The organism is Oceanobacillus iheyensis HTE831 (assembly GCF_000011245.1).
Taxonomy (GTDB): Bacteria; Bacillota; Bacilli; order Bacillales; family Amphibacillaceae; genus Oceanobacillus; species Oceanobacillus iheyensis.
Map to the genome: position 1 here is coordinate 3,447,444 of NC_004193.1, position 57,671 is coordinate 3,505,114.

The 57,671-nt window shown below is 35.8% G+C and carries 65 protein-coding genes, 1 pseudogene and 1 riboswitch (2 of these 67 cut by a window edge); of the genes and pseudogenes, 24 read left to right on the plus strand and 42 right to left on the minus strand.

What is annotated here, in order from left to right; genetic code table 11:
• Positions 1-99, minus strand: partial view of a cytochrome c oxidase assembly protein gene (locus OB_RS16840; RefSeq protein ID WP_011067703.1) — the beginning only. Its footprint begins 705 nt before the window's first position; 99 of the gene's 804 nt are visible here — the first part of the coding sequence; its start codon is at positions 97-99; its stop codon lies off the left edge, out of view.
• 221 nt (positions 100-320) lie between these two features.
• Between OB_RS16840 and OB_RS16845 the strand changes: the two genes are divergently transcribed.
• Complete coding sequence (locus OB_RS16845) at positions 321-689, plus strand: DUF4180 domain-containing protein (protein ID WP_011067704.1); 369 nt, start codon at positions 321-323, stop codon at positions 687-689.
• Between the two features lie 100 nt (positions 690-789).
• Here OB_RS16845 and OB_RS16850 read toward each other — a convergent pair whose 3' ends face one another.
• Together OB_RS16850 and OB_RS16855 are read right to left on the minus strand one after the other, a co-directional pair.
• Positions 790-1,527, minus strand: coding sequence for an SDR family NAD(P)-dependent oxidoreductase (locus OB_RS16850; protein WP_041544629.1), 738 nt, complete (start codon positions 1,525-1,527; stop codon positions 790-792).
• A gap of 110 nt (positions 1,528-1,637) precedes the next feature.
• Positions 1,638-2,411, minus strand: a complete 774-nt coding sequence (locus tag OB_RS16855) for an SDR family NAD(P)-dependent oxidoreductase (RefSeq protein ID WP_011067706.1) — start codon at positions 2,409-2,411, stop codon at positions 1,638-1,640.
• Positions 2,412-2,597: 186 nt separating this feature from the next.
• On the opposite strand from OB_RS16855, the gene OB_RS16860 reads away from it, so the two are divergent.
• The gene (locus OB_RS16860; protein WP_011067707.1) at positions 2,598-3,197 is read left to right on the plus strand and encodes a TetR/AcrR family transcriptional regulator; all 600 of its coding nucleotides are present in this window, start codon (positions 2,598-2,600) and stop codon (positions 3,195-3,197) included.
• A gap of 58 nt (positions 3,198-3,255) precedes the next feature.
• On the opposite strand, the gene OB_RS16865 is transcribed toward OB_RS16860, so the two are convergent.
• Positions 3,256-4,623: an FAD-dependent oxidoreductase gene (locus OB_RS16865; protein WP_011067708.1), complete on the minus strand. Its 1,368-nt coding sequence runs from the start codon at positions 4,621-4,623 to the stop codon at positions 3,256-3,258.
• Between the two features lie 251 nt (positions 4,624-4,874).
• On the opposite strand from OB_RS16865, the gene OB_RS16870 reads away from it, so the two are divergent.
• Positions 4,875-6,062: a DUF4317 domain-containing protein gene (locus OB_RS16870; protein WP_011067709.1), complete on the plus strand. Its 1,188-nt coding sequence runs from the start codon at positions 4,875-4,877 to the stop codon at positions 6,060-6,062.
• Positions 6,063-6,686: 624 nt separating this feature from the next.
• On the opposite strand, the gene OB_RS16875 is transcribed toward OB_RS16870, so the two are convergent.
• Positions 6,687-7,433 (minus strand): SDR family NAD(P)-dependent oxidoreductase, encoded by a 747-nt coding sequence (locus OB_RS16875; protein WP_011067710.1) that lies wholly within the window; start codon positions 7,431-7,433, stop codon positions 6,687-6,689.
• Between the two features lie 173 nt (positions 7,434-7,606).
• On the opposite strand from OB_RS16875, the gene OB_RS16880 reads away from it, so the two are divergent.
• On the plus strand, positions 7,607-8,728 hold the full coding sequence (locus OB_RS16880; protein WP_011067711.1) for an NADH-dependent flavin oxidoreductase: 1,122 nt from the start codon (positions 7,607-7,609) through the stop codon (positions 8,726-8,728).
• Between the two features lie 361 nt (positions 8,729-9,089).
• Entirely contained in the window at positions 9,090-9,884 is a 795-nt protein-coding gene (locus tag OB_RS16885; RefSeq protein ID WP_011067712.1) for an MBL fold metallo-hydrolase, read from the plus strand.
• Here the strand turns inward: OB_RS16885 and OB_RS16890 are convergent.
• On the minus strand, positions 9,881-10,516 hold the full coding sequence (locus OB_RS16890) for a CPBP family intramembrane glutamic endopeptidase (protein ID WP_231846967.1): 636 nt from the start codon (positions 10,514-10,516) through the stop codon (positions 9,881-9,883). The two genes, OB_RS16885 and OB_RS16890, sit on opposite strands and share 4 nt — an antisense overlap.
• Positions 10,517-10,670: 154 nt before the next feature.
• Here OB_RS16890 and OB_RS16895 point away from each other — a divergent pair, with 154 nt between their 5' ends.
• The gene (locus OB_RS16895; protein WP_011067714.1) at positions 10,671-11,444 is read left to right on the plus strand and encodes a MerR family transcriptional regulator; all 774 of its coding nucleotides are present in this window, start codon (positions 10,671-10,673) and stop codon (positions 11,442-11,444) included.
• Positions 11,445-11,499: 55 nt separating this feature from the next.
• On the opposite strand, the gene OB_RS16900 is transcribed toward OB_RS16895, so the two are convergent.
• Positions 11,500-12,159: an SRPBCC domain-containing protein gene (locus tag OB_RS16900; RefSeq protein WP_160162362.1), complete on the minus strand. Its 660-nt coding sequence runs from the start codon at positions 12,157-12,159 to the stop codon at positions 11,500-11,502.
• A gap of 25 nt (positions 12,160-12,184) precedes the next feature.
• Here OB_RS16900 and OB_RS16905 point away from each other — a divergent pair, with 25 nt between their 5' ends.
• From OB_RS16905 to OB_RS16925, 5 genes are all read left to right on the plus strand, one after another.
• The gene (locus tag OB_RS16905) at positions 12,185-12,520 is read left to right on the plus strand and encodes a DUF1048 domain-containing protein (RefSeq protein WP_011067716.1); all 336 of its coding nucleotides are present in this window, start codon (positions 12,185-12,187) and stop codon (positions 12,518-12,520) included.
• Positions 12,521-12,765: 245 nt separating this feature from the next.
• Positions 12,766-13,029 carry a hypothetical protein gene (locus tag OB_RS16910; RefSeq protein ID WP_011067717.1) on the plus strand — a complete coding sequence of 88 codons (264 nt, stop codon included), beginning with the start codon at positions 12,766-12,768 and terminating at the stop codon, positions 13,027-13,029.
• A 255-nt stretch (positions 13,030-13,284) separates the two neighbouring features.
• Complete coding sequence (locus tag OB_RS16915) at positions 13,285-13,473, plus strand: hypothetical protein (protein ID WP_041544367.1); 189 nt, start codon at positions 13,285-13,287, stop codon at positions 13,471-13,473.
• Positions 13,474-13,679: 206 nt separating this feature from the next.
• Positions 13,680-13,880, plus strand: a complete 201-nt coding sequence (locus tag OB_RS18685) for a PF20097 family protein (protein WP_231846968.1) — start codon at positions 13,680-13,682, stop codon at positions 13,878-13,880.
• A gap of 37 nt (positions 13,881-13,917) precedes the next feature.
• Complete coding sequence (locus OB_RS16925) at positions 13,918-14,124, plus strand: hypothetical protein (protein WP_011067719.1); 207 nt, start codon at positions 13,918-13,920, stop codon at positions 14,122-14,124.
• A gap of 238 nt (positions 14,125-14,362) precedes the next feature.
• Here the strand turns inward: OB_RS16925 and OB_RS16930 are convergent, their stop codons facing one another.
• The 7 genes from OB_RS16930 to OB_RS16960 all read right to left on the minus strand — a co-directional run bounded on the left by OB_RS16930 (position 14,363) and on the right by OB_RS16960 (position 20,468).
• Complete coding sequence (locus tag OB_RS16930; RefSeq protein ID WP_011067720.1) at positions 14,363-14,647, minus strand: hypothetical protein; 285 nt, start codon at positions 14,645-14,647, stop codon at positions 14,363-14,365.
• 250 nt (positions 14,648-14,897) lie between these two features.
• On the minus strand, positions 14,898-15,092 hold the full coding sequence (locus tag OB_RS16935) for a helix-turn-helix domain-containing protein (protein WP_011067721.1): 195 nt from the start codon (positions 15,090-15,092) through the stop codon (positions 14,898-14,900).
• 81 nt (positions 15,093-15,173) lie between these two features.
• On the minus strand, positions 15,174-15,845 hold the full coding sequence (locus OB_RS16940) for a methionine ABC transporter permease (protein WP_041544370.1): 672 nt from the start codon (positions 15,843-15,845) through the stop codon (positions 15,174-15,176).
• A complete protein-coding gene (locus OB_RS16945) occupies positions 15,820-16,857 on the minus strand; it encodes a methionine ABC transporter ATP-binding protein (protein ID WP_011067723.1) in 1,038 nt (345 codons plus the stop codon). Before OB_RS16945 ends, OB_RS16940 begins: the two co-directional genes overlap by 26 nt.
• Positions 16,858-16,896: 39 nt before the next feature.
• Entirely contained in the window at positions 16,897-17,718 is an 822-nt protein-coding gene (locus OB_RS16950; protein ID WP_011067724.1) for a MetQ/NlpA family ABC transporter substrate-binding protein, read from the minus strand.
• Positions 17,715-18,869, minus strand: a complete 1,155-nt coding sequence (locus OB_RS16955; protein ID WP_152023724.1) for an iron-containing alcohol dehydrogenase family protein — start codon at positions 18,867-18,869, stop codon at positions 17,715-17,717. The genes OB_RS16950 and OB_RS16955 overlap by 4 nt, the downstream gene beginning before the upstream one ends.
• Before the next feature lie 88 nt (positions 18,870-18,957).
• Positions 18,958-19,077: riboswitch (SAM riboswitch) on the minus strand.
• Between the two features lie 197 nt (positions 19,078-19,274).
• Entirely contained in the window at positions 19,275-20,468 is a 1,194-nt protein-coding gene (locus tag OB_RS16960) for an AIPR family protein (RefSeq protein WP_011067726.1), read from the minus strand.
• A gap of 81 nt (positions 20,469-20,549) precedes the next feature.
• On the opposite strand from OB_RS16960, the gene OB_RS16965 reads away from it, so the two are divergent.
• The 4 genes from OB_RS16965 (at position 20,550) to OB_RS16980 (ending at position 22,194) form a co-directional block, all read left to right on the plus strand.
• A complete protein-coding gene (locus OB_RS16965) occupies positions 20,550-20,819 on the plus strand; it encodes a helix-turn-helix domain-containing protein (RefSeq protein ID WP_011067727.1) in 270 nt (89 codons plus the stop codon).
• A gap of 228 nt (positions 20,820-21,047) precedes the next feature.
• Positions 21,048-21,323, plus strand: a complete 276-nt coding sequence (locus OB_RS16970) for a helix-turn-helix domain-containing protein (protein ID WP_152023725.1) — start codon at positions 21,048-21,050, stop codon at positions 21,321-21,323.
• Entirely contained in the window at positions 21,320-21,781 is a 462-nt protein-coding gene (locus tag OB_RS16975; RefSeq protein WP_011067729.1) for a competence protein ComK, read from the plus strand. Before OB_RS16970 ends, OB_RS16975 begins: the two co-directional genes overlap by 4 nt.
• An 83-nt stretch (positions 21,782-21,864) precedes the next feature.
• Complete coding sequence (locus OB_RS16980) at positions 21,865-22,194, plus strand: hypothetical protein (RefSeq protein ID WP_011067730.1); 330 nt, start codon at positions 21,865-21,867, stop codon at positions 22,192-22,194.
• 98 nt (positions 22,195-22,292) lie between these two features.
• Here OB_RS16980 and OB_RS16985 read toward each other — a convergent pair whose 3' ends face one another.
• The 8 genes from OB_RS16985 to OB_RS17020 form a co-directional block, all read right to left on the minus strand.
• The gene (locus tag OB_RS16985) at positions 22,293-23,405 is read right to left on the minus strand and encodes a DNA cytosine methyltransferase (protein ID WP_011067731.1); all 1,113 of its coding nucleotides are present in this window, start codon (positions 23,403-23,405) and stop codon (positions 22,293-22,295) included.
• Positions 23,406-23,575: 170 nt separating this feature from the next.
• Positions 23,576-24,859 (minus strand): restriction endonuclease PLD domain-containing protein, encoded by a 1,284-nt coding sequence (locus OB_RS16990; RefSeq protein ID WP_152023726.1) that lies wholly within the window; start codon positions 24,857-24,859, stop codon positions 23,576-23,578.
• Positions 24,860-24,928: 69 nt separating this feature from the next.
• Positions 24,929-25,849 carry a PD-(D/E)XK motif protein gene (locus OB_RS16995; RefSeq protein WP_011067733.1) on the minus strand — a complete coding sequence of 307 codons (921 nt, stop codon included), beginning with the start codon at positions 25,847-25,849 and terminating at the stop codon, positions 24,929-24,931.
• Complete coding sequence (locus OB_RS17000; RefSeq protein WP_011067734.1) at positions 25,846-27,228, minus strand: DNA cytosine methyltransferase; 1,383 nt, start codon at positions 27,226-27,228, stop codon at positions 25,846-25,848. The genes OB_RS16995 and OB_RS17000 overlap by 4 nt, the downstream gene beginning before the upstream one ends.
• Positions 27,197-27,874 (minus strand): hypothetical protein, encoded by a 678-nt coding sequence (locus OB_RS17005; RefSeq protein ID WP_041544373.1) that lies wholly within the window; start codon positions 27,872-27,874, stop codon positions 27,197-27,199. The genes OB_RS17000 and OB_RS17005 overlap by 32 nt, the downstream gene beginning before the upstream one ends.
• Before the next feature lies 1 nt (position 27,875).
• A complete protein-coding gene (locus OB_RS17010; RefSeq protein ID WP_011067736.1) occupies positions 27,876-28,814 on the minus strand; it encodes a hypothetical protein in 939 nt (312 codons plus the stop codon).
• A 2-nt stretch (positions 28,815-28,816) separates the two neighbouring features.
• Positions 28,817-30,832 carry a hypothetical protein gene (locus tag OB_RS17015; RefSeq protein WP_011067737.1) on the minus strand — a complete coding sequence of 672 codons (2,016 nt, stop codon included), beginning with the start codon at positions 30,830-30,832 and terminating at the stop codon, positions 28,817-28,819.
• Position 30,833: 1 nt separating this feature from the next.
• Complete coding sequence (locus OB_RS17020; protein WP_011067738.1) at positions 30,834-33,617, minus strand: Z1 domain-containing protein; 2,784 nt, start codon at positions 33,615-33,617, stop codon at positions 30,834-30,836.
• 234 nt (positions 33,618-33,851) lie between these two features.
• On the opposite strand from OB_RS17020, the gene OB_RS17025 reads away from it, so the two are divergent.
• Positions 33,852-34,274: a very short patch repair endonuclease gene (locus OB_RS17025; RefSeq protein WP_011067739.1), complete on the plus strand. Its 423-nt coding sequence runs from the start codon at positions 33,852-33,854 to the stop codon at positions 34,272-34,274.
• 621 nt (positions 34,275-34,895) lie between these two features.
• Here the strand turns inward: OB_RS17025 and OB_RS17035 are convergent.
• The 4 genes from OB_RS17035 to OB_RS17050 form a co-directional block, all read right to left on the minus strand.
• Entirely contained in the window at positions 34,896-35,852 is a 957-nt protein-coding gene (locus tag OB_RS17035; RefSeq protein WP_011067741.1) for an alpha/beta fold hydrolase, read from the minus strand.
• Between the two features lie 116 nt (positions 35,853-35,968).
• Complete coding sequence (locus tag OB_RS17040) at positions 35,969-36,658, minus strand: poly-gamma-glutamate hydrolase family protein (RefSeq protein WP_011067742.1); 690 nt, start codon at positions 36,656-36,658, stop codon at positions 35,969-35,971.
• A 215-nt stretch (positions 36,659-36,873) separates the two neighbouring features.
• Positions 36,874-37,068, minus strand: coding sequence for a hypothetical protein (locus OB_RS17045; protein WP_011067743.1), 195 nt, complete (start codon positions 37,066-37,068; stop codon positions 36,874-36,876).
• A complete protein-coding gene (locus tag OB_RS17050; RefSeq protein WP_011067744.1) occupies positions 37,065-37,373 on the minus strand; it encodes a hypothetical protein in 309 nt (102 codons plus the stop codon). The genes OB_RS17045 and OB_RS17050 overlap by 4 nt, the downstream gene beginning before the upstream one ends.
• Positions 37,374-37,811: 438 nt before the next feature.
• On the opposite strand from OB_RS17050, the gene OB_RS17055 reads away from it, so the two are divergent.
• Positions 37,812-38,264: a DUF2269 domain-containing protein gene (locus OB_RS17055; RefSeq protein ID WP_011067745.1), complete on the plus strand. Its 453-nt coding sequence runs from the start codon at positions 37,812-37,814 to the stop codon at positions 38,262-38,264.
• Between the two features lie 51 nt (positions 38,265-38,315).
• Positions 38,316-38,699 (plus strand): YbaN family protein, encoded by a 384-nt coding sequence (locus OB_RS17060; protein ID WP_011067746.1) that lies wholly within the window; start codon positions 38,316-38,318, stop codon positions 38,697-38,699.
• Positions 38,700-39,030: 331 nt separating this feature from the next.
• On the opposite strand, the gene OB_RS17065 is transcribed toward OB_RS17060, so the two are convergent.
• Positions 39,031-39,384 (minus strand): MerR family transcriptional regulator, encoded by a 354-nt coding sequence (locus OB_RS17065; protein ID WP_011067747.1) that lies wholly within the window; start codon positions 39,382-39,384, stop codon positions 39,031-39,033.
• Positions 39,385-39,458: 74 nt separating this feature from the next.
• Here OB_RS17065 and OB_RS17070 point away from each other — a divergent pair, with 74 nt between their 5' ends.
• Together OB_RS17070 and OB_RS17075 are read left to right on the plus strand one after the other, a co-directional pair.
• The gene (locus OB_RS17070; protein ID WP_011067748.1) at positions 39,459-40,145 is read left to right on the plus strand and encodes a type 1 glutamine amidotransferase domain-containing protein; all 687 of its coding nucleotides are present in this window, start codon (positions 39,459-39,461) and stop codon (positions 40,143-40,145) included.
• Positions 40,146-40,342: 197 nt separating this feature from the next.
• Positions 40,343-40,921, plus strand: coding sequence for a TetR/AcrR family transcriptional regulator (locus tag OB_RS17075; protein WP_041544376.1), 579 nt, complete (start codon positions 40,343-40,345; stop codon positions 40,919-40,921).
• 256 nt (positions 40,922-41,177) lie between these two features.
• On the opposite strand, the gene OB_RS17080 is transcribed toward OB_RS17075, so the two are convergent.
• The 3 genes and pseudogenes from OB_RS17080 to OB_RS18915 form a co-directional block, all read right to left on the minus strand.
• Positions 41,178-42,233: a 2,3-butanediol dehydrogenase gene (locus tag OB_RS17080; protein ID WP_011067750.1), complete on the minus strand. Its 1,056-nt coding sequence runs from the start codon at positions 42,231-42,233 to the stop codon at positions 41,178-41,180.
• Between the two features lie 413 nt (positions 42,234-42,646).
• On the minus strand, positions 42,647-42,718 hold the full coding sequence (locus OB_RS18910) for a 23S rRNA (pseudouridine(1915)-N(3))-methyltransferase RlmH (RefSeq protein ID WP_407938097.1): 72 nt from the start codon (positions 42,716-42,718) through the stop codon (positions 42,647-42,649).
• Positions 42,714-42,931: pseudogene (locus tag OB_RS18915) on the minus strand (23S rRNA (pseudouridine(1915)-N(3))-methyltransferase RlmH); the annotation flags it as partial. The pseudogene OB_RS18915 and the gene OB_RS18910, both read right to left, overlap by 5 nt.
• 157 nt (positions 42,932-43,088) lie before the next feature.
• Here OB_RS18915 and OB_RS17090 point away from each other — a divergent pair.
• From OB_RS17090 to OB_RS17105, 4 genes are all read left to right on the plus strand, one after another.
• Positions 43,089-43,736 carry a DUF3885 domain-containing protein gene (locus tag OB_RS17090; protein ID WP_011067752.1) on the plus strand — a complete coding sequence of 216 codons (648 nt, stop codon included), beginning with the start codon at positions 43,089-43,091 and terminating at the stop codon, positions 43,734-43,736.
• A 258-nt stretch (positions 43,737-43,994) separates the two neighbouring features.
• A complete protein-coding gene (locus OB_RS17095; protein ID WP_407938090.1) occupies positions 43,995-44,591 on the plus strand; it encodes an RNA polymerase sigma factor in 597 nt (198 codons plus the stop codon).
• Complete coding sequence (locus OB_RS17100) at positions 44,551-44,877, plus strand: hypothetical protein (protein WP_011067754.1); 327 nt, start codon at positions 44,551-44,553, stop codon at positions 44,875-44,877. The genes OB_RS17095 and OB_RS17100 overlap by 41 nt, the downstream gene beginning before the upstream one ends.
• Positions 44,867-47,116: a carboxypeptidase regulatory-like domain-containing protein gene (locus OB_RS17105; RefSeq protein ID WP_011067755.1), complete on the plus strand. Its 2,250-nt coding sequence runs from the start codon at positions 44,867-44,869 to the stop codon at positions 47,114-47,116. The genes OB_RS17100 and OB_RS17105 overlap by 11 nt, the downstream gene beginning before the upstream one ends.
• Positions 47,117-47,416: 300 nt before the next feature.
• Here the strand turns inward: OB_RS17105 and OB_RS17110 are convergent, their stop codons facing one another.
• The 12 genes from OB_RS17110 to OB_RS17175 all read right to left on the minus strand — a co-directional run.
• Complete coding sequence (locus OB_RS17110; RefSeq protein WP_011067756.1) at positions 47,417-47,614, minus strand: hypothetical protein; 198 nt, start codon at positions 47,612-47,614, stop codon at positions 47,417-47,419.
• 93 nt (positions 47,615-47,707) lie between these two features.
• Complete coding sequence (locus tag OB_RS17115) at positions 47,708-49,069, minus strand: serine hydrolase domain-containing protein (RefSeq protein ID WP_011067757.1); 1,362 nt, start codon at positions 49,067-49,069, stop codon at positions 47,708-47,710.
• 1,443 nt (positions 49,070-50,512) lie between these two features.
• Positions 50,513-50,842: a hypothetical protein gene (locus OB_RS17130; RefSeq protein WP_011067759.1), complete on the minus strand. Its 330-nt coding sequence runs from the start codon at positions 50,840-50,842 to the stop codon at positions 50,513-50,515.
• 522 nt (positions 50,843-51,364) lie between these two features.
• Complete coding sequence (locus OB_RS17135) at positions 51,365-51,742, minus strand: hypothetical protein (protein ID WP_011067760.1); 378 nt, start codon at positions 51,740-51,742, stop codon at positions 51,365-51,367.
• A 19-nt stretch (positions 51,743-51,761) separates the two neighbouring features.
• Positions 51,762-52,295: a hypothetical protein gene (locus OB_RS17140; RefSeq protein ID WP_152023727.1), complete on the minus strand. Its 534-nt coding sequence runs from the start codon at positions 52,293-52,295 to the stop codon at positions 51,762-51,764.
• Between the two features lie 236 nt (positions 52,296-52,531).
• Positions 52,532-52,798: a hypothetical protein gene (locus OB_RS17145; protein ID WP_011067762.1), complete on the minus strand. Its 267-nt coding sequence runs from the start codon at positions 52,796-52,798 to the stop codon at positions 52,532-52,534.
• A 656-nt stretch (positions 52,799-53,454) separates the two neighbouring features.
• On the minus strand, positions 53,455-53,775 hold the full coding sequence (locus OB_RS17150) for a hypothetical protein (RefSeq protein ID WP_011067763.1): 321 nt from the start codon (positions 53,773-53,775) through the stop codon (positions 53,455-53,457).
• Positions 53,776-53,790: 15 nt separating this feature from the next.
• Positions 53,791-54,564 (minus strand): hypothetical protein, encoded by a 774-nt coding sequence (locus OB_RS17905; RefSeq protein ID WP_152023728.1) that lies wholly within the window; start codon positions 54,562-54,564, stop codon positions 53,791-53,793.
• 147 nt (positions 54,565-54,711) lie between these two features.
• Positions 54,712-55,020 (minus strand): hypothetical protein, encoded by a 309-nt coding sequence (locus tag OB_RS17160; protein WP_041544380.1) that lies wholly within the window; start codon positions 55,018-55,020, stop codon positions 54,712-54,714.
• Positions 55,011-55,352: a hypothetical protein gene (locus OB_RS17995; RefSeq protein WP_011067766.1), complete on the minus strand. Its 342-nt coding sequence runs from the start codon at positions 55,350-55,352 to the stop codon at positions 55,011-55,013. Before OB_RS17995 ends, OB_RS17160 begins: the two co-directional genes overlap by 10 nt.
• Positions 55,342-57,537 (minus strand): ribonuclease YeeF family protein, encoded by a 2,196-nt coding sequence (locus OB_RS17170; protein WP_011067767.1) that lies wholly within the window; start codon positions 57,535-57,537, stop codon positions 55,342-55,344. Before OB_RS17170 ends, OB_RS17995 begins: the two co-directional genes overlap by 11 nt.
• Before the next feature lie 30 nt (positions 57,538-57,567).
• Positions 57,568-57,671: the final stretch of a YwqI/YxiC family protein gene (locus OB_RS17175; RefSeq protein ID WP_011067768.1), read on the minus strand. Its footprint extends 178 nt past the window's final position; the window shows 104 of its 282 coding nt (coding positions 179-282); the start codon falls outside the window, past its right edge — the gene reads right to left on this strand; it ends in the stop codon at positions 57,568-57,570.

Here is a 57,671-nt window from a genome sequence, read left to right on the forward strand (position 1 = left end):
GGATGATGCATAAATGATAGCAATCACAACAACGATCAGTAATAATGGAACATTCCACGACAGCTGCTGACCAACAAATACATCATAAAATATATTCATCCCTCTCTCCTGGTTTTTTCATTAAGTACGTTTACCCTTTTTATAAATATGTGAAAACATGTGATTTATAACAGCGAATCGCTTGTTTATTGGTGAAATCGCTAAAGAAAATGGAAGTTTCCTCGAGGAACAAAAACATGATGAAGCACCTCGTTCCATTCGTTGAAAGTTTTGTCTATAATAGAGACGTGTGATACAAAATTGGATGAGGAGTGCAGGAGATGAATATAAAAAAGACGGAGGTTAATGGACAAATCATAGCGATAGTTCATTCTGATTCTATTTTACTAACAAACGAACAAAGTGCGCTGGATACGATGATGACGATTAGTCATGAAACAGAAAGTAATCGAATTACATTGAACAAAGAAGCAATTTCAGAAGACTTTTTCAACCTTCGTACAAGAATCGCAGGGGACATCCTCCAAAAATTCATTAACTACAATATAAAGTTTGCAATAATAGGTGATTTTTCCTCGTATACTAGCAAATCACTAAATGATTTTATGTATGAGTGTAATAAAGGAAACCATATATTCTTTGTTTCATCGGAGCAAGAAGCAATTGATAAACTATCCAACGCCAAATAAACAAGACCCCATTTTTGAAAATTGAATGGGTAAATCCATCACCAGCAGTAAAAAACCCATTCTGAACATCTGTCAAAATGGGTTCCTTACGATATATTTTTTATTGCGCAGTGTATCCACCATCAACAATTAGGCTATTTCCCGTCATGAAGGAAGAGTCATCACTAGCCATGAATAATACTGCTTTTGCCATTTCTTCTGATTTACCTAAACGATTCATCGGAGTAGTGTTTATTAGAGCTTCTCTATCCGAATCACCGAGTATAGCTGTATCGATAAAGCCTGGGCAAAGTGCATTTACACGGATATTACGTGCTGCATACTCCAATCCAAGCGAACGTGTTAAGTTCACCACACCTGCTTTTGCTGCGTTATATGCTGCACTTCCAGGTGAACCAACCCATCCGTACATAGAAGCTGTATTTACAATTACTCCGCTTCCTGCTTTCAAGAACTCTTTAATCGCAGCTTGTGCAACTAAGAAGACACCATCTAAGTCCACTTCAACGGTTTTTCTCCATTCCGCATATGTTAGTTCTTCGGTTGGTTTTACTGCGCCAATTCCAGCATTATTAAATAAGATATCTACTTTTCCAAATGTATCTATTGCTGTTGTATATATGTTTTTTACTTGTTCTTCATTTGTCACATCCGCTTTAATGAAGATAGCTTCTGATCCTTGTGATTTTAATTCTGCTTCAATACTAGCACCTTTTTCCTCGTTCATATCCACAAGTATTAGTTTTGCACCTTCTGAAGCAAATAATTTAGCTGTTGCAGCACCGATTCCAGATACTCCACCAGTAATAACGGCCACTTTATCTTGTAATTTCATAATCAATTCCTCCGATTTTCGTTTATGTTTAGGTTCTCAGTATTTTTTAATTTCATACATGATAAAAAAGCTAGGTCCTCATCGAACCGCCTTTGTGCTTGTTATTCCTTACATTACACGTTGTATAAAGCACCATCTATCGTGAATGAAGAGGAGCTTACATACGAAGCTTCGTCAGAAAGTAAAAATGCAATGACATTTGCTACTTCATCAGGTTCTCCATAGCGCTTCATTGGCACCGCATCATTATAAGCAGTTTGTGCTTGTTCTGCAGATCCTGGTGCTACATTTGATTCAATGTTACGCATCATTTGAGTATTAATTACTCCTGGGTTTACCGTGTTCACACGAACATTAAATGCTGCTGATTCTAAAGCCGCAACTTTATTCAGACCCATCACAGCGTGTTTAGATGAGTTGTAAAGTGCCATGCTTGGTGAACCAATTAAACCAGCTACGGATGCAGTATTGACGATGGAACCAGATTTTTGTGCTTTCATTACTGGTAATACGTATTTCAGACCGAAAAGTACGCCTTTTACGTTGATACCATAAACGAAATCAAATTCTTTTTCTGTAATTTCTTCAATTGATTTAGCTGGACCTTCAACGCCAGCGTTATTGACAAAACCATCAATGCGCCCAAATTTAGCAATGGTTTGATCCACATAATTTTTAACATTTTCTTCATTTGAAACATCTGCTTTTACAACGAAGCTATTTTCTTCTGTAAGACCAAGCTCAGCTTGAACGGATTTGATTGCATCTTCATTTAAATCTACTAAGACAACTTTCGCCTGTGCGTTAGCTACTTTTCGTACGACTTCCTTCCCGATACCACCTGCTGCACCTGTAACAATGATTACTTTATCTTGAAATTTACTCATGTTTTCTTCCCCCCTATTATAATAAATGTGACAATCCACTGAATTTGAAAGTGTTTATAAATTTATTATAATACGATGAAAAGTGGGTTCAACCACCAATAAAACACTTATTGTGTATTTAATAGACATATTAGGTATAATTGTCTAGTAACTTTAAATTTTTTGATAGATAAGGAGATGGAGTGAATGCAAACCAATAAATCTACCCCGAGAAAAGATCGGACAAAAATGCACTTTCAACAGGCTCTGATTGCCTTAACGAAGGAAAAGGGTTTTCACTCTGTTTCTGTAAAAGATATCGTGCAATATGCGAAGTATAATCGTAGTACGTTCTATATTCATTATAGAGATAAATTTGAATTAGCCGAGGATCTGCTGTGTACCAATTTCACTTTATTAGAGGAATCTTTTGAGAAACCATACAAATTAAAGCGAGAATTTAATACTGATCTATTAAAACAAGGTTCGTTTCATATCATCTCATCGATTTATAATAATCGGGAGTTCTATGATTTACTCAATTATGTAGATACCATTCCAAAACTGCATACCCGGTTCCCGCAGATCATACTTAAAATGTATCAGGAGAAGTTTGAATTTAAAACGATTAATGATCTGCCAGTTAATATGGATTACTTTAAACGTTACACAGCGTATGGCTTTTTTGGTCTATTAGCCCATTGGATTCATACTGGTTTTCAGACACCGCAAGAAGAATTAATTAAAGAAGTCATCATGTTAGCTCAAACCCATATGGCCTCGGTGAAATATATAGGAAAACAATAGAAGCGTGCAGAAAAAGTGGTTATTTTAATGCACACTTCTTGTGGCTAGTTACGATCCTTTAGGAAAGAACGGCTTGTTTTTGCGTTTTGCCAGCTTTCTTCGCCATTGCTTTTAGTGCCACTTCATTCAGGAAGTTCACTGGTTTATTGTAATGCGGCTGGAAGAAGAAATCGGTCAATGCCAATTGCTCAACCGTCATGTTATTGGCGATACCGACACTAATCGTATTGATTGCCTGCGTGAAATCAGCATCGGAAATCACCTGCGCACCAACGATGCGATGTGTCTCTGTTTCATAGACCAGTTTTAATTGAATCTCGGCGTTTTCTGGCATAAAGTCTGGTCGATAATTATCTTTATAGACAACACTATCCACCGAAACACCTGAAAGACTCGCGGCACTTTCTGTTAATCCAGTTGAAGCAATGTTATGATGATATAGCTTTAATCCAGACGTGCCTTGCGTTCCTGGATGCGCCATCACCGGACGCACAAGGTTATGCGCGACTAATGTGCCCATTCTCACTGCGTTGGTTGCTAATGGGATATAGGCAGACTGTTTGGTCGCATTGTTATAAATAGCACAGCAATCTCCTGCCGCAAAGACATCTTTCACACTGGTTTGCATATATGCATCCACCACGATCGCACCATTACCCAACATGTCCAATTGATTGTTAAACAGGCCCGTATTAGGTCTAAATCCAATACACATCACCACTAAATCTGCGGCATATTCACCTTTATCGGTAATTACTTTTTCAACCGTTTCTTCTCCTTCAAATTGGGAAACCGTCTGGCCAAGTGCTAATTGTACACCGCGCTGTTCAAAGCTCGCTTCCACAGGTTCGGTAAAGATATCATCCAAATAGCGATTTAAGATTCGTTCTTCACTATCAATTAATGTTACGTTTTTACCGTTTTCTTCAAAAGCTTCGACCAGCTCCACACCAATATATCCAGCGCCGACAACGACTACATTTCGGACGGATGCAGATCGGTTAATAATTTCTTTTGCATGGTCATAGTTCTTACATAACAACACATTCTCCAAATCAGCGCCTGGAATTGGCGGCGTTATAGGCCACGAACCTGAGGCGATAATTAGTTTATCGTAGGAATAGTTTTTAATTGTATCTGTTTTTAAATCTTTTGCCTGCAATTGCTTCGCAGTTACGTCACAGGAAATCACGTCATGGTTCATATGCATGCGTACACCTAAACGCTCAAATTGTGGGACAGAAGCATAAAAGAGGTCCTCTGGATTCTCTACCACACCGCCTACAGAAAGCGCGATCCCGCATGAAAGAAAGGAAACATTATCATTTCTTTCTAACACATCAATCTCTGCATCAGGATAAAGATTTACTATATTTTTAATCGCTGTTGTTCCAGCGTGTGTACATCCAATTACTGCTACTTTCATTACGAAACACCCTCCAATTTTTGTTTTGTTCAGCATTTCACAATTTAAGACGAATCCGTTGGTTGAAGGATTCTTAATGGTAGTATAGCAGATTGTTCAGTTTTTCACAATAGGAATGTGATTTTTATCACAAGATAATAAGTTTCATAAAGTTGAACACACCATTCCCCCCTCTTATTGTGTTAAAATGAGAGGATGCGAGTCAATTTTTTGGTTCGTGATTTGGATAATGAATTAGGGGAGAATCCATTTTGAATAAAAAAGATATAGCAGACATCAAGAAACAATTTAAGATTAATAACGATCTATTAAAGATTAAAGATATATTTAACGTTTATATAATGAAAGAATCCAGCGAAATTTACCACCACCAAAGCACACCATTTGAAATGCTGGAGCAGGAGCAGCAGGAGCTTTTCTTAACGAACTTCAAAAAAGTGCTGACAGGTCAATTAGATCAGAAGTTATTTGAACTGAAATTTCAGCAGGATGTAGAAGACAGCAGCCAGCTCATCCTTCATCAAGGATTGCTAACCAATGATACGGAAGAATGGAAAGCGCAGATGCTGCAGCTTGTGGAAAAAATGCTGAAGGACAAGCAATACGAGATGGATATTGTCGTTACCTTTATACACGGCGAATATTTAAAGCCCTCCAAGCGAAGCAATGCAGAAACCGAAGAAAGCAGCCGGGATATGGTCTATTCCAATCCCTTTATTTTATGCAGCATCAACAAGACGCTGGATCCAAAAAAAGAACTTCTGTTTGACTATGTAGAGAAGGAATTCAAATATCACTTTGTCGTAGATCCCGTCATCAATCTAAAAGCACCCGTCGGCGGATTTCTATTTCCGAGCTTTACGGATAGTGCAGCAAACGTAAATCGTGTCCTTTACTCTGCAAGCAAGCCGTATGAGCTCGATTATCATTTCATCGAGGAAGTATTGAATGCAGATGAAGCCATGACAGCCGAAGACGACAAGATTGTATTCGAGGAAATCGTAAAGGATGTGGCCGGTGACCAGATGAACACATCCACACTCGCCAATGTATACGATGAAATCCACCGAGTTGTGGAAGAAAATGAAGAACCCGATGCGCCAAAACTGGATTATCGAGACGTGGAAAAAGTTCTAACGAGCAGCGGGGTCCAGGATGTCGATCCGGAAAAAGTGGAATCCGCTTTTAAAAAGGTGATTGACGATGAAAAATATGAGCTGAAAGCAACAAGCATTGTTCCGAAATACACATCACGGTCGATCAAAATCAAAACAAAAGTAGCAGATATTTCTGTTTGCCCTCAAGACCTGCGCTATGTCCGTCAAATGCATCTGGATGGCAAGCTTTGCCTGATGATCGAAGTCGAAGAAAACACAATGATCGAAGGCTTTGAAATGATTCCGGAAATCGTATTTAACAAAGCAGAAGAGGAAGAATAGCAGAGGTTTGGCTTTAGAGACGCGGGCAATTACTAAAAGTTTGGCGTTTGGAGACGGGATGAGACGGGCTCTATCACCCAATTGCTTGGCGCGTCGCTTCAGTTTTGGGTAATAGACGAGCTCTATTCACCATTTGCTTGGCATTTCGCTTAAGTTTTGGGTAATAGAAGGGCTCTATTACCCATTTGCTTGGCATTTCGCTTAAGTTTTGGGCAATAGAAGTGCTCTATTACCCATTTGCTAGGCGTTTCGCTTGAGTTTTGGGTAATAGAAGTGCTCTATTGACCATTTGTGTGGCGTTTCGCTTGGTTTTTGGGTAATAGAAGTGCTCTATTGACCATTTGTGTGGCGTTTCGCTTGGTTTTTGGGTAATAGAAGTGCTCTATTGACCAATTGCTTGGCGCTTCGTTTGATTTTTGGGTAATAGAAGGGCTCTATTACCCATTCGCTTGGCATTTTGCTTAAGTTTTGGGTAATAGACGGACTCTATTACCCATTTGCTTGGCATTTCGATTGGCTTTGGGGAATAGACGCTCTCTATTTATGGTAAATAATCCCCCGGGCGCTGCTTATCAACAGTGCCTGAGGGGATTTTATGAATATGGCCATCTGCTAAAATTTTATTTATTGATCTGCGGTGCCGAGTGTCATTCCACCGTCGACGACTAGTTCTGTTCCCGTACAGTAGGAGCTTTCGTCAGACGCAAGGAATGCAATCGCTTTTGCAATTTCAACTGGTTGTCCAATTCGCTTGAGCGGTACGGAGTTATAATAAGCGGGAACGTCTTCAGTTTGCGTGACCATATCGGTTTTGATCCCGCCCGGATGAACCATGTTCACTCGAATTCCTGCTGGTCCTAATTCTATCGCTGCAGCTTTTGACATTGCAACCACAGATGATTTAGTCGCTGCATAAGCAGAAGACTGGCTGATTGGAGCAAATGCAGAAATCGATACGTTGTTTATAATGGAGCCTTTTTGCTGCTTTTCCATTTGTGGAATAACGGCTTGCATCCCCATGAAGACACCGAGTTGGTTGACATTGATCAACTGTTGATAATCATCGAGCGTTGTCTCTTTAAAGGGTTTGCGCTTAAGTGCTCCGGCGTTATTCACTAACACATCAAGTCTACCGAATTTATTTATTATCTCATCGACTGCTGTCTTCCATTCTAATTCTTTTGTAACATCCAATTGAACGGGAAAAGCATGTGCTTCCCCAATCATCTCCGCTACTTCTTGAGCATCCTCATCTTTCCGAGCAGCAACCCCTACGATCGCCCCCAAGGAAGCAAGATGCTGCGCAATTGCTTTTCCCTGACCTCGGTTAGCCCCAGTGACAAGAATGACTTGATTATTTAAGTCTGGCATATGTACACTCCTTTTTAATCATTACGAAGTATTTCCTTAAAAAAACTCCTCATACCATAAAACATATTTATTGTAACACTTATTAGAGGGTAGAGGCGATTCGCACAACCAAGCAAAATTCTATACAAATCCCCCTCCATTTACTACTATATCTTAACAAGGAGGCGTACAGCATGAATGCAAATAATCACGATATGTTTTCTCCATTAACATTTAAAAATGGACTTGAATTAAAGAACCGATTGGTAATGGCTCCGATGACACACTACTCATCCAATCCAGACGGGACAGTAAGTGATGAGGAGATAAGCTATTATGCTCGCCGTTCTAAAGGCGTAGGCATGGTCATTACCGCAACAACTTATGTCACACCGAATGGAAAAGGATTCCCTAACCAATTTTCGGCAGTAGAAGATGGCATGATTCCGAGCTTAAGCAAATTGGCAAAAGGAATTCAGAATGAAGGCGCCAAGGCCATTTTACAAATTTTCCATGGTGGAAAAATGTGCCCTCCTTCTCTTATTCCAGATGGAGATGTCGTAAGCGCTAGTAACATTCCAGCAAATAGCGAAGCTGCCGAGCCACGGCCTTTGAAGGAATCAGAAATCGAGGAAATTATTGAGGCGTTTGGCGAAACGACACGCAGAGCCATTGAAGCAGGCTATGATGGCGTTGAAATTCACGGAGCGAACGGCTACTTACTTCAGCAATTCTTTTCTCCATTTTCCAACCGTCGCGACGATCGATTTGGAGGCAGTTTGGAAAAACGGATGGCTTTCCCGCTTGCTGTAATCGAAAAAGTAAAAAGCGTTGTCGCAGAACATGCGGATGCGTCCTTCATCGTTGGTTACCGCTTTTCACCAGAAGAGCCAGAGACACCAGGAATTACGATGGATGAAACCCTTCAATTCGTAGACGTTTTAGCGGATAAACAGTTAGATTATCTACATGTTTCCTTAATGGACTTTTTCTCCAAAGCCCGAAGAGGTGTAGAAGACCTAAATAAAACGAGGATCAGCTACTTACTGGAAACGATCGATAATCGCGTACCGTTGATTGGTGTTGGTTCTATTTATACAGCAGAAGATGCCCGAAAAGCATTTAATACGGGGATCCCCCTACTTGCAATAGGAAGAGAAATTATCATCGATCCTGATTGGGTAGAGAAAGTTGCCGAAGGAAGAGATGATGAAATTATCACCGAAATTAATAAAGACAAACAGGAAGAATTAGTCGTCCCTGATCCACTTTGGAACGTTATTACCCATGCACCTGGATGGTTTCCTGGAGTATAGACCGAGAATGATAAAGTCCGTTCTCTACATTATTGTAGGGGATGGCTTTTTTTAGTTTTTTCATTACATTAAAGAAAACAACTACTCCAACGATTTGTTTCATTCCGTTTTCAATTGTTGTAAATTTACCAGCCTTATCACCCTTCAAAGATAATTTTTGGTATAATCAGAATTACCAAACAGTACCTAGAACATCCTTTTCTAATATCCTCATAAACTAAAAGACACAGATTAATGCAATGGAGGTAAAGTCCAATGGTAAAAAAATAATTCGAGAAAATCTATCTTAAAGTGCACTAGAAAAAGCATGTAGATTTTCTCCATCCCAACATATAAAATTCGATTGAAGAGGAGAATTAACATGCTTAATAAAATAAATTCATCTATCTATTATTTATCAAACGATGATGCTAAAGAAAGACCGACTATAGGCTTGGTTTGTGGAGATAAATATAGTCTAGTAATCGATCCTGGTAATTCAGTTCAACACGCTCAAGACTTTTTGAAGGAGATTGCGAATTTAACTATACCTCAGGTGGAGTATTTGGTTATTACGCACGGACATTGGGACCATTTCTTAGGATTAAATGAATTTGGAGGTAAAATCATCGTGAATAGCCTTACAAATCAAATGTTAAAAAACTGGCAACGCTATTCGTTTGAGGATGACTCCCTTCAAAAATATGTAGATTCACATATAATGTCATCGAAATGCATGGAAATTATAAAAAGCGAAATATCTATGAGAGATTCATTTTTCTTAAATTCTGCAGATATTATATTTGAAGAATCTCTCACTCTCGATTTAGGAAACAAGATTTGTACTTTGGAAACTATTAAAAGTACGCATACTGAAGATTCCACTATTATTTATGTTCCTGACGATAACGTCCTTTTTTTAGGTGATAGCGCTTATGGAAAAACAACAAATTCTTTATTTCACTACAAGCAATCGCTTCTATTGCCAATGATCAAAGACATTCTAAAATATGATGCTCATTATTTCGTACTCGGACATGAATCTCTATGTGATTTAGATGAGATGAACGTATATTGGGAGGAACTTATCGCTACTAGCAAGGCCACAGATTCGACATCAATAGATAAGGCGATGAAACAGTTTGAAGCGGCGCCTCTCTCAAACCCCCATCCCTAAACCGTCGCTGTCAAAAGAATCGCCAAGCCGTTAAAAAGTCCATGAATAATCATCGCAGGATATATGGACTGTGTTTTTTCATACGTCCAGGCAAAAATCAGTCCCGATAAAAACGTATATGGCAAGGAATTGAATGTCGGAATATGAACGAGCATGAAAATGAATGAGCTCATTAACATCCCCGCTAACAGTCCATACTTCGTTCTAATCCATCGATACAGAAAACCACGATAAAAAATTTCCTCGTAAATGGGCGAAATAATTGCAGCTGATACAAAAGCAATCACGATATTCATCGTAGTTAATCGAGTTTGTAAGCTGTCTGTCTTGCTGTTGTCCGTCCCCATATTGAATATCCATTCCACGATAACACTTAGCAGAATGCTGCCGATAATTAGAACCATGGTCCATCCGATAAGAGGTCCCCAATAAGATGTTGAAAATCGCTGAAAACCTACTTCCTTCCAAGAAAGGCTCTTTGGCCTTATCGCAATAAAATACACGCCAAGGGTAAAGATAATCGACATAATCAATCCGATCAATGTTCCCGAATATAATTCGTTTTGAAAAACTTCGGTTAAATAGTTCATCAACAGGTATTCAATAAAGAATGGGATGAGTACCAGAACCAACGTCAAGAGCATGAATAATTCCTTCCATGACCATGCGCTTTGATTAAAATAAGAATTTTCACTTTTCATGAATCATCACTTCCTTTTTTATGCTATATTAAGTGTAATTGGTGACGTTGCGTAACCTGCAACAATTATTTTTGGAGGGATTAGAGTGAATTTTTATTCCACAGGGGAAGTTGCTAAAATGCTGGGTGTTTCGGTGCGATCATTACGGTATTATGATCAAATCGGATTAATCAGCCCAAATAAGAAAGATGAGTATGGTAAACGATTTTATAGCGATGACGATATAGTAACACTGAAGAAAATAACGATATTAAAAATGTCGAACTTATCTCTAGATAATATTAAGAAAATACTTTCCGAGATTACGATTGAGCAGTTACTTTATGTACATCGAGATTACTTACAGCAGAAAATAGAGGAGCTTCACGCATCCGTCCATCATACTACCGCCCTTCTCCATAGCATGAAGCTGGAGGGTGATTTAAAGTGGGAGCAATTAATTCCTTTGATACAAGAAGCACAAACGAAGCATCCTACCGATGCGGATTGGAATCAGTTTTTAGATGATCAAGAACAGGAGACCTTAAAGGAAAAGCTTCCAAAGTTAGAACAAGATGGTCCTCAAGTAAAGCAGTGGATTAATCTGATTAGAAGAATAGAACTATGTTTGAAACGGGGAGATACCCCAGCGTCTGAGGAAGGTCAGATTATTGCAGAAGATACGTTGATATTATCGGATGAATTATTCGCAGGCAATGAAGAACTAGGTGAGAAATTTTTTGAAATACGTAAGTCACCTGAGAAGTCACAAGAAATGAACCTCTATCCGGTCAAAGAAGAGGTAATGCATTTTTTGGAAGCAGCGATACACGTCTTTACCACCAATGAATCGAAACAAAGGGGAACCACTGTTTCATAAAGACGACTCTCAAACTGCTTCCTATTCGCTGTTTGATTAGAAATCGAACACGACATTAGTTATCCAAAGAAAGAAGCGCATCCAGCTCCATCAATGCCTGAGTCCATTTATCTCTTGCTTGATTCCTTTTCGTAACGGTACAAAGAGATGCGATTATTTCACGCAAAACGACTTGCGTTACATTTGGTTGCGTCTCTTTGAACTCTAGGATTATTTCTGAGTGGAGCGTTTTGTCTGGTGACATGGGCCCTTCATAATTCCAGCTTTTTTCGATACGTGTATATGGCTCAATAACCTTATATTCTCCAGACTCCGTATGCGTTCCAGGTAATTCCACAACTTGATTGGTAGCAAATCGAAAGCGCCCTCCTACGCGTACATCCATTTCCATTTCGGTGAGCCCGAATAAGTTCTTGAGTACATGAGGAGATGTCCACGCATGAAATAACCTTTCTGGTTTGTACGGATATTCCCTATTGACCTCGATAGTATAGGTATCATTCACTTCGAGCCAAGATATTAGTTCCCATGTATATCCCTCTGGATCTTTAAAAAGGCCTGTGTAGCCCCAATCATCTGCGGTACCCTCATTCATCACGATGCCGCCAGCCTTGGATACACGTGACAGAATGGCATTCACTTCCTCCGTATCTTTAGCAGTGTGACTGAAAATAACACTAGAAACATGTACATCTTCTACATGCTGCTCTGTCATCTGGGCAAATAGGGGGTGAAGGTAGATGAGAATACAGGATATCATCGAAGGCAAAAAAGAATGGCGAGCACACAAAGCGCGTGTAAAAGCACTTCCAAAAGATTATCAAATTGTGTATAAAGAAATTCAAAAATACCTCTTTAAAGTCGGCCCTGTTGAGCTAACCGATGGAATTGGTTTGCTGTCAGGGATTATTGATCTTTTTGAAAAAGGTGCTCATATGGGCAAAGACGTGCTTGAAGTGACAGGAGAAGACGTAGCTGCGTTCTGCGACGAACTAATCAAAGATTCAAAAACGTACGCGGATCTCTATCAGGAATCGGTTAACCAGACAGTGAATGAAGCGATGAAAGAAGATTAGTAATATATTTTCCATATATAAATAATTCCATAAATTGCCGAATTCCTTTGTTTGATTCGATCATTCGGGTAATATTTCATTTCCATTGTTTTTAAATATCCTGTAAGAATAAAATAGTGGTTGGGGAAAATGTATTGATGCAATGAATACTTCCGAATGAATGTGTAGAAAGACTGCGCAAGCAATAACTACGCTTATCCTTTGGCGGGCTGGGGGGCCTTCCCTTCGTTGGCTCATGAGCAGCATTGCCACTATCCACTGTCATTAAAAAAGGAATTGCCATCTGCAAAGAAGAAAACAGCATTCAGCTTATGGGGCATCTGTATCTTCGTTTGGCAAAATCACAGGAAAAATTAAATCCGGATGTAAAGCAAAAAGAAATAGCGCTAAACTATTCGAAGGCTATCTTCATTCTGAATATGGTGCAATTAACGGAAGTGGCAGAAGAAATAAAACATGAAAAGCAGGATTATTTACAGATGCTAACGCTGCAGGACTTTTTGGGGTGATTAGAGGTATTGATTTAGTAGATAAATCGGAATGATTTGCTTTTGAAACCCGCTTCAGAAATATACTCCGCTTTCCGTGGGCGGCTAAAAATAAGTTTTAACTTACTTTACATGCACAACTTCTATATCAATTCCTACAACATTACTTTTATATTTCCTTCAAAAACAAATTTTAATTCTTCAGCAAACATGATAAATTTGTTTTACACTAGATTGACCATTAAATCTCTATTACATCTGGGAGTTGATTACACTATGGTAAAAACAGTTTTAAAGGAAATTTTACTCTTTTTGTTTGGTGTTGGTTTTATATTGGGGGTAGTTCTTATAGACGGACAAACAACAGAAGACTGGAGAGATACTATTTTTAAAAGTATATTAACAGTATTTCTTATTCAATTAATGCTCTTTATAGTAAAAAGAAAATATAAAACCACCATATAGAAAGGTAATCACATATAGTTAATCTTATAGCGCAAGAGATTGTTGTATTAGTTTTTCACCTCCCCTTTCACAAGAATTTTATTATTAAAATGTGAAACTAAACTATATTGATATCGTAACTATATTTAGAATGTTTAGGAAGTTTTTTAATTTTCCAGAACGAAAATGGAGAAGCGAAAGGTGTTGAGTCTAAGGTGAACGATAGTATGAAATGTCCTGAATGCAGTAATGAGGTTAAGCAAGGGTATATTTTTTCTTCCCGACGTATTTGTTGGTCAGATTCAGCTGATTCAGCCTTCTCTACTTATGGAAGTGAAGAATTAACCAAAGATGCATTTTTTAAAGTAGGCAAAATCCCTGCGTTGAGATGTGAAAAATGTAATATAGTTATTTTTAAATACAATTGAACGATATTAATTAAGTTATTATCAGAGTTAGAGGTGAATGATCTTGAGTAATGAAAATACCACAAAATTAGAAAAGTGGCGTGCAAAATATGGAGCGTTAGCGATTGCGTTAAGTTGTTTATGCACTATGATTTCGATTTGGGAAAGCAATTGGTTTCTGACAGGTTTTTTAGGATTAGGTGTATTCGTCTGTGGGTCGATAGGAATTTTTGATATAAAGCGATCTATGGCGGAAAAACATTAAAGCAGGTTTATCCATACACACATAACAATACGAACGGATACGAATTAGCACAAAGTATCTCAAAAATAAATCTTCATACTAGATAAAACATCATCTATCCTCCACTTAAGAAAATAGCAGCCTACAAAACCGTAGGCTGCTACCCTTTGTTTCTTTTCTTCACCCTTTGCTGTTCAATGGAAAAGAAACATAAAGGTCACTTAAATAAAAATCTACACGATAATGAAGTGAAACGTAATTATCTCTTCCTTTTCCGCTCTAAAAGTATAGGTGTTATATTCAGTAAGATAAAAGCAATTGTCAAAAACCACAACGCCCTTTCCATACCAGGTACTACATCCATTAAAGCTGACCAATCTTCCGCATCTACCCAATCAGAGACGAGGCTGTATTCCGCACAAAGCGTTAGTGTTGTAAATGATAATCCCAGTGCCATCGCAAGCTTATAATCTTTTCCTATTGAATACAAATACAGATTTAGAAAAGTTATTACGATGGCAATGCCAACTAATATGACCCACATAGCTATACCTCCACATATGGTTTGTATTCTTTTTCAAACATTCATTATCTTTAGTCTCATCGTATGAATCCCCTTAGTCGCAGTATACCATAATTACAACCTATCTCACCCAGCATCCCCAAACCAATCAAATTCCTTCTCAAACAGCAACTCGACTGTTCCGGTGGGTCCATTCCGCATATAATCCTTGAATGCATTTAGCTGCTTAATATAGTTCATCTTTATTTCGCTCCTTATCTTCACCAGATTTTTATTTATCAGTTGGGCGATTGGTTTGGTTTTGTTGTTGTTCAATCCATTCATCCACTGCTTCCTTGGAAAAAAGAATCTTGCTGCGCAAACGATAATGCGGTATCTCACCCGCACGCACCATTTTATACACCGTATCGAGGTGAACCCCCAAATACACAGCCATTTCCTTCACCGACATCGCATCTCTTTCCATAATAAAAACACCTCCTTTTGGTTCTCTCATTCTTATAATCGAAATGAAAGTCCAAAAAGAGGCATTTTCGGTTAAATTAGTTTAATCTTTTTTCAATCGTGCAGCAAAGTAATTGCCGAGTGATTGTAATCCTTGCACTAAAATAATCAGGAGAATAACGGTTACGTACATCACATCTACTTCATACCGTAAGTGACCATATCGATATGCGAGGTCTCCGAGTCCTCCACCGCCTACTAAGCCGGCCATGGCCGATGCTCCGATTAGCCCAATGATCGCAATCGTTAACCCGAGAACGATCGAGGAGCGAGATTCCCGCACAAGTACATGCCAGACGATATGTCTCGTCTTAATCCCCATCGCTTCATATGCTTCAATGACACCGCGGTTTACTTCCAGTAAGGCAGACTCCATTAACCGAGCGATATAAGGAGCCGTATAGACGACCAATGGAACAATAACCCCTTTCACGCCAATTGACGTGCCGACAATGAATTTTGTAAAAGGGAGAATGAAGAATAATAGAATAATAAACGGCACCGAACGAATAATATTGATCACGATATTCAACACATTATAGACGAACTTATTACTGAGCGCTTTCCCCGGTCTCGTTAAAACAAGCAGAATGCCCAGCGGTAATCCGATCAAGACCGAAATGGCAAGAGAGATACCGACCATCTGAAATGTTTGAATCGTTGACGTCCATAAATCCGAACCCCATGCATCAAGAAACGCGTTGATTTTCTCCATCATACGTCACTCCTTTCACATGTACTTGTTGGTCTTGTAAAAACTGAAATGAATCGTTTATTTCCGCTTGCTCTCCTTTAAAGTGAACAAGTAGCTGACCGAATGCTTCATCTTTAATCCGTGTAATGCTGCCGGACAAGATATTTGGATAGATATCATACTTTTTCGTTACGAGCGCAAGTGCCGGATCTCCCGATGATTCTCCGAAGAACGATAATTTAGCTACTTGACCATTCTCACTCAAACCATCGATTAAATCATCCGGAATGTCATGCGAGAATAAACTATTCACAAAACGCTTTGTGGTCCGTAGCTGTGGCGATATGAAAATATCTTTCGTATAGCCTTCCTCAATCACTTCCCCATTTTCCATGACTGCGACCCGATCGCAAACTCGCTGGATGACATTCATCTCATGTGTAATCAGCAAGATCGTAATCCCAAGTTCTTTATTAATACGTAATAATAAATCCAAAATCGCTTCCGTTGTATCCGGATCGAGTGCACTTGTTGCTTCGTCACTTAATAACACTTCTGGCTCATGAGACAGTGCCCGCGCAATCGCCACTCGTTGCTTTTGCCCACCGGAGAGCTCTGACGGGTACGCATCATGCTTGTCGGCTAAGCCAACGATATCCAAGTATTTCTGTACCCGGTCCTTCACTGCTTTTTTATTCAGACCAGTTAATTTCAATGGGATAGCGATATTATCGTAGACCGTTGCTGTTTTTAATAGATTAAATCCTTGAAAAATCATTCCGATATGACTTCTTGTTTCACGGAGTTTTCCTGATTTCAACGTGGTTAATTCTACATCATTCACTTTTACCGATCCCTGATCTGGCTGCTCCAGTAAATTCACACAACGAATAAGTGTACTCTTTCCTGCGCCACTATAGCCGATCACGCCATAGATTTCTCCTTTTCCAACAGATAAAGAAACATCTTTCAATGCCTGAATATCTCCTTGTTTTCCTGCAAATGTCTTTGTGATGTTGGTTAATTCAATCATTTGTTTATGCTCCTTCCGTTACGCACTTTGCCAAAATCCTTACCACGAAGGAACGAGCGATCCGCCAAATTCTTCTTCGATAAATGTTTTGACTTCTTCACTGCGATAAATATCTGCTAGTTTTTGGATGATTTCATCGTCTTCATTTTCCGCTCTGACAGCCGCATGGTTAATATAAGGTGAATCTTTTGGCTCGATGAAAATAGCGTCTTCCGTTGGAGTAAATCCAGCTTCGATGGCGAAATTCGTATTAATCGCTGCCGCATCCAATTCCTCTAACTGACGTGCAATCTGCGCAGAATCGAGTTCCACAAATTCATAATTGCCGTTATTCTTTTCAATATCACGAACAGTGGAATTAATCCCCGTCTCCGGATCCAACTCGATTAAACCAGCTTGTTCAAATAATAAAAGTGCACGACCGCTATTGGTTGGATCACTAGGCAGTCCGATTGTTGCTCCCTCTGGCAATTCAGACACATCACCGACATCTAATGAATAAATCCCCATCGGGAAAGTCACCGTATCAAATGATTTCACTAAGTCTAGGTTTCTATCTTCTCTAATAGCATTAAAATACGGTTCTGTTTGGAATATATTTAAATCGAGTTCCCCTTCATCTAATGCAACATTTGGCATCACATAATCCGTGAACACCTCCGTCTCGATATTAATGCCTTCCTCTTCTGCTAGTTCTGTTACTTTCTCAAGAATCTCTTCATGTGGTCCTGCCGTTACACCGATGACTAATTTTTCATCATCGTACAACCCTTCACTTGCCCCGCTAGATTCTTCACTGCCACATGCAGCCAAAAGTGCTACTGCTAAAAATACGATCGCTGTTAATAATCCTTTTTTCATGATGTTTTCTCTCCTCTTTTTTCCTTGTAATAGATTTGATTATTTTTCTCTACTTGCTGTAACGCACTTGCTAAAGATTCCGCCGTCACTTCCCGGTTCATAAAATGTATCGACTCTTGCGGCAGAATTGCTTTCTGAATAATCCTTTCGACGAGATCAGTATTAGTTATATCAATACCGATCTCCTGTAAACTAGATGGCAACTGCCATTGATCATAAAAATCGAGTAATCGCAAAAGCTCTTCTTCTTTTTGTTCGAATGCCAATTGACCAAGGATGCCGTATGCCACAAGCTCCCCGTGCAAGAAGTGTTGAGCCTCGCTGGCTTCCGTTAATCCATTATGTAGTGAATGTGCCCCGGCAATTCGCCCTGCCTTATCGCCAAATCCGCCTACCATTCCGCCTGTTATAATAATCGCCTCGATAACACGGATTAATGCCGGTGTCACTTGTTTATCCCGGACGGCATCGAGTGCTGCTTTTCCGTCTTCCAGCAATACATCTCGACAAATACTAGCGGAGAATTGGGAAACTTTCACGGGAACAGGCACTTCTTCATTCGGGTAAAAACTCTCGATTAATGCGTCGGCTTCATAAAATTTTGCCAGCGTATCACCAATCCCCGCTCGTAAGTATTCGATAGGAGCATGCGCAATAATCGCCGGCTCTACTAATACAAGTGTCGTCGCTAATGGAAAATACGTATAGTGTGTAAATGCTCCATTACTGTCGTAAAAGACACTAAGCGGTGTCCATGCAGCACAGGTCGCAGCAATTGTCGGAATTAAAACCGATTTAACCTCTGCTTTAGCAGCTGCGGCTTTCGTTATATCCAGTGCAGTCCCGCCACCTATACCAATTACGGCATCAATCGCATGTTGGTGAAGCTGATCCGCTATTTTATCCGCTTTTTCTAGCGTGGTATGACCGTCAATAAAGATGATATTCGCTTCTACTTGCTTCACTAATACAAAAGGCAAATACGGCTTTGCCGCCTGCCATGATCTCTTCCCTGCGATAACTTGTATACGATTAACTGACAGTTCTTCAAGCAGTACAGGAATTTCCTCCAAGACATCCGCGCCAATCCGATAATGACCCGGAGCTCCTTTTACAATCGATGTGGACATAAATCCTTCCTCTTTTCTCATGTTGTGAATTTTTCCGGGAAACTAAAAAATGCCTCCCGATGTGAAATCGAGAGGCATAACATTACACTACGTAAGTCATTCATCACCTCTCTTATTTCTCAAAATACTGTCCGTATTTTGCAGGATTTAGCACCTATTCATCACTGGAATTACGATGAACGGTTGCCGGGCGTCACAGGGCCAGTCCCTCAGCCACTCTCAATAAGAGATATTAGCGTATTAAATTTTAATTATCATACTATTACGGTTTTTACTAATTGTCAATAAGGGATTTGGATACTAGTTGAAAACTCATTTAAGACAGAATAAGCATCCAATTACATATATATGTATATATCTAAAAAGGGAATATATTAAAGAAAAAAAGGAGGTAAATTAACTCCTTTTTTTATTACCTAATTGAAATCACTTACTTTGTAACATCTCAATTTGTATTTGAAGTTTTGTAGAATTTATTGCATCATAATTTTGTAACCAAAGAGCACTACTTTTCCCTGTACTTTGAGGATTATTACCTAATTGTCTGGACATCTCAACTGTATTATTAACTAATTTAGATTTACTTTTTTCCCATACACTCAAAGGATCAACACTCCACTCTAGCACATTACTATCTTTTATTTCTATTAAAGCTCTAAAAGCCGCTAGTATAGGGAATATAAACCCCTGTGTTATATGATAAAGTGTAGGATTCTGATAATATCTTGTAGTCGCCCCTTTATCCTTTCTATCAACACCTTTAACTTTTCCAAACTGTCCTTTTGGGTTAGATAATTTATAACCTTCTACCATCTCTAATTCAATTTTATCGTATAATTTCACTATTTCTGGTAATAAAGGAGCAATATGTTCATAATCGTTTCTAGAATTGTTGGTTGTACCGTCATAATTAGCTAAATAATCTTTTAAAACTTGCGCTTTACCACTATAAGCTTGTATTGGTTGATTACTATTATCTTTATATTTAAACTTATTGAAAGCATACATCAACCTTACTAAATCTACCGTATCTAATCGCTTATCTTCGTTTTCTCTGTATGCAATATCTTTTGAAAATGGTTCGTTCTCAATACTTTCTTTCACAAATTCAAACTTGTTTGCCAATTCAGCTATAGCTTTGTCTGAAACTTGCACACTTGTATTTCTAGCTGCCGATAATTCATCTATTTCAATTACATTATTCATTATCTCTAGATGTACGTATTGTTTTTCATCTGGATCTAACTTTTTCTTATTTTTTATTATAGCGTGATAAGTGTGCCCTCCGTCTAAAACGCCATATTTTTCAGTTTGATCAACACTACCTAAATCAAGTGTAATTTCATTTGTAACAGCATCTATACCAATACTTTTAGCTGAAATTAAGATTCCTCTATTATTCACAAAAAAAGATTGAGTACTCTCTGTTAAAGCGTCCTTTATTCTTCTATATACTTTAGTATTTGTTTTTACATCTCTAGGGTTTACCTCTGTCGGAAATCCACTTGGAATTTGTTCAATGTCTACCCACAAATGATAAACTTCTCTATTATCACCTTCATATGGACTTTTTAATTTTGAATATTTTTTATAATTAAATCTAAATTTATTGTTTTTCAACTTAATTCCTCCTAATATTTTGTTATACTTAGATTATATTGTTAAATAGAATTATTTGGAAGGAACCATGGTACCTGAATTATGGTTAAAAGACAAAAAAATAAATTTATTAATGACCCTTATTATAAAATGGGATTAAAATTAAGGGAATTGCGTGAACATAATAAAATGACAATATCAGACTTAGCTGAACTCATGGATGTATCTGTTAAAACAATCAGCAATTATGAAAATGGATACAACCGTATGACTATTGAAGCAATAATTAAAATTTATAGAAATAGTGTATTCGGAGAAAAAGATCTAGAAGAATTATTGGATTTGTTTATAGTTAGCATATTTGATAATTGATGGTTTAACTTTATTCTTAAAATAATTTATTATTTCTAGAACCTCTTTACAATCTATTACTGTATATAAGTTAAAATCCTCCTATAAAAACTGGAGAGCTTTAGATAAATCTGTATAAGCATAAGATTATTTAATGCTTTACTCATGATCAAACACAAAAAGGGTCTTGCAGGACGTGTTCTTTCTCTTATATGAACTGGATAATTTTCCTTAAAAAGGAGAATTATCTTGAATTTCAATGAGGAAATACGTAAAACTATGGGATCAAAAATGCGAGAAGCTAGAAAGAAAAAAGGATTAACACAAGAAGAAGTAGCAGAAATTTGTAATTTAGATGACAAACACATAGGAAAGCTTGAAAGAGGCGAAAAAACACCACTAGTCACTACACTGTTTAAATATTGGAAAGCAACTGATATAGATGTAAATAGACTATTTCAAGAACTGGATGAACTTGAGAGAAAACTAAAGAGCCAGCATTCTTCTGAGGTCGATTCTGAATGATCTCGCCACCATTTGCTGGTATTTCACCTTTGACAATGGCAATCTTACCTAAAAATAGATTCAATGTTTCCTCTACCATTCTAGAAATACATCAAACAATAGAGCAAAACAAACTACCTATTCAACTAATCAGAGAAGGATGTTTATATCATTATTCCACTTATGAAGGTAGAAAAGCCGCTACTTACTACCACACTGGCTTCAAACGAAAAGTTCCTATTGTGATTAGTGTTTCACACCAAATTATAGCTTTCCCCACCCATGCTACTACAGATATTAATTGTAACTGGATCTTTTATCATCACGTCGAATCCATTCAGTCAGAATCTGATAGAAATCAACCTACTTCAATGATTACATTTCGAAATGGTATTCAACTCAACATCAACCTTCCTGCTCCATTTCTAAAAGAACAAATGACTCGTTGTTTAGCTTGTTTTTATAGCATTAAAAAATAATTATTAATCAGAAATTTCTTATTATTCATTGCAGAATTAAGCATTAAGTGAGACAATAGAACTAGAAAAAAAGGAGTGGTGAGATGGAAAATGAATATAATATATCAATTCCAGATGAACTGATAACGGGAAGGAACGTAGAAATTACCTTTATTTCAGAGATAAAAAATAATTTAGGAATACTTGGTTTATCTGAACAGACAGACGCGTATGTATTACACCTTTATCGTCTGTTTTATAATGAATCTAATCAAAAATTTGAACCAATTCAACAATTAGAAGCATTCCAGTTTCAAACACCATCAGAGATGCATCAATTTATCGATAACCTGCCTAACATCAGCGCCTTAGATATGATACTTCTTATGAATCCAACAACTCCACCTAGAAAACCTTTTTCATTTTTGATGTGAGAACTAGATATTATTTTCATTTGGGACAAATTTAATATTTTGTTAAAAAAATCACCTTATCAAGTGTAAGGTGATTTTTTAATACAAGTAAACTAGCTTTAGTTAAATGAAAGCTGCTCATGTTTTTCATTTTTCTCAATCGTTTTATATTCTGTTTCTCCAAATCCTAATGCTTCCAATAAATTAGTTGCAATTCTTCTGATTACTGGAACACTTACAGCATTTCCTGCCTGTTTATATAAATGACTTTTTGCCATATCTTCAGGAATTTTATAATTTTCACCGACAAGGAAACCTTGAAACTTCAGTGCCTCTTTAGGTGTGATTTTTCTATATCCCCAGTCATCCATTATAAGAGGTACATTATGTCCTCCAGTACCCATATTTGCAGTTAGTGTAGGACAAACATTGCTTTGATTTTCTCTCATATAGACTCTTCTAAGCTGATATACAGTATTTCTATTTTTCATAGACTCAACGATCATTGAATAGTATTGACTTTCTTCCGTATAATAATAAGCATCATCCTGCTTCTTGCTGCGATCTATTACATTATCAATTGATTTTGTAAGTCCAATTTTTTGGGGCCATTGAAATTTATTATATTTCTCTTCATCTTTAAATCCTACAATAAATATTCGCTCTCTGTTCTGAGGTATGTTTCCATAATCCATTGTATTCATTATTTTGCTATCTATATAATAACCACTTTCTTGAAGCATTTCAGTAATTACTTTAAAAGTATTCCCTTTGTCATGACCTCTTAAATTTTTTACATTTTCCAAAAAAATTGCTTCAGGATTCTTAGCGCGAATAAAGCGGATAACATCAAAAAAAAGTGTCCCTCTTGGATCTATTGCTTCTGTATGCCCAGCACATTTTGGACATGTAACTCCATGTATATACTCATCGTAAGTTACACTGTGTTCATGCTCACAATTGTTACATTTATATTTCATACCATGTCTGTTACCTGCAATGCTAAATGCAACACAAGGCCATCCAGCAGTTATTATATCAGCATCAGGCATGTCACTTTCTTTTATATTTCTTACATCATCTTCAATTAGTTTACTCTCGAAATTTTGGCGATACGTTTCACAAGCGTGCTTATCCATTTCATTAGCCCAGATAACTCTTGCACCAGCTTGTTCAAATCCTATATCAATTCCGCCAATACCAGCAAACAAGCTTGCAACTGAATACGTCATTTTGACAAGCCTCCCAAAATATTTAACTAATACATTGAAATTAGCTACTCTAAATAATAAAACCACTCTTAAATTAAATATTTAATAGGAAACTATTATATCACAAACCTTTGTTCTATAGGTATTAAACAGATTATTAAACGCTGGGATTATATAGAATTATTGTTCAACTATTCTACCATAAGGAACGGGCGCATCTTAGGAGATCTGCTATTGCTGGATTTAATTTCATCTTCAAAGTCAATTTTCCATTGCTCAAAAGCATAAGTTTCCGCTAATTCAATTTTAAAGTTTTGATTATCTATTTTAGTTATTTTCAGAGAATCCACGCCTAATTTTACTAAATGGTCCATAGTTAATAACTCTCTACTTTTAAGACCTAGTACATCATGCAATATCCATTTACCTAATACACTTTGAGGATTTGTCTGCAAACTTTTTCCAAAATCTTGAGTTACAATTGCTTTGATCTTCCTTCCATCCGGCAAATGAAGATTAAATGACTTGGAATTATTTCTCTCTATTTTATTTAACGCATTAAAACCAAAAAAGTTGGGGAAAGTATGATGAATCCACTTAGGTATAGGAATGTATGCTTCAAATTCAGGGCGAGGTGTAAGACTCCCTTTACTCTTAGGGGCTGCATTCCATGCGTTAAATCCTGACTTATCCTCTACCTTCATATTTCTATCTGAATAAATTGGCAAGTAAATAGAATTTTGAACATTTTCTTTGCTATCAAAATTATTTAATTTAATTAAATTTAAAATTTCAAACGGATCGTCCTTTTGGATTATTGGTATGCTTTCATAAATTTTTTCCTTAGATGCATCAAATTCTTTTAAAAGAACACTTTTACTTGCATAAAACTTATACCTATTTAAGCCATCTGAAAAAGTATATGTCCTCCCATTCTGGTCGATCATCTTTAAAGAATCTAGCTGTACTAAATCATAACTAGTTTCCATGATATTCATCACATTATCGTCTCGAGTAATATTGTGGTAAATATCAAAAGCGGTATTATATTGACGCTGATCTAATTTAATCCGTTCATTTCTCAGCTCAGCTATTTTATAAATTAGATTGCTGTACTCTTTATTTTCTATTAAAGGCGCTAATTCTAAAGGTGCCACTTTGTTAAATTCTGCGACTTTTTGATAAGTTAAATCCCTTGAATGAATCCAAGTCTTCAAACCTACACCTATTCGCTGATCTTCAATCTTTGCTACAGCATCAAAAGCTGAATCTTTTCGAGTTAGATCTTCAACATCAAACACTTTTGCAAAGAGTTGTTCGTGATTTCGATAGTACAGATATGGTTTACTTGCGTTTTTACCTTCTTTACTATCTTTGAACAAACCCGATAACGCTCCAAATATCTTTAAATATTTTATATATTCTTCTTTATCACTTGCAGAAAACTCTCTCCACGGGGAATACAATATAATCACCAAACTTATACTATTTAATAAATTTATTATCAGGTAAGTCATTTTCGTCTAAAATTGGAAACAAAGCTGTTAACATTTATCAGTAATTTTTATTATTTCATTCTTTATATTAGATAAATCAATCTCTACTGATATTTTTTTAACTAAGTCAAAATCTAAGAAATTACTCATCGCCTGCTCAACATTTAATGGAACTACATCTTTAATATTATATTTCTTGCATCCTAATAATATAAACTTCTTACGTCGAGAAGCAGAATTTTTTGAAAGTCTAAGTTCAGTCAGACCCTTTTCAACCTTTCTTTCTGAATACCCATTCTTTACTAGTTCTAGAACTATATCATCAATAGTTATGCCAATTTGATTTTGAGAAGGTTCAAATTTTAAAACATATATTTCATGAGTTAAACCACTATGAAGTTGATATTGATTAGATATAGTTATAGAGTTATCAAATTTATTTATAGATGATTTAACCTCTATACCAAGATCTTCTTTACTTATATCATACGTACTTCCTTTATACCCTACCCAATTGAGATTGTTTGGGTTAATTCTGTCTTGTAAATAATTTAAAACTAATAATTCTGCAAGGACACTATACACCGGTTTCTCAACTATTGCATTACCTAGTAGTTCTCTCCAATTATCCCACCATTCCAAAGGTTCTTTCATTAATAATTGGCGCTTATTTAAATCAATGTAGTCAGCCGCAACCATAAAAAACTGATCAACATAATCTAAAGATGTTGTTGAGAGGTTCAACAAATTGGTTTCCTTTCCATCCATTTCACCTTCAGTTGTATAAAGCCTTAATTGGTTAAACCTTTCATTTAACTTAACTTCTTTATCCACTTCTATAGCTACTCCATATTCATCCTTAGCCTTTAAGAGAAAACTGGAATTATCAATTGATTCAATTCTAAAATAAGGCCCGGCATTATAGTTAGACAGTTCGTATTGTTCTCTTAATAACTTTACATAGTTCATATACATCCCCCTTGTATATTTTTTTTCATCGCCTCAGCAATCGCTTTTGCTAATAACGGGGGCACAGCATTTCCTATTTGTTTAAAAGCAGCACCCATACTGCAATCAAACAAAAAGTCATCTGGAAAACTCTGTAGCCTGGCTGCTTCTCTAACTGAAATACCTCGTGGCTCTCTAGGGTGAAGATGGCTGTATGTATCAGTACTTAAATGAGCCACTAAAGTATGTGATGGTTTATCAGAAGATAATTTCCTCCATTTCTCCACAAATTTTTCAGTTGAATATGGAGGTACAATTCTGTCCTTTAATAAACGGTATTCAAACTCATTTTCTTTTGTAATTCCTGACTTCCGCATTTCTTTCCTTAAAAGTGACATTGCTATATTGTGAGCATCAAGGTAATTATCTCCTTCTTCCATTTTGTCAAAAATGGAAAAGTCACGCTTTGTATTTCTAAACATATTGCCTGTAACCTTGTCTACTTTATTGTTAATCCTCATTAGTTTTTGAAATGTATTTTGAGGTGGAGATTTATATTCTTTCATCATCATAGGTTTATAATTCTTATATTTTTGATTATAAACCGGGAACAGATTTGGCAGATCTCCTATAGCATCGCCGACAGTCACCCAATCAGAAAGGGTCTCATCCGGGATATTTGGCTGTTTATAATATTTAGAGTTTCTTATTTCAGACTGCATCCACCGAACATTTACACTTTGTCTCTTAACATTTATATGAGGCTTATGGGTCGGTTCCGGTATAAATTTTATCTTTCCAATATCCTTTTTTATTGCCATAACGAATAAACGCACTCTTGTTTGGGGAACTCCGAAATCAGCTGCATTTAAGACAGTCCAAATTGCATCATACCCCTTATTTATTAATATATCACAAACAGTATCCGGGATATTAACTCCTCCATAGTTGACAGCTTCAGGAACATTTTCCATAACTATTACATTTGCATCAACATGCAGAGCATAATCTAAAAAATTCTCATATAATTTTCCTCTGGCATCATTTTCTTGCCGTCGCTCCTCACCAAGAGACTTAAGTTTTGCCCTTCCAATTTTGGAATATGCTTGGCAAGGAGGACCACCGATTACTATTAAATCATTTTTTCTATCTAGGTCATTATAAAATTCATTTGCACTTAATAAGGTTATATCATTATTTAAATGCCTATCATGTTTTCCTTGTCTCCAATGTAAATTGAAAGAAGCGACATCAGAAGCATCTCTATCTAGCTCTATTCCCTTACGTATATTAAATCCTGCCAGTTGAAACCCTAAAGCTAAACCTCCGCACCCAGAAAATAAATCAACAACTTCAGGAAGCTTTTTATCAGTTGAAGTAGCTGAATAAATCTGATGCATATTGATCAATTCCTCCATCATGTAGTTCAGGTTCAATAATTTTGCACCTAATTGTATTCAGTTTCATTACTTTTCTAATCAAATTTCTGTTTTCTCCATCTTTACGATGTTGATGATGATAATACATGATTTTTCTATAAAGCTCTATTCTATAACCGTTTCTTCCAATCCGTTCTACCAATTGGACTAATGTGTCTGTATTATTTTTCTCTAATACTTGAAAAGTTTTTTCTTTATTTCCTTGCCAAGAAATATGAATATACCACCATAATGTCCATAAATAAACTCTTCTAGTGTTCTGAAGAAATCTTTCTTCTTTAAGCCCCCATCTTGCATAAACAATGTGAGGTACTTCCTTTAATTGCAGCGCATACCACAACTGCATATTTGAAGCATGTCTTTCTCTAACTTTATATTTGTTGAATAACAATTCATACATTTCTATACCAAAATTTAAATCAAACTTATATGAATTATTGTTAATACTTCCAATTTGCTCTTGCACTTTCTCAAAAATTGCTGTTAGATCTCTTGAAATTTCAGATTTTTCTACGTATTCATTATAGTTAATTAATGTTTTTTCATCTAAACTGTCAAAGATCTTTTTGGCATTGATTTTAGAAATATTTTTTAGGTGAGTTTCCATATTATGATACCCTACTTTCAAATGATTCTCTTACCATTGCTGATAGCTGATCAATGTTGGATGAATCCCATTCATAAGTATCAAAATAATACTTAATTACACTGGCAATTGTTCCAGAGTCACTTTCCTTGGTAAGGATATCATTTAACATGTTTAATTCGTACTTCAAATAATAAATAAGTTGCTCAAAAGCGCTGCTAATAATCTCGATTAATAGTCTATTAAAACTTACTTTATATCCTGGATTTATCTCCCTGTACCTTTTATGAGCCTTATTTATATGTAAACAAAAGTGGTCTAATGTAAATAAATCCATAAATGGATCGTCAACATATATACTCGTTTTCCATAGAGGACCATCTTTATCCTCGAATTCTTGCATAGGAAATTCTGCTCCATCACCATCAAGATGAACATAAAACCTTTCTAATTCTCCTAAAATTGCTCCCTCTTCATTAATTTGTAAAAGATTTGATCTATCTATTGCTTTTTCTAAATAAATAACAATATTAAACTCTATAGTCCCTCTAAGTGAAGCAGGTTCGAAGTCAAGATTTATACTAAATGACTGTTGTTCTTCTTCTCTTTGAATGGAGCCAATTTTTTTAACCTTTGTGTAACTGGAATCTCTGCTTTTCAAAACAATAGCTAATCCTAAATTATTTTGCTCGTGTGTAAGTCCTTCAGCACCAAATAAGAACATAGGATTATTTAGAACGATAGTATAATCCATCATTAAATGATGAATTTCAGGGTTCCATTGCGGATCTCCACTGAACAGAAATTCTTGCTTATTTATTTCATCATTAAACTCATCTTGACTATTTTCTAAGAGTACTTTTTCTGATTCAAAATAATAATAAAATTCCTTTTCCACGTATGAGTAGCCTAATTGTTTAAATAGTTTATCGTCTAAGCGCTGAACCAACATATTTACCATCGTTAACTCACCTTGTTTCCTTTAAAATCAATAGCTGGTCTAAAACTCCTGTCTCTATATCTAATTCTAAGTTTCCCTTCTGTCTCTTCTGCAATAAGTGTATTTAGTCTATAACCATACAATGTTTTAAATTTTTCGGAATATAAATTTTGTTCATTCAAATCACTGGTAACATTCAAATCAATATCAATCATTTCAAAAGGAAAAACAGTTTCAAATTCATTTTCCCACACTTTATAGTCAACAGATCCATCTTCAGATTCAATAGCAAGAGAGATTTCTATATTATAAATTACTTCTTTATTTGAGTTGGGCACTAATTTAAACTTGGCAATTAAATCATCACCATCTTGAATCAACTGGGTTATGTGAAAGTTAAGCTTTGCGGAAGTATTAGTTAAATTTGTATTAGAACGTCCACCGGGCTCTCTCCTAATTGGAGACTTTCCTGATACCATTGAAGGTAATATACGACTTCCTATTACTCTTCCCAAAGTTGAATTACTGATAGAACCTTTAAAAATTTGATTGCTTAATTCTTTCTTTAAATAAGTATTTACTTGATTTTTTATCCTTTTCACTACATTTAATTGAGTATTTGATAAAGTTATATCATTCCATTCACTATGATCCGCCCGTTCACACTTCCTCAAATAATCTTCAATTGTTTTTACTTCCAGTTCTTTTTCATTGTCATTCAGCAACTCACTGCTATTCGGGATAAAGACAGCAATTAAACGTTCATCTTTACTTTGTAATTCAATATTTTTTGTCCATTCTCCAAAATCTTCATACCTTATTGCCATTCCTGGTCTTCTCAAAAAAGTGAACAATAAGTCCTTTGATTCCACATTTTGTTCTTCCGCTTCTTTATCATTATAAAAGCCCAGCAATTCTCTGTAAGATTTAATAAATTTCTTATCGATAAAATTTTTTGAAACTGTTGTATAAACAAGATTACCAGCTTTTACAACTTTAGATTGCGGTTTAATATCTATTCTTCTGATATTTATATCTAAATTTGTTAATGGGCCTTTAGTTTTATGATCTTTGAGTGTGAAATTCTCTACACCAATATTATATAAATCTTGTAAAACTTTATATATATTTTCAAAAGAATCTATCTTTAGTTCTTCATTATTTATAAAGAGTTGAATAGGATTTTCTACCTTATCTTGATGATTATCTAATTTCGCAAAGTACCAACGTTTAAACGAATTAGTTAAATAAGATTCAATGCTATATTCTCCATCATCAAAAATCAATTTCGTTTTTCCTTCTAAATTTGACATAAGTTTCTCATCATTTATAAAAGGTATAATAATTCTTGTTCCAGTTTCTTCACCGTGAAATGGAGATAACGCAAACATATTTAAAAAATCTTTAATGTAATTAGCATCCGTTATTGGTTTTGTTTTGTCTCCGTTGTATTTTTCACCCCAAAAAGCTATACCTCTACCTTTCGGCAATAAAAACTCTTTATTTGTTTTTTGGTCTTCAACCATATTAGCAACCAAACGTTCTTCGAAACGCCCGTTTTCATTTTTCACTCGTGTATAGTAAATGACTATACCGATCCCAATACGAAAATAAACAGTTTTCCCAAGCCCCCAAGAACCTCCTGCCCCTTCTTTCTCTTGGTTTGCTCCTAATAAGTAAACTAACTTAGTTAAATTGCCAAGTCGATCTGTATCTATATTTTCAAAAATTAATTCGCCCGTTAATCCTTCAGTCATTTTATCCGTTAAAGATAGATATTTATAATTATCTTCACAAATAACATTATCAAGATCATTATTGAAACCATTAATTTCTTTTAAAAACTTACTCTTATTAAATTCCCCTGTGTCTACTTCAAGTTTTATTCCGGCTTCTTTATTAATTGCTGCGTCTAGACTGTTCTGTGTAAACTCACGAACTAGCAGATCAAGAGCGTGTAATTCATCATTTTGCAGTGATCTTAATATTGAATGTCCATCTTGAGCCATTCTATCATTTTGTAAAATTTCAATTTCCATTCTAACTTTCTTCTCCTTCTATATCTTGTTCTAAATTCTGCGCATTAATAACCAGTTTCAAACCTCTTGGCTTTTTATTACCAGCTCCTGGAATTATGATTGATAGAGCTGTTATATCGTCAGAAAAATCAAGAGTTTGTCTATTGTTACTATTTAAAGGTTCATACTTTTTATTTAATCGGTATACTAAAAGCAATGGGGTATCACATTGTTCTGAATTCTTTCTAATATCTTCTTTCGATTCTGTTAGTAGTGGATCAGCACCAAAATCAGCTACAAAGTCATCGGGATTTCTTAATACTCCAATAGATGCCATTTCTTTGCCGTCATCTGTTTTTATTAACTCACCTTTTACGGAACGATTTGCTTTTAATAAATGTTTACCATCTACTTTCCAAGTTTTATCACTTTCTTTTTCCACACACTTACCCACTGCAGCCACGTTCCAAGATAAAAATCTATTATCTTCACACCATTTTCTAATTGCCTTGAGATTATTAAAAGCAGCTGTTCTTGAATTAAATTGAAACTTCTCTAAGTAATCACTAAACACCCGGTCTAACGCTACAGATTCCCAAAATACAGCTCTGTTCAGATAATTATTTTGAGATCGCCCAAGATCAGCAAAAAACTCTTCAGTCAAATCTATATTATGTTTAAGTATTTTAGAATCATTTGTAAAATTAATATCCTGCGGTTTATAGCCGGTAAAATTAATTTCAGTTTCTTGAGCAGCTTGTGATCGATTTTTTCCAGTGATTCTCATAAAATTATAATCTGGGGAGTTGGTAACTTCCATTCCGTATTCTTTTGGAGTTTTATCACCAATGTTATAATTTTTTATAATCTTTCTTAAATTTTCATCTACTTGTACAAGAAATCTAAACCTTTCCAAACTCTCATTAGACATCCATATCCTCGGTATTAATTCATACCCAATTCTATATCCAAACCATCTTCCCATTTGCATTAACGTATCTGCAATTTTAGTTGTACGTATGAAGTAAGTTGAGATTAATCCTTCTAAAGTCAGTCCGCGTGACAAAGTAGCACCACCTATGACTATAAAGCCTGGAGCTTTGTCCATTGACTTTAATTGACTATGATTCGGGTATGCTAACCTATAGCTTTCATTATCTATAACCAGGTTATGTTTACTATTATCTACGCATAAATGAATACCGCTAGAGAATTCTCTTTCTTCATCAAAAAGTTTTATGCTGTCTAACGATTCTTTATAAATATATTCCAGCTCTGGTATCAAATCACTAAAGTCAATATTGGGTATATCAATAGTTATTTCTTTTTCATACTCTGGTAATATCTTCAAGAAGTCTTTTTTACTTAATTTATTTTTTTCGTTATTAAATTGAATTTCACACTTTTTAAGGAATTTTTCTTTTGTAATATCATTGAACCAATCTACTATAAGCCTTTTAACTGATTCATGGTCTGTAATCTTTTGTGAAGTATGTATTAACATGGAAACAGGTTTTTTATAATTGGCATTCCTTAAAATAGACAATCCGTTAACGAACCATAATAAAGCAGATTCCAAATGATAAGGTAATGAGCTTAATTCCTCAACTTCTCTAATTTCTTTTATCTCATCCCGATTAATTAGATTAACTATATCTAAGCTATTATCTGATTCCGTATCTTCTGGATGGCCATAAATTTGTTTTGGTCCTATATACAATGGTGATGGCTCTAAACTATGAATAAAATGATGAGGAAATAAGCTTTTAAACTCGTTTTCATTTAGAATATTAGCATAAGGAGTAGCCGTATAAGCTACATAATTCATGGCTCCAAAACTTTCTCCTTCATTAGCGAAGTTTACTATATCAATTAGACGTTTGTTTATTGTTGATCTGTCAAAATCTTCATCTGAAGCAAAATCCATTAATTTAGTGTTTATACCTGCTTGATCAGATTCATCATCGATAATCAGCACATTTAATTTTTTCATTTTTTCTTTATCTTTTTTTAACCATGTAATCAGTCCTGCTAAATGATTAGTGTTCTTTAATACTACAGTAAAATACTTATCTGATCTTAAATTATCCTCTAGTTTTAACCTTGCTAATTCATGACTTCGATTCTTATTATAAATGTTAGTAATACTTTCCCAGTAAGACCCATCGACATTGTCATCACTATTTAAATCATCAATTAGTCTTTCTTCTGTCTGCTTTTTTAAATTGCTTATCATGCCGCTCATTATGATGAAGAAATTAAAACCATGGTCACTTGCTGCAGCCATTAACCCTGCCATACTTGCAGTTTTACCAGACTGAACATTACCTACTACAAGTCCTTTTCTAATATCTTCCAGTGATCTTCTCTTAGTATTGAGCCTTTTCAAAATCCAGTCGGTTGATTCTTCCAAATTTGATATTGATTCGTCCGACCAACCTTTATTTTTTTTAAGGTGCAACTTATATTTGTACCAATTAGACCCTTTGCTCTTTTGCACTTTCAACTCATTAATTGATATATCATCATTTGTAATACCGTAACTTGTTTTCGCTTTCCATTCTAAAGTGCTTTTCTCATTTTGCAGTTTATAACTCTTATAAACTTTCATATATTCATCTTTTGTTGTACCTTCCTCTAATTGACCGCTATTAATATGTACATCTATCAACATTTGAAGATCTAAACCTGGGCTGCCAAGACATTTAATTTCTTCCCAATTTACTTGCTCATTGAGATTCTGCTTTTCAAACAATCTATTCAAAAGAGTTATAATTGAATTTTTTTTTGATTCGGAAATTTCCATTATTGCACCTCTTGTTTTTTATTAGTTTTTTAAATTTAAAACACTTACTGAACCAAATTAACAGTATATATGGACTATCTTACAAGGGTATTTATTATTAAATATTATTAATTTAACAAATTTATAATACTATTATACTAATATTTTTAATTGTATTCAAAACAAATTAGAAAAAAAAGGAAAAAGTTTTAAATTATACTTTAACAGGAAAAGAAAAAATAAAGGAGTTATAACATGAGCGATATAATGACAAAACAACAAAGAAGCAATAATATGAAAGCAATAAAATCTGTTTCAAAATTGGAATCTATAGTTTCAAAAAAACTTTGGGCAAGAGGCTTTCGCTTTAGGAGAAACACACAAAACTTATTCGGAAAACCTGATATCTCAATAAAAAAATATAAGATAGTTATATTTATTGACTCTTGTTTTTGGCACCAATGTCCTTTGCATGCTAATATGCCAAAAAGCCATACAGACTATTGGGAAAAAAAACTTGAGCGTAATAAAGAGCGTGATCAAGAAGTTAATAATTATTATAGTGACAAAGGATGGTATTTAAAAAGAATTTGGGAGCATGAAATTAAAAATGACATAGATAAAGTTATTCAAGATACTGCAGAATTTATAACTCTAGCTCAAACAGAATTTAGATAATACCAGCCTGTTTGTCAGTTTTATTAATAACTATTCCTTTATTACTATTTCCTATTTATTTAAGTAGTTATTTAATTTTTTTGCTATTTTAATATCGACACTTTCACCTATCTTATTAATATCCTGTGTAATTAATTTGATGATTTGTATATAGTTTTAAAACTTGAATAAATCACCTAGAAACATCTCCTGCATTAAAACTCCGAAAACTTCAATAATACGTCTCGGTGGGTGATCTATCTTACCAAAAACAAAAAACCGAGCGACTTTCATTCACATTGAAATGCCGCTCGGTTTTACTTTTTATGTAGGGGGATCTACTTCTGTTTACGATACATCCATCCTAAACCAATAAGGGTGATTACAAAAACACCAATCGATATTACTATAGACGTCCTGACCACTTCAAGAATATATTCAAACAAAGTGCTTTCTATATAAATTCTAGTGTTCCCTTCACCTCTCTGTACTAACTTATCTCTTTTTATAAATAGAAAACTAAAATAAAAACCAACAATAAGTCCATAAAATAATGCCTTCACTAAACTTCTTTCATTTTTCCTGAAAAAGTGAAGCATAAAATAACTACTCTCCTTTCAGAAAATAAACTTTTACATAACTCTACCCAACTACATCCTCCACCAACACTTCCATAAACTTCTCCTGCTCTTCCACAAACGGAGAATGCGCCGAGTGCTCAAATGTGTACATCTGTTTCGAAGGAGCTTCAATCCTTTCGTAAAATCGCTTCGCTTCCTTATAAGAGGTTTGATAATCATACACACCATGGACAATAAATACTGGAATATCAAAGGAAGGAGCCTTTTCCGCCGCATCTGCATTGGCCAATGTCTCGCCTAAGGCGTCATAACTACCGAAGATCCCTTTTAGTATGTTCAGACGATCATTCCAGGTATAATGCTTGCACGCGATGATATCCTTCACCCCTTCTAAACTGGAGTATCCCTCTCGCTTCGTACCGCCGCCATATTTATTTAGATATCTGCTGAGTAATTTGCGATACTCCTGACTCTTATAGTAGTCTTTAGTGAATTTGACCGAACGAATATGTTTTTCAGCGATCTTATCTTCCCGTTCAATCGCTGTCTCCAGTAAGAAATCATACGTGTCTCGATTCGACTCATAATGTCTTCCTAGCTGACCGACCCCAATGTACGCCAGGAAATGCTCCGGTTGTCGACTTGCCATGATACTGCCAACCAACGAGCCCCAAGAGTGTCCGCATAAGTAAATTTTGTCTTGATTAAATTTCTTTTTTAGATAGCGTACGATTTCAAAGCCATCAGCTACAATTCTCTCTAAGGTTAACTCCCCTTGGGTAGACGCATTATAGGACAAACCCGTACCTCTTTGTTCCCAATAACACACGGTAAAATGATCCGCCCACGCAAGCCCTGCTTGTTTCACATTCGCATACTGCGGAAATCCCGGTCCCCCATGCACAAAAAGCAGAACAGGGTTATTAAGATCCGTGGACTCGATGAACATCCCGCTTATATGCCCATCTGTATCTATATATTCTTTTGTTACATGAACATTCTGGTCTGCTGTCTTCAACTAATTTTCCCCCTAAATGAATAAGACTCTTATACACGTTTATTTGTACTTCTATTCCTATTATGCCCGCAACTCAAACTAACAAACTATTGCGATATTTAATTAGGAGAAATCGTTCACAGCATCTCCAGATAATGTTCGGTTCCTTCTTCAAGGCTTTCCATCAATTCAGCATAGACATCCGTTGTAGCTTCTGAGCGATCACCATTTACAAATAGCGAATCACGCAACCCTGCAGTCAGCTCTAGCTGCACTCCTTCTCCTAACCGCGTATCATTGACAATATTTTCTTCACTCATCCCTGATATGTGACTGGGTGCATCTTCAACAGCGAAACCTTTATCTTGAAGCGCTTCACGAATCGCTTCCCTATATACTTCATTTCTCCCACCAAGGAATATCATCGGTTCTTCTCCTTGGTATCCATGAATAGATAAGGCACTTGTAGATTCTTGAACCATATTTCTCCCTATTGGCTCGTCAAAACGTATAGATTCGATATGCAGAATCATGTTGCCCGTCGGCTTAATTCCTTCAAAAAGATAATAAGAAAGATCCATCCTGTTTGCCAAGCCTTTTGCTACCTCTGAAGTTCCCGGCTCAATCCCTCCACCATGAATAGCAATCACCGTAATGTCGCTATCCCGCTGCGAATAATTAATCTCATAGTCTTCATTCTGTTCTTCATGTTCCTTTAGTTCTTCATACGAACCATAGTTTGAAGTTAAATATGCTCCTCCGTACAAAAATAAAAATAAGAAGGCGGGGACGAATACGATATACATATATCTATTATATTTTCTCACAGTAATCTCCTTGTTAATTTCTAATTTTTTCCATTATAACAAGAAAAAGGAGAATGTTCCTTATCTATTTGAATGTTGTTTTATACAAAAATATGTTGTTGATTTGAATGGGTAAATGTAATAGGTTGGGGAAATGTTTTTTACTAGTTTATAAGGTGAAAAATAGATTCGGGAAAATCTAATTATTCTTTTAAAAGTAAAAAAGCACCGCTATATTATCTTTTTTCCTTTTTCTTTTCTGCCACAATACCATATGTCATTAACACAATAACACTTACTATAGAGAGAGTAATAGGGCTGTAGGTAATCGTTCCTTCCAGAAGATAAAATAAAACAAAAAAGAATAGTATAGCGAACACGGAGTATATTGCTCCAAGTTTAATCAGATTAATATTTTTAAAGTCTTTCATCCCAATCCTCCTCCGCTACTTCTCACTACCCTTTTGGTACGACCACATCTTTTACATTTATAGATAAGAGCAAATTTAATTTCGTCATCCATCCCCACATGTTCAAACCTATGCCACCCAGCCCTGCATAATATATTCTTCTCTTTACCATAGATTAGACTGGCAACCAAGATTATGCCTATCCCAATTATTATTGTTATATAATCAATATAGTAAATGCTTACACTCTCAGTTGATTTAACAATAAATAGAGCAACTCCGATGAAAACCAGAGAATAGCCAATTAAATAAAATTTATCTTTCATTTAATCCCTTCTTTTAAATATAGGTTTTCTTTCACTGGGTGGTTTCAGTTGTTAAAAGTCTCTCCAGGAGTTTTGTAACATTATTAATTCACCCTCCAGTGGTTCTTGCACTGTTCTTTAGATATCCCGACATATCTAAATTTAGATAGTTATATTTGCCGGTTTCCCACTATTCGTCTTCTTTTAATTTCTTAATTATAAAAAATATTCCCAAATTTAACTATATAAAACATACTAATCTATGTACGAAATAGGAATAGAGTTACAGAAAGAATCACGATTTTTACAGAGTTTCTAATTTGCGAGGAGATATCCTACTTTCATTTGAAACAAGAAAAAGAACATCTTAAAAAATTGTTGTTTTACTGTGATAAATTCCCACAACAAGTAACAATAAAAAGGGTGTACAATAGGAATAGCGTAAGAGGAGGTCCATGCATGTCTTTTTATGAGTTACTCGTATTTATCCATATATTTTCTGCCATTTTAGGTATGGGGCCAGGGTTTGTCATGACAGTGATTGTTAAAAATGCTGGCAATATGACAGAGCTTCGTCATGCATTTGTTATTCGAAATACATTACATAGATTTTCCATGGTTGGCGGAACTATATTACTTCTTACTGGGGTTTGGATGGGCTTCCTTCATCCATATTTATTCACACAAGGATGGTATGTGGTAAGTCTTTGCTTATTTTTAATCGCAGTAGCATTTGGACCATTCGTATTATCTCCAAGATCCAAGCCAATAAAGGAGCTTCTAAAAAACTCTGAGGAAGAGGCAATACCAGAGCACTATTACTCACTATCTTCTAAGCTATTCTTTTTTGAACATATGATTAATATTCTTTTCATCACGATTATTACATTAATGATCTTAAAACCGTTTTAGCAGTATAGGAATTTATATAAAAAGCAAGACGATGCGAGTAGGTGGTTGTTTATGAAATCTATAAAAAAAGCATTTTTACTAATCATAGGCTCTATTTCGTTAGGACTTGGTGTATTAGGGATAATATTGCCATTATTACCGACAACACCATTACTTTTACTTTCAGCTGCTTGTTATATCCGCAGTTCGGATAAATTATATCAATGGCTAATCACGAACAAATACGTCGGATCCTATATATTAAATTATCGCTCAGGAAAAGGAATACCACTAAAAGCGAAGATTATTGGTGTTAGTCTATTGTGGATTTCAATACTTTATACCATTATTTTTGTTGTTCCTTTAGTAATCGTGAAAATTCTTTTATTCCTAATCGCTTCTTATTTTACCTGGTTTATTTTAAAACAGAAAACCTTTCGGGAAATAGGCAATTGATATAAAGAGTACAGATTAATGAATATCATCACCTTCGTAAATTACAGTTTTCTTTTTCGTTATAATTGGGTAGAATAAAAGTAAATACTCATACAATATAAAAAACCGTCTGGTACTCGAACACCAAACGGTTTGCAATAGCTAAGGCTCCCTGCAAGGGGGTCAGCATAAGGTAGAAGTAATCCACCAGAGCCGTTAACTCAAGGGTGGATCATTTTTTTGGTTAAATGACAGTACTGCAACAATCAAACTTGAAAAAGCTACAGCAAACATAAGCGTTTCGAAAACTGTCATACAGCACCACTCTTGAGAAATCCGATACTATCGCTAATTAGACCTCTTTAACTCCCGCTCGCTCTAACTTACCATCAATCTCACTAATATAAGCGTTATACTCCTCGACCTTTTCTCGGAGCACCCGCTTATGTTCCAGTAAAATCCCCTCTAGACTCTCATCATTAAAGTGATTCACATCGATATTTTGTTTAATTTTACGAATCGGTACATTCAGCCTTCTTAAGCAGGCAATCAGCTTGATTAACTCGATATTCTGCTCATTATATACGCGATTATTTTGATCATCTCGCTCGATATTTTTTATCAGACCGTGCTTCTCATAATATCTTAGTTTACTTTTGGATATATTAACTTCCTGCGATACAAATTCAATATCATATTGCTTCATAAGCATTTCACTTCCTTTAAACCATAGTTTAAGCGATACAATGCAAATATACAAAAGTTAAGGAGGTCCATACCATGAAAAAAGTACTAATCGCAGTGACAAGTGTCGCAAAATATCCAAATCTTGAACGCCCTACCGGATTATGGTTAGGAGAAGCTGTACATTTTGCTGATGAAATGTACAACAAAGGGTACGAAATTGACTACGTAAGCCCTGAAGGCGGCTATACACCGATTGATCCAGAAAGCTTAAAACCTGATTTCATGAGTGATTTAGATTGGAAATATTATCAAGATAAATCCTTTATGAACAAATTAGGTAATACGTTGAAACCATCGGAAATTAACGCTGAAGATTACGAAGTGATTTATTATGCAGGTGGCCATGGAGTTATCTGGGACTTTAAAGACAATCAAGAGCTTCAAACAATCTCTAGCCAAATTTACAATTCCGATGGCATCGTATCATCTGTATGTCACGGCGCTATCGGCTTACTGAATATTCCTGGTAGCGACAAGGCTTACTTGATTGACGGTAAAAATGTCACTGGCTTCACCAATAGTGAAGAGGAAGCAGTAGGTTTAGCTGACCATGTCCCTTATCTAACGGAAGATGCGTTGAAAGAAAAAGGCGCCAATTTCAAAGGCGAAGCAGACTGGTCTTCCTTTGCAGTTGTTGACGAACGCTTAGTGACCGGACAAAACCCGCAATCCGGGAAAGCTGTAGCCGAGCAGGTATTGCGTATTTTAAATGCTAAATAAGTGTACGGAGAAAACATGGGTGGTATGTGATATCACTCATGTTTATTATGTGTGATTTTGACCTGGGTGATTTTCTAAATCCACCCACATCATATTTATTTAAAATTTAAGTTAGTAATTACATTGTTTCGCCTGTGATATAATACCTATAAATGATTTTTTCTTATACAATCTAAAATGAGTAAACGAGGTAGAGCATGATGGATCGTCGTATAAAAAAAACGAGAAATGAAATAAAACATGCATTATTGGAACTTTCCTCTAAAAAAGGAATAAACCAAGTAAGCGTACAAAATATTGTTGACCATGCAAATATAAATCGAGCTACATTTTATTATCACTATAAGGACAAAAAAGATTTAGTGGATAAGATTGAAGAAGAAACACTTGAAGGATTAATACAAGAAATCCGGCTACCCGATGACCAAATCAAGACTTTTGAAGACATTGTTTATCATTCTATACTTGCGTCACTAGAACATGTGAAAAATTGTGAAGATGTTTATACGATTTTATTAAGTGATAATGGCATCATGAATTTCCGCTCAAAAATGTTAGATACGATTAAAAAATCAATTAGAGAGAGTTTTGAACCGCTGGAAAAGAAAAACATAAAAATCATCAATGATAAATCGTATCTAGTAAATTTCATTGCCGGGGCACATTTATCCGTCATCATTGATTGGGTAAATACCGGCTTAGATAAAGAACCAACATCATTAGCTAAACAAATGGCTAGTATCCTAACTGAAGGCGTAAAGGTGAAATTTCACTAATCCAAACCTGCAACGATAAACCTAACCGAAAAAATGTATAATGGAGCTTTTTTTAATTTCCAAACTGGCGAATCGAAAGCTTTATTAACCTGAGGTACGGTTCCATGCAGAAATATCGTGGTGGATTTATTAAGTACGGCAAACCTTCAAATGCCTCTAACAACAAAGTATAGGACCATCCTCCAACAAGGATAGCCCTACTATTTTCTAATATAGTTATGTCTTCATTCAAAGCTACGAATAAATTCTGTAAGGATTAAACCCCTGTTGGGCTCACAAGAATTTTTGCTTGGCTCTTATCATTTGTAAGGGCGTGGAAGCCTTCTTCGATAATATCATCCAAACCGATTTTTTTAGTGATGATCGGTTTAAGATCCAGCTGTCCTGATTCCACCATAGCAATAACGTCTTTATACACATCTCTGTAACCGATAGTTGCAAGAATGTTTATTTCTTTTAAGTTCGCCTGCAAAAGATTTACTTTGATCGGTTCTGGAATAATGGACACAATGACAAGTTGTCCGCCTTTAGCAAGTGAATCAATTGCACTGTTCACAGTCGCTTCAGCTCCTGCACAATCAAATGCGATAGTAACGCCACTTCCTGTTTCAGCATATATCTTTTCTGCCGCATTCTCTTCTATCGCATTAATAACCGTAGTTGCGCCAAGCTTTTGAGCCATCTCAAGACGCTCATTGGAAACATCAATCGCATAAATACGAGACGCACCAGCTGCCTTCGCACATAGAATCGCCGTAAGACCAATTGGGCCAACACCAAAGACCGCTACCGTATCGCCTGCTTTCATATTGCTTAATTTAAGCGCGTGGAAAGACACAGCTGTAGGCTCAATTGCTGTAGCTTCTTCAAACGATATATTATCTGGAAGCTTGTGAACCATATGTGGATCAACAATTGCATACTCAGCAAAAGCACCGTCAGATTGTAAGCCAACAAAGCCATTGTGTTCACACAAGTTGTAGTTTCCTCGTACACAATTCTCACACTTGCCACACTTAATAGCCGGCTCAATCGCTACACGATCTCCAACAGATAAACCGCTTACACCTTCACCAATTTCATGAATTACACCAGAAAACTCATGCCCAAGCGTCAATGGTGCCATTTCACCAGTTACAGGATGAGGTTCGCCAACTTGAACGACTCCCTCAGCGCCGTGATAAGCATGCAGGTCACTTCCACAAATGCCTGTCCATGCTACTTTTATTTTAACCTTTCCAGGTTTAATTATAGGTTCTTCCTTATTCTCTACACGAATATCGTGTTTACCATACCAAACTGCTGCCTTCATAATACTAAATACCCCCTATATAGATTTTGTATAGTGATAAATGAAAACCCTTTCTCCATTCATCTCTATGCGTATATAATTTTAAAACGATTAACATCGCATCACAACCAACAGAACGCCTCTATTTGTATCATTTCATACAATTAGCAGCTATTTGTTTGAAATTTTGGTTAGTAATTTTCTGTTAATGATCATTTACGGGAGAGCTATGGGTGATTTTTTATTATACGATTTAATATGATACTGTAATTGATTATTAGCTGGGAAGTATTGATAAGAGAATGGAGTGACAAGTCTATAATATTAAACAGGAGGTTCTGTTTACGCTACTTCAGCGGATGAAGAGTTTAGCCCTAATTAAAAAAGTGAAGCTGTATTTTGCTTCACTTGTGGTGTTTGATATAGAACCTCATTTACTTATGGTACGGTTCCCACCTAATAATCCGAAAGCTCCGATAAACCTGCTCCAACAATACCAAACGCATCCGGGCAAATATGAGATAGAATTCGCTCGCCTTCTTTACGTTTCATTTCTTCCGTTTCCGCTTCGCTCATCGTCTCTGGTGCTTTTTCATCTGCTACTTATATATCGACACCTTCGCGTATGCATTTAAGACTTTTTTATATTCATCAATACCTTGTTTTAAGTACTTTTCCTTTAACTTCCCAACCGCCACAATCGTTATATTCGTATAGATCTTCCTTTACGTCTCATTTTTTAATTTACCATATCACAATTAAATAATTTAAATCGCTTAAGATGACGTTGAAAATATTTTTCACAACTTCTTCCTCTCTAATCGCAACTATGTATTATACTCAAGTTAGTCTTACATCAAAGAATGAGGTGTTGAATTGAAGCTAAATGAATATATGGCTAACACATTTCCGAATTTAGAACTCAGACCGGCTCTATTTTACAGTTGGGATATTGGTATTCGTTTTGAATTAGGAGTGAACTATGATTCCGATAATGTCTATTACAATTGTCCGTACCTTATCGGCGTCTATCATAGAGCAATTACTTTATTTAATACGTTACATTTACCTGATGATGACCTTTATGTCGTAGTCGATGTAGATGACTTTGCAGACAGCACGGCCTTTGAAAAGAGGTATAACGTCTTTTCAAAATATGTGAAACAAAAGTCTAAATTATATACATTACAGCAAATTACACTCCCTTATATTTATCCAGTGGGTAATGAAGATAGAGACTATAAAACGCATCGATTTTATCTAAAGTGCAAGACAGCTGACATTAAATATATTCAAATGATAAAGGCAATTTGTAATCAAGACATGGGAATGAAGCCAAATATTTTTCATCGCATCTATTTTATTAATATCCGCACCAACACTATTTTTCATATTTATGATGATAGAGGTTGTGATGTTATAGCGGTCAAGCCTAAAACGATAGAACATGTATATAAAGGTTACAACGATTGGATTTTAGATTATGACAGAGCTGAAATTGAGAAGGTATTTAATAGAGAGTAGATTACTAGACTAAAACTTGTTTCACCTGCGTATATGGTCAACTGTTCATTTGTCCCCAAGGAAAAGTTAGGCAGCTATCGGCATATAGTTGCCTAATCAATCTATGTTTCCTCTTCTAACCACCAACCACAAAAATATTCCAAACTATTTCGCAACTTCCCCGCCCCCAACCGCATCTATATATTATACTCAAATTAAATAAATCCACCGAACACACACCACGACCGACTTGCCACCACATACAAAAAGAAAGGGGGAGTGACTCGATTGCATCTTATCGCGCGTTTAAAACAGAGAGACGAAGACGCATTAATCGAAGTGATGAATACCTATGGCGATTACTTATTACGAACGGCCTACCTGCTCGTCAAAGACCATCAGTTGGCGGAAGAAGCTGTACAAGATACATTTATCACCGCTTTTGAGAAGATTCATCAGCTCGAGGATGCCGCAAAGCTCAAGAGTTGGCTAACGACGATCATCATCAATCGCTGCCGCTCCTATATGCGAAAAAACAGCTGGAAGAACCTCCTGCCAACGATCGATTTTAACCTGTTCCAATTGTTTAAAGAAGATACATCTGCTGGTAATCCAGAAGACTTTCTCCTTCAGTGGGAAGGGAATCAACAACTGAGCGCTGCGATTCAACAATTGGATTATAAATACCGTGAAGTCATTACGCTCTTTTACTATAACGAAATGAAAATTACCCAAATCGCGCTACATACCCATGCCAATGAAAATACAGTGAAATCCAAGTTAAAGCGTGCGCGAACACTATTAAAAGATATCTTACTGAAAGGAGAGGAATCCGATGAAGCGACAACAGCAAACCATAAAACAACAGCTCGATAATGAATTAGAACAACTCACGTTTACCAAACAAGCGGTTATCATCCACCATGTCCAAAAACAAACATGGAAACAAAAATGCGCTGCCATCTGGAATAAGGAAATCGAGGTTCCTCTCATTCCTGTCACTTCGGTCAGTCTTGTCGTACTATTATCGGTAGGAATTGCTTTTTCTGGCGATTCGGACTCCACTCCGGAAAACACCCATTCCTATGAAACGATTAAGGTGGGTGGAAATGTGTACATAAAGGAAGATTTCGAGGAGCTGGTGATGCAATATGAAGATTAAAATGAAAGTGAAACATCTGACACTAATCATTACGAGTGTGGTATTTCTCACCTTATTAACGTTTTTCGTTATCCTTCCGCAATATCAATTATATAGTGCTGAAAAACAAGCCAATGCAGATGCACCTAATAGTAAGGCAGCGATCCTTCAGATTCTTGAAGATGATCATATTTTTGAAAAGCAGAAATGGCGTATTATCGGTGAGTATATGCTACAAGATGAACCTGGTCACGAGACATATGATATCGTTATTGCACCTTCGTTCACACAAGTAAATGAAGGGAAAACGCACCTTACTTTTACGGAAGAAGAGATGTTTCCACATGTGAAAACGTATGTAGAAGAAGGGCCGATTGATGAGAACCTTGTTTCCGCAACCATACAGCTTGCTTCCTACTACGAGTCTCGAGGAGAGCTGGATCAAGCGAGACACGTTTTCGAACGTACAATAACACGAATATCGTCTAGCAACACTAGTTACCTATTTTTAGAGGAAGAAGTATATCTATCGCTTATCGACTTCATGATGAGACAAGTGAACTATGAAGAAGCAACACAACGATTAACAGACATCAGTGAACAAATGAATGTAGAGAATTACTATATACAAGCAAAAGTTAGAGAAAAACAAGCGGAAATAGCCATACAGCTAGGTGACACCGAAAAGGCGCATGATATCGCCACACGTACGTTAACTGAATACGAGGAAAAAGAACAGGCAGAAAAAGAAGCAACCTCGAATACGGAAGTCTACACGACGGATGTCCATGAATCGTTAATGGCCATGAAAGAGAGACTCGAGAATCAATCCGATGAACCAAATACGATTAAAGGCAGAGTCGTCTATAGCGATGGTACGCCAGCTGCGAATGTTGGGGTTATTTTAAAACATGAATCGAACATTCATTATAGCGGACTGAGCGATGAACCTTATAAACAACAGACCGATGATGACGGATACTATGAATTTGCCAATATTGATGCAGGAAGCTATCAAATGGTGCTTGGGTTTTCTTTTGAGCAAATTGATGGGTGGACTTACCCGGCAGAAATGGATGACTGGATTGATGTCGAAGTTGGTGATAAAGTTGCCTACAATATTGAACTGCAACCATTAATGGATATTTACTCACCAGTCAACCAAGAGACGATAAAAGATGGGCATATACTTTTTTCCTGGGATTCGGTCGAGGAAGCTGCTTATTACCAACTTAGTCTAGCCATTGATCTTGATGGTGAAGGATCGATTAGTACTATCTTTCGGTCACAGATTACCGATTCACAACTGGAAGTCCCTGTCGAAGAACTATATAGTCACACGGTCGGTATATCATTTTCTGGAGAGGATACCGATACAGTGGATCCAATATCTTTGTTGGCTTTATCCAATACGGAGAATCGCTTTTCTTGGGCGGTAGAAGCCTATGATGCAGACGGTAACTTAATTACAGAAAGCAACGGATATCGCCTAGGAGAAGAAACCATCGGAAACCTGCCATTCTTTTACCTTAAAGAAAGAAGTATGACCGAGGCAGATCAGTTACTGCTAGATAAGAAACTGGACAAAGCGCTAGAGACATATAAAGCCAATTACAAAGCCAATCCTGATGATATGCACAGCTTACGAATGATTACTAGACTCATTGGATTGAATCGATTCGATGAAGATTCAAATGAAATCGAGAGTGAAGAAGCAATTCCATATTTGATTAAATTAGCTGAGCAAACAAACAGCTCCGATGCCCTATCCAGACTGGTGGAGTACTATTATGAGCTGGGTGAGTGGGATATGCTCGAGCATTGGTATGCATTGTACGCTACGAACGTGGACGAGAGCGACCACTATATGAAGGGGATATACGCTACCACCTTAATGAAACAAGGAAAATTAGATGCAGCGAAAGATACATTTGCAGCAATCATGGAAGAACGCGGGAATAATGATCTGGTTGGATACTGGCTCGCTATTGAACTATACGAAGGAACAAACTTCACGAACATCTTAGATATCGCAAAAACACATCCAGAACGCCCCTTTGCGGAGGCAAAAGTTGATTGGACCAGGATGATTCAAGCAATGAAAAAAGAAAGTGTTGATTTTGAAGGCTATCGTGATGAGATAGAGCACGTCCTTGATTTATTTTTCCAAGAGGAATATGAAGAACTAGAACAGTGGAGAGAAACTACGGATATGGGCGCTTTGGAGACGTTTATGGAATCTCTGTTGGAAGTGGAGTAAAAGGTAAAAGAAAAGAAGCGCGTTGCTTCTGTTGTTTTCAATAGAAACAAAGTAGAGAATACTAATGTTAGATAATTCATATTGTATATAGTATTATTTAAAAAACCGTCTAGTGAGTGAACACCAAACGGTTAAATACAATAGCCCTTCAAGAGAGCGACTCTCCAATCAGAGTAAGATGAAAATAACCACCTTAATTAGCTGGCCAGGCTAGGGTGGTTATTTTTTATGAATAAATGACAGAATCGCAACATACTTTGTCCAATATTTCAGAAGGTCGGTGTTTAATAACCCTACCTACTAGTTATTTGGTAATTTTTTTCGTTTCTTTATTTTTGAAATAAATAATAGAATACCAGCTATTCCGATTAGAGGAAAGATAAAATACAAGGGTTCATTAGTTTCAAAGTATAGTAACGGTCCAGAAACAATAGGAGCTATACCTACAATAAGTAGAAAAATGATTAACATAATTAAAGGTTCTTGTTTTTTTGACATGATGCTTCACCTCTTTAATCAAATTTACATGTTTTAAATTGTACTATATAAAGATATTTAGATAAGTAAATTAATAAAAGAGATCCTTCAACGCTATTCACTATCCATTCGTAACAGTTGTCTAAACCCAAAATGAAGACGGTCGTCTTTAAACTGCAATAAGTGCTCAGTCCCATGCATCGCTATGGTAACATCACTTTTCCCCACAGGGCGGGTTGGAATTTCCGTTCCTAAATAATCTATAAAAATAGCTTCATCCTTTTCATAGACTTTGATCGTTTGTCCCTCATTAGAATGATACGTACCGATAATTGCTTGGCGATCTGCTTCAGAGAGCATATAATCGTCATACTCGATTGCTTTTTTATCAGGCTCAATATCCATCTCGCTTTGTATTGCCCCTTTTAACAGCGCTTCAGCAGGAGCACCAGCAATGTTCGTCAAACAAACACCAACAATATCCTTCTCAGGCAATACGGAAAACTGCGCTGACACACCTTTAATTCCTCCACCATGTTCAATGAGTGTTGTGCCAAAAAAATCAGGGTTAATGATGACACCGTAACCATAATATAGGCCTGGCTCTACTTCAATATGCTGAGAAGTTAAGTCATCAAGGCTTTCCGGAGTTAAAATACCATTGCCCTCATTCAAAAAGACATCTCCAAACCGAAGCATATCAGCAGCAGTTGACTTTACATAACCGGCTGCCCACATCGCAGGCGCATCCCACCAACCAGGCGAGTGTTCCACTGCTGGTGTCTCAGCAAGCGGGTTAACGCTATACAGACTCGTTGCTCGATTATTCAATCGCTCTGGATCAAAAAAACTACTTTTCATACCAAGTGGCTGGAAGATATTAGCCTCTATATAGTGTGCATACGACTGCCCGCTAACACGTTCAATAATAATGCCAAGAAGAGCGTAGCCATCATTTGAATAGCTGAATGAACGCCCAGGACGGTCAATCGGGTCAATTTGAATCGTATTTAGATAGTTTATAAGATCATCGTACGTATCAATGCTATCTTGTCCAGGATCAAGCGGGACACCGAGCTTAATTTGAAAATCGAAGGAACCATCTTCCTCCATTGATTGCTTATTCGCGTAAAAAAGTGTGTTTAACGGGGGAATGCCGGCTGTATGTGTCATTAGATGGTGAAGTGTTATATCTTCACTCCCTCTAAACGTAATCTCAGGAAGATATGTTTTAATGGTGTCGTGGACAGATAGTTTGCCGGCTTCTTGCAGTTGAAGTATGGCGATGCAGGTCATAGACTTCGTAATACTTCCAATTCCAAAAATAGTGTCCGCTGTAACAGGTAATTCATTTTCTCGATCTCGGTAACCGAACCCTTTTTCATACCGTTGATGGTTTAATGCGACTATTGCTCCTGGGGTTTGATGAGCTTTTATAAGCGATTCCGCAAACTCTTCGTACTTTATTTTATCCAAGGTTAGATCCCTCCCTATTAAGTTAACTAATTATACGTTTTAATAGTCGAATAGTTTCAAGAAAATTATGAAGATAAACCCTATAGTTGTTAGGCTCTAATTACTGCCTAATTTGTTGAAATTAGAAAACGTCTAGCACATAATCTAAATAATGTGACAGAACAGTACTCAATCCACATTTTAGGTGTTGCACTTAATATTACAATTCGTCATGATTAAATGATAGATTCGCCACATGTTGAAGATTGAAAAGTAGAATGCAATTCAGTCAAAACCTTTAATTCACTTTCTTTAAAACAACTCCTGTTATCATTTCTCTACTTTAAACAAAACAACGTTACTGCTTGATAGAATTTTCCATCCAAACCCTTAAATGAATAAAAGGGGGAGCAAATTAAAGAGCTGATATTCTTTTTTTATTTTGACTCAATTGAGATAATTAGTTAACCTCAATTGAAAAAGGAGATGGCATTATATGAATTTGACCCTTTTAGTAGTAACATTATTACTTGTCTTAATTTCCAATTTTAGTATTATCGTTATCTTAAAAAATAAAATAGAGAAAACTATTCTCAATTTCCTTAGCAGTATCGTGATATTGCCTGGAATTCCGCTATTTTGGTTAATGGTCTATACTAATTTACCTTCTAATGATTTTTTATCTTTTTATTTTCCTTTGCTTATTACAGTGTACTTGATTTTAATGTTTACAATTAGGTTAATGAAGCTGATAAAGAGGGATAAGTTGATTTCTTAAAAGGAAAGGAATGATTTTATGAGCGCAATGACGGAAACATCAAAAAATAGGTTGTCTCTAACTGGGACAATTATGCAATTAATAGTCCTTTTGATTATTTCACCATTGGTTACAAATTGGTATAGTGATAATGTTCCATTATACTTTATATTTATAGGGATAATTACAATAAGCAATGTTGTTATTGAAAAATTCTCTATAAGCAAAAAAGGTAATAACACACAAAATTATATGTTACTTTTTCTAATGATTACAATACCAATAAACTTAATTCTAATAATATTTATACAATCTATTTCATAATGTTAATTTTATTTTAATGAGGTTACAGACTTCATACAGTCTAACTGTAGTAAATAATTCTATCAATAGCCTCTTTTTCCGTTCAAATAAATAGTATAATATAAGCACTTGTTGCATAATTTACAACCAATCGCTTAATGGTTTAGAATCCTTGATAGGCTTATTCCTATCAAGGTCTATTTTCCTTCACTTCTTCAAACCATAAATCAAAATAAAGTCAACAGCAAACTACATTTTTTCTAAAACATCACTGGTGGCATTATTTATAGAAATATTCCCTTATTTATGACCAAGAAACTCACAAAATATTTTTCTCAGTTCCTCGAAATAATATAACATTCCAATCATTCGTTTTATCTACCAAAATAACCGTATTAATCCTCTTAATCCTCTTTTAACATTTGATCATCAACTTCCTCCAGATACCTTTCTGTATCTAAATGAGATTCTATAAGGTTATCTAAAAATTCAATGCTTACCTCTCTATTCTCTTCATATATGTGAACTTTAGCACCCGCCTCTAACAGTAACTTTACTATTTTTTTCATTTTTAACAATTCATCAGTTTCTAATAGATTATACGATAAGATGAAATCATTATTATTAAGTGATTCTTTTATTTCAGATATACTTTTATTAGTATTTTTTCTTAAGATAGAAATGTACTTGACCTCATTAGCATCTTTTTCTATTTGTATATGCATCTTAGCCATTTAGATGTCTCCCTCCTTAAATTAAAAATCATCAATGGCGGACTATTCTTCCAATTACCTCCATGCCAACCAACCTCTTAAATGCTCATTTGGTGTAGCTGGATTAATTTCCCCCTTTATTCGCTAGATGCGTATATTGTGAAGCACTGTAGGAATAGTATCCTTGTACTATTTCCCCATCTACTTTAGGTTTCTTACCTTTCAAAATATCATTCAATTGTTCTTGATACCAGAAATCGGCTACTCCTGCAGACCTGTGTTTTGTAAATTTTTTATTCTATGTATATTGTTCATACTCAGTTTTTCTAATAGTCCGATTCTCTATTTTTGGTAAAGTTTTTATTGGTATCATGAAGATGAGATTGAAAATAATTAAAATCTACATACAAGAGCCGTAATCTTAATTTAATTAAGATTACGGCTCTTGTTACATTTTTGCATCTCCTAAGATAACACATATAATTAGAATCTCTCTCCATTGATCTCTTGTCATAAATCAATTGTACAGTCGATAAAACCAGTTTATCCCTTTAAAAACTCTACACTTATTCTATCTATTTTCATTTCAACATATTTCCCTATCAATTCAGGGTAATCAGAAAAGTATTCATCCTCATCATTAAAGATTATACCTGCATCAATCGAATCTTTTTGTAACAAACCTCGTATATAATACTCATAACCAAATCCAATACGTTCTAATTCTTTCTTTTCTACCTTTGTTTCACTAATAATTAATTCATCTAGTATAGTAAATCCTACTGAAACAGGATAAGTTTTACCTAATTCAATTTCATAAGGACAAATAAAAGCAAATCCAGTAAATTCAATACCTTTGATTTCAAGAGTAACTTCTTCCTCAATTTGGGAATTTAATCTTTTAACAAGAGCTTTATACATATTGTTATATCCTTTCATCTTATTTTAAGGGGTTTATTACTGGTATGTTATCACCGTTTATCGTTTTCCAAATCTTTTTGCCACTTTGCGTATGATATGTAGTAATATCACCTTTATTATTAGTACCTACAAATTCAAACTTTGCTTTACCATTTTTGTTATTACCCATAAATTTAATATACCCTATCCTTATTTCACCTTTGTATTCATAACTCACTTTTATACCTTTATTAATGACCTCTTTAGCGCCTTTAAGATACTCATCGGCATTCTTATATAGGCCACCAAACTCTTTTCCATGCTTATCAAAATGTCCCTCAAGTTTATCACGATCTGCAAAATCAGAGTGTTTTTGTCCCGTAGTCTTATTAACATCAACGCTACCACTCTTCTTCGCAGGAACCTCACCCTTACTATTCACTTTAAAGCCATCATATTCCTTCACTAGCTTGCCAGCTTTTCCAAATTTCCCGATTGGTAATAAGAAAAACCCAGCCATCGCCTTCTCGCCAACTGTTGCTTCATTATCTACTAGTGTCTTCAAGTCATCCAAGAACAGAAAGTCCACTGCGGCTTTTCCACCGGCTTCAATCGTTCTTCTAGTATATCTCCCAAAAAATGATACTCCATGACAGCATCATGATCCATGAAGGAGCGAACCCTTTTTTCCCTCTTGCAACGTTAAGTAACTTAGATTTTAGAACTTAAAAAGAGCATTCTCAAATAAGAATACCCTCTTAAGCAATTATAATGTTTTTAAAAGTTCTCAAACTTAATTAGTTCGATACTTCAGACATTCAATTCTTTGAATAACTTTTCTGCTCTATGCATTTCAGCTAATAAAGCATTGGTATAGTCGCTGAAACTATCTAAGTATGCTCTAACACCACCATCTATATTAATATTCTGTATTTCTTTATTTCCCTCAAGAATTTTTAAAGCTTTTAAATATCTTTGATGAAGCTCTTCTAAAATACCATTAGTTATATCATAATCTTTTTCTAGTATATTAATTACAATTACTATTTGTTGTATTAATTCCTTTTTTGTTTCCAACTTTTCCACCTCATTATTTACTAGGGATATCGTATACTTCCTTCACCCATTCTTCCGGCCACCCATATGGTAGAAGAACTTGATCTCCATCTCCTTGTAAAACAGTTCCTGCTTTTGTTTTCTGTTTTTCAACTCTTCCAATATTTAATTTTGTCCCTTTAGGAACCTCTATTAATGCCTCATATTGTCTAGTATTTTTCCAATTCGGTAATAAAGCACTGTCTAACTTGGCATTAATTCTATTACCAGCGGTTTCCGTAGTCGCAAAAGCACCTCCGGACTTAGCTTTCCCTCCAAATGATCTATATAAGTATAATGGTTCATTAGTAATTACAGTTCGATAGTTACTGTCTTTAAACGATTCAATTAGCCAGTCATCAATATTTTGTTTCTCAACTAATGTAACTTTACCATCAATTTTCGTTGAATACTCTCCGAAATCGATTTTCTTAGAAAATGCTTTATTCCTATCATCATTTGAACTCCGACTACTCCCCCCACTTCGAGGAGTATCCGTCTTAACTAAATGATAAGGAAATGCATTATATTCATAAATGTTTAGCCATCACATTACATGTAAAAATAAAGCCACATTTTAAATAGTTTAATAGCCGAAATCCTCTGTAACATAAGATTACGGCTATAAGGAAAATTAATTATTCTTCTTTAAGATCAATAATAAATTCCTCTCCAAAGGTAATACTTGCAATTTGTTTTTCATCACTTAAAATCTTTAATATATTATCAACTTTTTTAATTTCATATACATTTTTTAAATCTGCGTAAAAAATATCTTTACCTTTATATTTTAAAAATAAACTAACTTGTTGTTCATAAGTCCGAATATAAATACTTAAACTGAACTCTATTATACTACTAGTATATAATAGTTCTCCATCATCTTTATTACCAGTTAAACTTTCTCCTTCACTATTAAATAATTCTAATAAATCTATTTCCTCAAATTTTACGAACATTATATTTTCACCTTTCTATTTTGGTATTACAGTAATGACATCACCAATATCATTTAATACTACTCTTAATTTTTTTGTATCATATACCCAAGTCCCAGACTTGTTACCTTGTATTCTATTACCATTTTTTATAACATCTTCAATTACAGTTGGTGGTACGTTTCTAGGTTGTACATATTTTTGAACAAAATCACTATATTGCCTACTCCCTGGTAGTAAGCCTTTTTCTCTTGCTACTTTATGAGCTCTGGTACTAAGTTTTGCCTTTACTTCAGGTGTTTTAGGCGCCATTCTTTCTAAAGCATGGCCAGAATATTTTCTTCCATTGATTGTTGCTCCTTCTTTATTCAAACTCCAAGAAGTTTCACTGCTAGTTTTCTTAGCATCCCCATTACTTTTACTCTTCTTCGCAGGAACCTCACCCTTACTATTCACTTTAAAGCCATCATATTCTTTCACTAACTTGCCAGCTTTTCCGAATTTCCCAATTGGTAATAAGAAAAACCCAGCCATCGCCTTCTCGCCAACTGTTGCTTTATTATCTACTAGTGTCTTCATGTCGTCGAGGAACAAAAAGTCTACTGCGGCTTTTCCACCGCCATACAGCTTTTCTCCTGCCCATGCTGCCACATCAAAGGACGCTTTTCCGAAATTAACGGCACCATCCCACATGGTTTTTCCTGTATTGACCGTCGTTTCTACCACCGACTGGCCTATCTCAACCGTTCCATCCGCCACTTTTTTCGATAGGGCTACGGTATGATCCCATAGATTCTTATCCTCTTCCACCGGCTTCAAGCGTTCTTCAGGAAAATCCCCCAGAAAAATTTAAAAAAGCTAAACAAGAATATATATCTTGTCTAGCGCTTTTGTTTTCATAATCTGATAATAATTCCAAGTAGTTACTTGTCATTTACTTTACTTCTATATTTATTTCTATTTTTTAAACTCCATTTCTAAATCTCCTAACTCTATAAGAAAGGTTTCTTCGTAACTTTCAGGCAAATTGGTATCAAAATAAGCACGGACTGCCCCATCTAGGAATCCATTATTTTCTTTAATAAATTCTAAACTGATACTATCATCTTGCAAATTATCATATAACTTATTTAGTTTTTTTAGTAGTGTATTAATGTAACCATGATTGGTATTTTTAGCTTTTTCATTAGCTAATTTTATAACTTTTTGTGTCTTATTAAGAAGATCTTTACGTTCATTCATCATTTCTCTACTATTTACTTCCATCCATTGTATTCCAAAAATTTATCTGGTATTCTCAACTCGACTTGTTCTTGGAGTTCTTTGCAAAATAAATTCATATCTGCTTGGTCGTACCATTTTTGACTGTTATAAAGACCAATTCCATATTCCCCATTTACAAGAACACACCCCATCCTTCCTCTGTCATAATTAAATATCACATTGAAATAATTATACATTTCAAACTGCATGTTAAACATAGTATATGGTGTATCAGTTTGACCAAAAACATTAAATGTTCCTATTTTATCGTCAAAATGAGCCTTTAATGCTTTTTTCACTTCTTTTTTTATTTCTCCATATCCTTTAGTTTGCAATCCATACATCCCCTTCTTTAATCAATTCATCAAATCCATACTTAGATTGTAAGTATTTCCATTCTTGTGCTAAATAACTTTCTTCATAAATCTTTAGACCGGGATTATGAGAAAAACGAATCTGTTTTCCGCTCATTACTGCATCATCTAATGCAGGTATATTGAAATAATTAAACATCTCATCATCTGTCAAAGCATATTTCTTTTGAATAGTTCCCCATTCACTCCCTAAATCGAAGTACATTGAATCTTTACCAGCTTTTCCAATATAAGAGTCTGAACCAGCTTTACCCCAATTTTCAACTCCTTTTTCTATTGTTGGCGTATACTTTCCAAGGGTCATAGAATTAGTATCCACATTATGCAAAGATGCATCACGTATCTGCTTAAAATCTTCTGCAGGTATCTTTCCACCGATTTTACCATCTATAACATTAACACCATCAATACTGTCACCATCCCCACTACCTTTTTTCTTCATGGAGATTTCAGCCTCATTCGAACTCCCACTACTCCTCCCACCTCGAGGAGTATCCGTCTTAGCTAAATGATAAGCTCCAGTTGCATCCTGTACAAGCCCTACTTCTGGCATTCGTACACGGAACCACTCGCGAATGTTGGTTAGTGTTGGTAATTTACCAGGTACATACGTATTAGTACTTGATACAGTAGCGTTAGTACTTGGTGAATCCTTGTCTTGCTTCGGTGCTGCTTGTGCACCAGTCGATTTACTGTTTGGAGTGGAAATGTCTGCTTTAGGACTTGGTTTCCGTATGAACATAAACATTCCCATCGAAATCACATGTGCTATATGTTCTTTTGAATTTGGATCATCCGGATTAAACGCACCCTCAGCAAGATCCACTCCACCCATTGTTACCCAGTTGGCAAAATCCGCAGGCGAATTTAACATGTTTTCACTATACCCTACCATCGAGTTGTAAGTATTCTTTCCGCCATCTAAAGCACCGACGGTTAAATAATTGGCAAAGTCATAAAAAGAATTCATCTTATTATCATTTAATTCTTCAAAATGATTACCTAATCCTTGAACGGTATCTTTCCCTAATTCGTAAGTTGAGTCTACGGTTCTCATAAAGCTAGATCCAAACCTACTTAGAAGGCTCTTATCCTCTTCCACCGGCTTCAAGCGTTCTTCTGGAATATCTCCCACAAAATGATACTTCATAACCCCATCGTGATCCATAAAAGAGCGAACCACTCTTCCGTCTTGCAACGTAAGATAGTTTCCGTAGTATTCACCTTTATAATCGCGTACCGATTGACTGCTTACGACCTTTGCGTCTAGGCTCTTAAACTCGTCTCCCAGCATGACTGGAGATGTCGTATCGACGATAGTTGCTAGGGCACGCATACGGTAATTCATCGTCATACTCATTGTATCATTTAATTGTGCGCGTACAATCGATGCAGCTGTATTTCCCATTGCGAGATAACTAGAGTTGGTTATCGATCGAAAGATGTCTAAAACAAAATCTTTCGGTATGGTTTTTTGTACGAGTCCGGCAATCATTTGCTGATGGACGTCGAGTTGTGTAATGGAGTTTGCTTGGTAACTCGTCATAATCAATTGACGATCTTTTGTTAACGATTGAATGTCAGAGAGGTAATTTTCTAGGAGGTCCACATCGTTTTCCGTAGTTGTTAATTTATGGGTCGCTTCTTGATCAAATTGATGAAGCTTTTCTATGGTTTTATTTACTTTGCTTTCTGTCTTCTCGACACTGTGTATGAATTGATCATCGGATACATCCGACAGATGAATAATATCACGTACCGAACGTAAAATATCATTCGTTTCATCAGTAAGCTGTGCGGTTTGTTCTTTTGCTTTTTTTAATTGACGCTCCATCTCTGATTTCAAGAAGTCTTCATCAATATACGCATGCTCCGAACTATCGAGTTCATACAATAACTGTTGGATTTGCCTAAGTATATCGTGATAGTCTCGAACAATTCCTTCCAAATAGACGGCTAGTGGTGCGTGAATATCTTTATAAAATGCTCTGATGGACGAGGCTGCTTGACCACTAAAATCAGACTCGGTATTTAATATGCCCGTAATTTTTCCGTGTACTTCTGCTACTTGATTTGCTAATTCAGATAATAGCTTTGTCGTCTGTTCAATTCCTTCATGAATCGTTGAAGCCTCTACTGTCTTCATTCTCCTAAATCCTTCCCTCCTACTCCCCCACTAGGACTCGATCATTTCAATTCCTTTTGCAGCCATTCTTTCTTCTTCCTCTAGATTATCTAACGCACGATAAGCTGTAGAAAGATGCTTTGTTGAGATTTCTC

Coding starts and splice junctions, on each gene's coding strand:
- OB_RS17110 (WP_011067756.1), bottom strand. CDS start 47,614: ATGTCAAAAAAACAAGAACCTTTAATTATGTTAATCATTTTTCTACTT.
- OB_RS16945 (WP_011067723.1), bottom strand. CDS start 16,857: ATGATTGAATTAACCAACATCACAAAGACATTTGCAGGAAAACAAGGA.
- OB_RS17100 (WP_011067754.1), top strand. CDS start 44,551: ATGAAGCGACAACAGCAAACCATAAAACAACAGCTCGATAATGAATTA.
- OB_RS16845 (WP_011067704.1), top strand. CDS start 321: ATGAATATAAAAAAGACGGAGGTTAATGGACAAATCATAGCGATAGTT.
- OB_RS16950 (WP_011067724.1), bottom strand. CDS start 17,718: ATGAAAAAAGGATTATTAACAGCGATCGTATTTTTAGCAGTAGCACTT.
- OB_RS17160 (WP_041544380.1), bottom strand. CDS start 55,020: ATGGAAGTAAATAGTAGAGAAATGATGAATGAACGTAAAGATCTTCTT.
- OB_RS17080 (WP_011067750.1), bottom strand. CDS start 42,233: ATGAAGGCAGCAGTTTGGTATGGTAAACACGATATTCGTGTAGAGAAT.
- OB_RS17015 (WP_011067737.1), bottom strand. CDS start 30,832: ATGGAAATTGAAATTTTACAAAATGATAGAATGGCTCAAGATGGACAT.
- OB_RS16860 (WP_011067707.1), top strand. CDS start 2,598: ATGCAAACCAATAAATCTACCCCGAGAAAAGATCGGACAAAAATGCAC.
- OB_RS16965 (WP_011067727.1), top strand. CDS start 20,550: ATGGTTAAAAGACAAAAAAATAAATTTATTAATGACCCTTATTATAAA.
- OB_RS17005 (WP_041544373.1), bottom strand. CDS start 27,874: ATGGAAACTCACCTAAAAAATATTTCTAAAATCAATGCCAAAAAGATC.
- OB_RS16925 (WP_011067719.1), top strand. CDS start 13,918: ATGATCTTGAGTAATGAAAATACCACAAAATTAGAAAAGTGGCGTGCA.
- OB_RS17060 (WP_011067746.1), top strand. CDS start 38,316: ATGAAATCTATAAAAAAAGCATTTTTACTAATCATAGGCTCTATTTCG.
- OB_RS17150 (WP_011067763.1), bottom strand. CDS start 53,775: ATGTTCGTAAAATTTGAGGAAATAGATTTATTAGAATTATTTAATAGT.
- OB_RS17025 (WP_011067739.1), top strand. CDS start 33,852: ATGAGCGATATAATGACAAAACAACAAAGAAGCAATAATATGAAAGCA.
- OB_RS16905 (WP_011067716.1), top strand. CDS start 12,185: ATGAGAATACAGGATATCATCGAAGGCAAAAAAGAATGGCGAGCACAC.
- OB_RS16875 (WP_011067710.1), bottom strand. CDS start 7,433: ATGCCAGACTTAAATAATCAAGTCATTCTTGTCACTGGGGCTAACCGA.
- OB_RS16885 (WP_011067712.1), top strand. CDS start 9,090: ATGCTTAATAAAATAAATTCATCTATCTATTATTTATCAAACGATGAT.
- OB_RS16915 (WP_041544367.1), top strand. CDS start 13,285: ATGGTAAAAACAGTTTTAAAGGAAATTTTACTCTTTTTGTTTGGTGTT.
- OB_RS17075 (WP_041544376.1), top strand. CDS start 40,343: ATGATGGATCGTCGTATAAAAAAAACGAGAAATGAAATAAAACATGCA.
- OB_RS16980 (WP_011067730.1), top strand. CDS start 21,865: ATGGAAAATGAATATAATATATCAATTCCAGATGAACTGATAACGGGA.
- OB_RS17070 (WP_011067748.1), top strand. CDS start 39,459: ATGAAAAAAGTACTAATCGCAGTGACAAGTGTCGCAAAATATCCAAAT.
- OB_RS18685 (WP_231846968.1), top strand. CDS start 13,680: ATGAAATGTCCTGAATGCAGTAATGAGGTTAAGCAAGGGTATATTTTT.
- OB_RS16975 (WP_011067729.1), top strand. CDS start 21,320: ATGATCTCGCCACCATTTGCTGGTATTTCACCTTTGACAATGGCAATC.
- OB_RS16900 (WP_160162362.1), bottom strand. CDS start 12,159: ATGACAGAGCAGCATGTAGAAGATGTACATGTTTCTAGTGTTATTTTC.
- OB_RS16955 (WP_152023724.1), bottom strand. CDS start 18,869: ATGAGAAAAGAGGAAGGATTTATGTCCACATCGATTGTAAAAGGAGCT.
- OB_RS17020 (WP_011067738.1), bottom strand. CDS start 33,617: ATGGAAATTTCCGAATCAAAAAAAAATTCAATTATAACTCTTTTGAAT.
- OB_RS17130 (WP_011067759.1), bottom strand. CDS start 50,842: ATGGCTAAGATGCATATACAAATAGAAAAAGATGCTAATGAGGTCAAG.
- OB_RS16940 (WP_041544370.1), bottom strand. CDS start 15,845: ATGGAGAAAATCAACGCGTTTCTTGATGCATGGGGTTCGGATTTATGG.
- OB_RS17170 (WP_011067767.1), bottom strand. CDS start 57,537: ATGAAGACAGTAGAGGCTTCAACGATTCATGAAGGAATTGAACAGACG.
- OB_RS17050 (WP_011067744.1), bottom strand. CDS start 37,373: ATGAAAGATAAATTTTATTTAATTGGCTATTCTCTGGTTTTCATCGGA.
- OB_RS16985 (WP_011067731.1), bottom strand. CDS start 23,405: ATGACGTATTCAGTTGCAAGCTTGTTTGCTGGTATTGGCGGAATTGAT.
- OB_RS17045 (WP_011067743.1), bottom strand. CDS start 37,068: ATGAAAGACTTTAAAAATATTAATCTGATTAAACTTGGAGCAATATAC.
- OB_RS17105 (WP_011067755.1), top strand. CDS start 44,867: ATGAAGATTAAAATGAAAGTGAAACATCTGACACTAATCATTACGAGT.
- OB_RS16880 (WP_011067711.1), top strand. CDS start 7,607: ATGAATGCAAATAATCACGATATGTTTTCTCCATTAACATTTAAAAAT.
- OB_RS16995 (WP_011067733.1), bottom strand. CDS start 25,849: ATGAACTATGTAAAGTTATTAAGAGAACAATACGAACTGTCTAACTAT.
- OB_RS17135 (WP_011067760.1), bottom strand. CDS start 51,742: ATGTATAAAGCTCTTGTTAAAAGATTAAATTCCCAAATTGAGGAAGAA.
- OB_RS17055 (WP_011067745.1), top strand. CDS start 37,812: ATGTCTTTTTATGAGTTACTCGTATTTATCCATATATTTTCTGCCATT.
- OB_RS17000 (WP_011067734.1), bottom strand. CDS start 27,228: ATGCATCAGATTTATTCAGCTACTTCAACTGATAAAAAGCTTCCTGAA.
- OB_RS17065 (WP_011067747.1), bottom strand. CDS start 39,384: ATGAAGCAATATGATATTGAATTTGTATCGCAGGAAGTTAATATATCC.
- OB_RS16855 (WP_011067706.1), bottom strand. CDS start 2,411: ATGAGTAAATTTCAAGATAAAGTAATCATTGTTACAGGTGCAGCAGGT.
- OB_RS16865 (WP_011067708.1), bottom strand. CDS start 4,623: ATGAAAGTAGCAGTAATTGGATGTACACACGCTGGAACAACAGCGATT.
- OB_RS16935 (WP_011067721.1), bottom strand. CDS start 15,092: ATGGAAAGAGATGCGATGTCGGTGAAGGAAATGGCTGTGTATTTGGGG.
- OB_RS17010 (WP_011067736.1), bottom strand. CDS start 28,814: ATGGTAAATATGTTGGTTCAGCGCTTAGACGATAAACTATTTAAACAA.
- OB_RS16930 (WP_011067720.1), bottom strand. CDS start 14,647: ATGTGGGTCATATTAGTTGGCATTGCCATCGTAATAACTTTTCTAAAT.